Raw genomic sequence first — 57,671 nt, forward strand, 5'->3', positions numbered from 1 at the left:
AAGTGGTGGATAGCCAGAACATTGCCCTGGTACACATGGATTTGATCACCCTGGGCGGGGTGGCGATCGCCCTGCGCGGCAGCGAAAACAACGCCCTTAAGGATGTTGAAATTGGCCACAACCGCTTCATTGCCTGCGAACGGGCCATCCACGTGCAGCGGGGCAACGGCATCCAAATTCACCACAACCTGATCCGCATGCTCAACAAGGTAGATGCCGGAGTGGCCATCTACCTGCACGCCGACGACAGCCGCATCGAGCGCAACGACCTGGGGGTGATTCCTTCCCCCAGCCTGCCCCCCATCGACCCGCCCGACGGCGAAGAAGTGCCCGACCCCACCGACCCCTGCGCCCAGCTAGAGCTGATCTATACGAATATTCCGGTCTTTACGGCCTACATTACGCAAATTTGGGCAATTAGCCTGCTCTTTCTCCCCAGCAACCCCTTCCGCGCCTTGGGCGGCATTCAGGTGGCTGGCGGCTCAGAACGGGTAGCCATTCTCGACAACAAAATCAACGGCGGGGCGGGCAACGGCATCGCCCTGGGCACCTCCCTAGCCGACTTCTTGGCCGAGCTAGACACCGCAGCCGACGATCGCGTCTTCACCATCGAGCACCGCGAAAAGCAGATCTGGGGCGGCGTGCGCCTGAATGGCGTGCCCCAGGCCAACATTGCCCTTCAGTTTGAGCGCAGCGACGGGGCGCGGCTGACGGCGACCAGCGGCAGCGCCGGAGATTTTTTGATTACCGCCGACCCCGCCCCCTACGAGGTGTCGGTGCTGTCGCCGGGGTATGCGATCGCCGCCATCACCCCCCAGAGCCGCGAAGAATTTGGCACCTTTTACCAGATTGACCTAGAGCGCTCCGAGCTAGATCTGAGCGAGCTGCTGGCCTTTATCTACGACCTCACCATTCGCCATAACACCATTTCGAACATGGGCCTCTCCGGTATTGGGCTGCCTACGGTGGAGATTCCCGACGACCCGGCCAGCAAAAATCGGGTGCTCTCTCGCCTGCTAGGCTTCTACGCCCAGGTGCTGCGCGTCTTCGGAAACCCCGTGCTGGGGTTAGACATCACCGAAAACCACATTTCCCAGTGTTTTCAGAATCCCCTTACCCAGGCGCTGCGGGACTTGATCGGTCAGCGCGGGCTGGGGGGCATTTCCCTCGGTCTCTGCGCCGATGTCACCATTCACCGCAACCGCATCGAGAAAAACGGCGTGGTGCACACCAAACCCACCTGTGGCGTCTGGATCTCCTACGGCGAAGAGGTAGAGATCACCCACAACACCATTGCCGACAACGCGCCCTTCGCCAGCACTACCAGCGCCCTGGAGCCTGGCCAGCGCAACGGCATTGCCCTGATCGCCTCCTCCCTCTCGATTCTGAACTTCTTGCTGGGCGAAAAACGCGATCGAGCGGCCCTAGTCACCCGCCGCCCCGCCGCCCGCATTCAAGACAACAGCGTCGATCAGCCCGCCGGGCGCGCCCTCACACTGCTGGCCTTTGGCCCCGTCACCCTGCTCAACAACCAGTTCAACAGCGAGCTGGCGGGCCTCACCTCCCTAGAACGTGCCGTGGGCAGCATTTTGGTGCTCAACCTGGGCGGCCTCAACCAGGCCGGGAGCTTCATTGGCGGCGGCACTACCGCTCCCACCACGGGCTTAAATTCCTTTGCCAGCCGTCAGCCCAACTTCCAGCGCGACTCGATCTTCCGCCTGCCCAACGGCCATACCCTGTTCAACAGCAACCAAACCCGCCAGGGCCTCGACCACCAAAGCCTGATCGCCAACCTGCTCTGGACCGCCGATGACCTCGGCTTCGACGGCAACCAGGCCGAGGCCCTCACCCCCGGCTTCCCCCTCAGCGACAACATCAGCGCCTTAATCAACACCGGCCTGCTCGCCGCCACCCTCCGCGCCACCGACAGTCGCCTGAAAGAACCGCTACGCTCACCCCAATCCGCCATCCAATTTTCTCTGCTGACGCTAAGTACACTGATGAATACCACCACCATGAATCAGGGCAGCCACTGCATTGTAGCCAACAACTTGGCTCCGGGCCGCGATGCGATCGCCAAAGGCAACCAGGTTCTCGACCCCACCTTCTGCCCCCGCTTTAACGAACTTCAAGACTTCAACGACACCAACGGCTAATAGCTCTAGCCCTCCACGGTGCATTGCTTTGCGAATGCACCCTACACAACTTCAAGACTTCAACGGCTAATTTTGAATTTGATTAAACCTACCCTCCCCATCTCCCCCATCTCCCTACCCCCCACCTACCCATGTTCACCAACTCTCGCGCCAGTGCCAACCGCAACGACTCTAGCCAGGTTGCCCAACACCTCCTGCAAGCCCTGGCCCTGGCCTCCACCGCCCAGGTAGAAGGACTGCAACAGACCCGCGATACCCAAATCGTCCTGGGGACACTGCTGCAAACCGAGGCCCAGCGACTAGGGAAAAAGTATGGGGCTGACCATGATCGGGTGCAGCAAATTAACGCCAGCCTCCAGCGCAACGCCACCGTTATTAAAGACCTGGAGGTAGAGCTGGAAATTGTTACCATTCAACCGCCCGAGGTGGACGACAAATCGGCCCTGGTGCAGGGGCGAGTGACTGACCAGAGCCGTCAGGGCATCGCTGGATTAATCGTCTTTTTGGGCAATGGGGAGCGCAAACCCTACCGCTTTTTGGGCGCAGCAGAAACCGATCTCTCCGGATATTTCGCCCTTCCCATCGCCCCCGACGCCCTAGCCAAGGTGGTAGAAGCGGCCCCAGACGGAGTGTTTTTGACGATTGGCACGCGCCAGGGCAACGTGGTTCATCAGGGAGCTGAAGCGCTTCAGCTCAAGGCGGGCGATCGCCCAACGCTAGAGGTCACCCTCGATCGCAACGACCTGGGCACAGGCCCGGTGTGCCCGCCAACAGAGCCGCCTGTAGAGCCGCCCGTGAAGAAAGACTGGGTGGTGCGGGGGCTGGTGGTAGAAGCCAGAACCGGCGCGGCGATCGCCGGGGTGCAGGTCAACGCCATCGACAACAACCGCCGCTTTGACGACAAGCTCGGCTCGGCCATCACCGACGCTAAGGGCGAGTTTCGCATCACCTATGCCTTTCAGAGCCCCGCAGGCACCACCGAGCGCGGCCCCGATCTGTATATAACGGTGATTGACGAGACCGGCAAGCAGCTATTTTCTTCCCAGAAAGAGCTGCGCCAGAACGCCAGCCGCGATGAGGAGTTTAAGGTTGCGATCGCCCCTCAAACCGCTCCTGAGCCGCCCGAGCCGCCCAACCTGCCCCTTGATGGCTCCGTCCTCTGGTTTGAAACCCGCTCCACAAAACTCCGTCAGGATGACGAGCGACTGAATGGCGAACGGTTGCTGAAATTGGCTATCCAGCGAGCCCAAACCTTTGTGCGCCAAAACCCCACCGGGCAAATTGCCCTGCACGGCTACGCCAGCACCGAAGATGGCCCCCGCGAAGAGGCTCTGGCCCTTTCCCAAAAGCGGGCCGAGGTGGTGCAGAGGGCACTGGTGCAGTCGAATGTTCCTGCGGCCCAGCTTGCGGTTACCGGTCACGGCATTAATGAAACCTATGCCGAGGTCAAACTCAACCAGCGGGTTGAACTGGTGATGGCGGCAGGTCGCCCAGGGGTAGATCGACCGAGCGATCGCCCCGTAGTGGAGAGACCCGTAGGCGATCGCCCCACCGTCGATCGCCTGGTAACTCGCCCTATTGCCAACCCGGGCAGTCATCCGGGCAATCCTGAACGCCCTTGAGGAGGTTTCCCCATGGCCCACGCCCTAGCCCACAAATCAAGCGCTAAAGACCCGACATCGGTGGCCAAAAAGCAGTCATTGCCCAGGTTTTCTCCATCGCCATTGTCTACCGCCATGCCAATATCTCAGCGGCAGACAAGTTGTGCCTGCGGGGGGAAATGTCCCCATTGTCAGAACAAAGTAGCAATGCCATCTACGTTAAAAATTGGTGCCGCCCACGATCGCGACGAACAAGAGGCCGATCGCATTGCCGATCAGACCATGGGCACCTCAGGAGCATCCGTTCAACAACCAGAGACGGAGGACAAGCTAGCGGTTCCTTCCACAGTCCAAGCGGCGTTGCGATCGCCCGGTCAACCCCTCAATCCGATCACCCTCGCCTTCATGCAGCCGCGCCTGGGTCACGATCTTTCGCAGGTGCGCTTGCATACGGGAGCGGCAGCCGCGAGATCGGCGCAGGATGTCAACGCCAGGGCCTACACCGTGGGGCAAGATATCGTGTTTGCCAACCAGGAGTATGCGCCCGCCACCACCGCTGGACACAAGCTCTTAGCCCATGAGTTAGTCCATACGATCCAGCAATCTAGCGGGTCAGCCATACGCCTCCAACGCACAATTGGCGATGGGCACGACCTTCAATCGCCCCGTTTCGCAGGCGATGCTGTCCTTGAGGCTTGCTTTGACAACGAGCGCTTTTTACAGTTTGGCCACCAAGGCCCGGCTGTTAGCAAGGTTCAGCAGGCCCTTGTTGATGCTGGCTTTCCGCTGCCGGTTTTTGGAGTCGATGGCATCTTCAAGGCCGAAACCCGAACTGCCGTGCGAGACTTTCAGCAATCGCATGGGCTAGATCCTGATGGCATCGTTGGGCCACTGACTATGGGAGCTTTGGATGCCCAGTTTGCCGCTGCCCCACCTGCCCCGGCTCCTGTACCACCCGCTCCTGCTCCTGTACCACCTGCCCCTGCTCCTGTACCGCCCGCTCCTGCTCCTGTACCACCCGCCCCTGCTCCCGCGCCACCTGCTCCTGCTCCTGCGCCCCCCGAAGCGATCACAAGTCAAACAGTTGCCACGTCGCCGGGGGTGCAGACGCGCACCACGATTGGCGTGGGCGAGCAAGTCAACCTCACCCACGCCCCAGGTAGTGCCGCCTGGACTACCACTGGCGGGACGCTCTCTGCCGCCAATGGAGTCACGGTCATCCTAACGGCTCCAGACACAGCACAGACGATCACGGTCAGGGCTGGAGCGGCGACGCTTGCGTTTACCGTCGTTGCCCCCACCTCCGTTGCCATGGATCGCCAGCCCGGTACGGGGGTCAAACATAGTGTGAACCGAGCAGACTCTGGAATTCAGACGCGGGTATTTCTTGGCCCTGATACCGTCAACTTTGGCCGAGCCAGATATCGCGAGTTGGATGTGAATGCGATCGCCACAGTTCCGGGAGCTTACTCATGCTTTGCTGTTGGAGTCGCTCATTGTGGTGCGGGCGGCAGTGGAGCGCCCTGTCCAGATAAGGCGCTTACCAATACGGTAATTGCCGGTAAAGGAACACAGTCTCTCCTTGGGGACTGTGCCTACTCAGGGGCTTGTGGTGGATCTCCTCCGTTCACACCAGGAAGCATCACATTTAACATTCCCTATGAATACAAGGTGGGTACCGGTGCCTTCCGCACTATTGCCACGATCACCCAGGTGCATACTCTCGCTGCTGATGCCTCCACCCTAACCTCTAGTAAGGCTGGAGCAAATGGCTCAACTACCGTGGCTGCCGCGACTCTCTCAATACCGCAATGTCCTTAATTGATCTATGGCCTACTTCGGAAGCTTTGCGGGGCCGCTAATGGTTACAGTTTGCCTATTCACTGCGCCATCAATGGAGAAGGCCTTGGGCGTTATGGATGTTACCGATCGACAAATAGCAGAAAACTTTGCCGCCTTTGAGGCAGATCAGAACCCAGCGCCGATATACGACGCCCTAGATTTGATCGAGGCGGCTGAACGAGATTTACAAATTGGCGACACAGCAGCACGCCAGCAGGCGATCGCACGGCGACTCCGTTTTTTTGCGGCGCTAGATCAGGCGATCGATCCCGCATGGGATCCTGAACGTTTACCCATTAGGGGCGTCGCTCCGCCGTCAACGACTGGTATTGTTTACTCCTCCGGGGAGGTCGATCCAGCAACTATTCCAGATCCGACGGTGCGGGCCGAATACGAGCGGGCACTCAAGGCCAGCAAAGACTACGAAAGGTGGTACGACGTTCAGTTTCAGCTGCGGCAGATCGATGAGCGAGCCATGCGTTTTGTCGAGTTATTTTTGGCCGAGAGATACACCCGCTCAGGGGAAGATAGGCAGGAGTTTGAGGCGTTGTTAGCGGCGTCACCCGTGAGTCTATTGCGCCAAGAAAGACTGCGGGCGATCGCACCCTAGTCTCCTACGAATCGAGCGTTGCCAGTTCAGAGTATGCAGCAACGGTTAAGCGCGATGCCGAAACAGGTGCCTAGCACGCTGGGTGGGTTGAGGCCCAAAACCCAACTCACCCACAACAACCCATCCCTCAGGTTAAGGAGGAGGCCCTAAATCGATGAGAACCATAGCGGCTAACCAACCTGCCAGAGATTTGATCCAGCAGCAGTCGTTGGGGGTTCGTGGGCTATCGCAGCCGATTGTCCCGCTCTCGACGGGCATTAGTCTACCGCGCCAATGTGCCTGCGGCGGTGGCTGCCCTCGTTGCCAGACCGTTCAAACGCTACCCAGCAATCTCCAGACCAAACTCACCATCAGCGAGCCGGGCGATCGCTACGAACAAGAAGCCGATCGCATCGCCGACCAGGTGATGGCTATGTCAGCCCCCGCTGAGCAGGGCCAGGTTAAGCCAGAGACCAGGGAGAGCGGCGTGCAGCAGCAGGCGATTTCCCATCGAGGTGCCGCTGCTTCACCACCGGCCTCGACTGAAGCCCCAGCAGGGGTAAATGATGTTTTAAACTCCCCCGGTCATCCCCTTGACGGGGCAACCCGCAGCTTTATGGAAACCCGTTTTGGGCAAGACTTTGCCGGGGTGCGAGTGCATACCGATGGCGCGGCTGGGCAATCGGCGCGGCAGGTCAATGCCCAGGCGTTTACTGTGGGCCAAGACATTGTGTTTGGGGCAGGGCAGTTTAGCCCCAATACTCACGCAGGACAGCGCTTGATTGCCCATGAGCTGACCCATGTGGTGCAGCAGTCAGGCCCGTTGGCAGCGACGGCACTACAGCGCGACCCAGTTGAGGGGGCGATCGCCCTTGACTATGCGCCCGAGCTAGAGCGGGGTTGGGAAAAGCAAATTCTTGAGGTTCTAAACGACTCAGAAGATGTCGAATTTAAAGAGATTGAGCTACAAGGCATACTGCTGAACGCCGATGTGGATGTCTACGCCGCTCTGTATGCCCGCCTGTCGCCCGACCCTCCACCCAAAAGCGATCGGTTTGCGCACAAATTTAGGCGCACGTTTAGGGGCGCAACCCTCAAGCGCTTGCTCAAACGCTACCGAGAGGTCGGCCAACACTACAGGCCCAAGGTATCAGACCCCAACCCCGAGCTGCCGCCCGATGTAGCGCCTGGGCGACAAACCGAAAAACTGCAAGAAATGGGCCGCATTGACGCACCCAAAGGCGTGTATCTGCGCAGCCGACCTGGCTCAAAAGACACAGACACCCTGCTGCCGTTCGATACCCTGGTAGCCATTGAGCGCAAGACCGTTGAAGCGAAAGGCAAGCAGAGTTGGCTTTACGTCGTAGCCCTGGGAGATGCGATCGGCGGCAGCAATGTCACCGGCTTCGGGTTTGTTGAGGAGTACTTTGTCGCTAGAAAGCCTCCAGAGCCTACGGCCCATCTCTACCGCGTTAAAGCTGGCGACAAGCTCCAAGATATTGCGGCAAAATTCTACGGGCAGAATTTCGGCAAAGGCAACGATGCCCGCCTCTACGTACAGGCTATTTACCACGCTAACCAAGAGCGCGACGTGGTCTTTCGGCAGAAGCTCGATCTCAGCGTCAATCGGGAGGCGCTCAAGACCAGCACCTTAAAGGAAGCGCACGTGCTCTGGCGCGAAGCTCGGGTGGTCGCTGGTCAGGCCCTCTGGGTACCCAGCAACGAATTTGTCCAAAAGCTCAAAGCAGCCGGAATTATCCACCACGCGTCGATTAGCAAAGCGATTTGGGATGCAACAGTGGGGGCAGTGCAGTCGCTAATAGACTGGGCGCAGTATACAGCAGGCTTTGTTGTCGGGCTGTTAGAAGGCGCTTGGGATGCACTGAAAGACTTGTTCACCGGCGCTTGGGATTTGATTAAGGCGATCGGTGCAGTTATCAAGGCCCTATTTAGCAATTGGGATGAGATCAAAGCCTTTGGCAAAAAACTCGAGACGCTTTGGGAAAATAGGACGGATATTCTCGATGCGATCGCCACAAACTTTTTGAAGAAGTGGGAAAACCCAAACGACTACGATCGCGGCAGCTTTCAGGGTGAGGTCTTAGGCTATGTGATGATGACGGCTTTCATCATGCTTGTCACCCTAGGCGCGGGCACGGTGGCGACAGCCGGGGGGCGGCTCGGCAACTTCATCAAGCTCATTCAAATTGCCGATCGATCTGGAGACATCACCACCTACGCCAGCAAGTTGGCGAGTGCTGCCAAGCTACCGGCAAAAGTGGTCAACGAGGCCAAAGGCAAGGTTAAGGGTACTATTTCAACAGCGACAAAGGTGGAGTCTAAAGTACTCCCTAGCACCCACAGTGGCACAGCAAAATTTGATCTGCCTGATGCACCACCACTCCAGCCTCCAGCAGCAAAACCAACGGTTGATGTCAGTAACCCAGCCAAAGAAATCTCATTACCCAATAGACCTGCATCCGATAGAAGGGACGCTTATGATGCAGTGGCATTAGTCAACAAGCAGAAGAATCCTGTCATTAAGGGCGAATCTGGACAGCGTTACATACAAGTTAATAAAGACCACAAAATAATTCAGGTGCCTGACCAAAAGGGAGATGTTAAGTGTGAATATCATTCACCACGGCACATTGAAGTGCCCTGTCCACAAGCTATCTTGGAGGATTTTGCTGAGCGAAGCAGAAGCAGGACAGGGGGCCGATCAGAAGAATTTGAGAAAAGGCGCGGGAGCACAACCCGAACAGAACGCTCAGAGAAAGCGCGCCATAAGGATCCTCTAAAGGGTAAGCCAGAAGGACATCACGGTTTTCCTCAGTATCTCGGTGGCAAGTACGAGCAGGTGCTGATCGATTTACCTCGGGATCTGCATTACCTTTACCACCAAGAGGTAGACAAAGTTCTAAGAATTCCACGCAAGTACGGTTCTGCTTACTATAAAAAACTGGGTAAGGCTGAGATGAATGATATTCTTTCCAAGCTCATGATACATGCCAGGAATTTTGACAGTCGCTATAGAACAGAGATCGCTAAAGCACTTCAGCAAGGCATTCAAGAGACAAATCCTTTAGCAGGCAGAAAATAGACATGAGCTAAATTCGCCCTGCTGAGCTTCATCGGGGGCAGAGGATTCAGCACTCAAGAATAGTTCAGGGGCCTCTTAACTTCTAACCTTGACAGCCCTTCAACCGACGATCGGGCAACTGAACCTGGGCGACTGTCAAAATCTTCAAAATTGAGGAACTGCCCTGCCAGTTGCTGCTGCTGGGGGCCAGCCGTAGTTTACTAATCGATCGCAAGACATCTGCGAACAGTCGCTGGCTGACCCTTGACCTGGATGATTCCTTTTTCCGCAGCAAAACCGCCACCTTTGATCAGATTACGACCTTGTTAACGCAGGAGATCTTGACCCTCGATAGCGAATCCACTGACTTGTTGGGTCGTCTGATGCTAACTTTCTTTTGTCACCGTTAGCTCCTAAGCAATCTTTTGTTTCAAGAGCTTGCCAAGAGCCTAAATGTTGTTGCTCAGGGCTGCTCAGGGCCGCTTCTTTTCCACAGAAAATTTTGGTAGTTCTCAGCTCGCCTCATTCAATAAGGCGAGCTGAGCCTGAACCTCATCGCATGTTTTGCGGTTAACTCCTGAAGGCCAGTATCGGCGATGTTGTACTGCTCCAGTACCTGCTTAAGAACATAGCCTGCTTTGCCTATCCCTCATCATTTCATCTGTTTCTACTCCGCAGTGGGCACATCTGGCTGAGAAGACTCGACCGCAGGCGGCGGTGGTGAGGAAGGCGCAACTGGCTCGGGTAGCGGAGCTACAGGGGCTGGAGTTGGGGGTGCGCTGGGCGTGGGGACAGGCGATGCCACTGGAGGCGGACTTGCCGATGCTGGCTCTGCCTCTACGGGGTCTGCTGGTTCTGGTTCTGGTTCTGGTTCTACGGATTCTGCCTCGGCGGGTTCTGGTTCTGCCTCGGCGGGCTCGGGTTCTGCCTCGGCGGGTTGGGTTGGGGTTGGGGTTGCGGCTGGCTCAGCGGCATCAACGGGTTGGGGCGGCTGGGCCGTTGGTTCGGGGCTAGTCTCAGTCGTCGCGGTTTCGGGGGTGGGGGTAGGTTCTGACGGCAGCTCTACTGCCTGGCGATCGCCCCGACGCCGGGCATCGCGGTTGCGACGCGACCCTTCAATGGTCAGGTCATACTCAATGGGAACGCTGGCTCCGCCGCTGACGGGCTGAAATTGTGAGTTACGGGCGGCCTGAATGGCGGCTTGGTCGATCGCCGGGTTACCACTGGAGCGGGTCAAGGTGACACTGCGAACGCTGCCATCGGGGTTAATATCGACGCTGACCATGGGTTGACCTTCGGCACCGGCATCTAGGGCGCTTTGAGGATAAGCGGGACGCACGCAGTTTTGACAGGCTACAGTGCGCGAACCCTGGCCCGTGCCACTGCCACTGCCGCTACCACTACCGCTGCCGCTGCCACTGCCTGTGCCGCTACCGCTGCCTGTACCACTGCCGCTGCCTGTACCACTACCGCTGCCTGTACCACTGCCGCTGCCTGTGCCGCTACCGCTGCCACCACTGCCGTTGGAAGGAGCAGTGGCGACTCCACTGCCGTCTCCAGCAACACCACCTCCAGCAGCTGCTGAGTCAGCGGCAGTCTGAGCTTGTGCATCGCGCAGACGCTGCAAAAAGTCGCGCAGGTTCTCAGCCTGAGATTCTGTAGACTCAGCAGTTAGAGCTTCTTGCTCTAAATCTTCTGTTTCTGAGGTTTCTGGCTCAGTCTCTGACTCTTCTTCCGAGATTTCTGGCTCTTCTGTTTCTGAAATTTCTGGCTCAGTCTCTGGCTCTTCTTCTGAGATTTCTGGCTCAGCTTCAGGTTCCTCAACGACTGAATCGGCTTGGGTGTCTCGCTCAGGCTTAGGCTTTGCTTCAACCCGTTTTACAGGAGGTGCGACTCGGGCAGGGGCAGGGGGGGCTGTGACCTGAGCTGCCGTAAAATTTCCGCCGCCGCCACCGCCACCGCCGCCACCCCCCGGTGCGGCGTCATTGACTTCAGTGCTAAGTTCAGCGGGCAAGTTTGGGTCGGGAATGGCTTCAGGTGTATCGGGCAGGGGTTCGACGACAACCAGCTCGATTGGCTCAATGTCGTCGGCAGCCAGCCTCTGCCAAAAATCGAGCTGGCTGAGACCAAAACCTATCCCATGCGCCCCCACAGAGCCTAACAGCCCCCAAAGCAGAATCTTGCGGAGTTTTTGCTGCTCGTGCTGGTGTTGTTGACTGCAAATCTCTGAAAGACTCATTAGTGCTTGCCCAAAAAACGGCAAAAATCTTCTTAGCTATATTACACAATCGGCAAACAGTTGCATTAAGGCTGGCATTTTTAATGCCGGATTATCCTTAGAAAAATCCCTAAGAAAATCGAAATTTTAGTCAAAAGCTTCATCAGACAAGGATTTCATGCACTCGCACCCTTAATTTATTCCCTAAAATTGCTGCCAAACACAAACATACTGATGAAAATAATCCTAATTTAACCTTGACATTGGCTCGCAAATCGGGGTGAATGCTTCTTGACACCGTTTTTCAACAAAGGCCTATGGGTACTATTTTTGCGGCGGGCGGCATTGTCATGTGGCCGCTGTTGGGGTTCTCGATTCTGGCGATCGCGCTCATCATCGAGCGGACGGTCTTTTGGTTTCGCATCAATCGCCGCCAGCGTCCAGTCATGCAAGACGTTTTGCGCACCTATCGGCAAGCCCCGATGGATGTGTACCCCAAGCTGCGGCAAAACGTGAATCTGCCCACGGCCCGCATTTTTCTTGAAGCACTGGAGCTAGAAGGTGCTAAACCCAGCCAGTTTCATCTGGCCCTGCTTAGCGCTATGCAGGCTGAGCTACCTCATCTGCGCCGGTTTAATACAGTTTTCGCCACAATTGTCACGCTCTCGCCATTGTTGGGCTTGTTAGGCACTGTTTTGGGGTTGATTGCGGCCTTTAGTGCTTTAGGGATTGGCGATGTCAACTCGAATGCGGCGGCTGTGACGGGCGGCATTGCCGAGGCTCTGGTCTCAACCGCCGCAGGGATGGTTGTAGCCATCTGCACGCTGCTATTTGCCAATTTCTTCAAGGGCCTTTACAAGCGGCAGGTGTCGTTAATTCAAGAGTACAGTGGGCAACTTGAGATTCTCTACGAAACCCACTACGACCGAAAGACTCAGCTTAGGGAAGAGACCTTTGCCAGATAGGGAATAGGTGTCAGGTATTAGGTACCAGATATAGGTCAAAACACCACACCCTCCTACTCTCCCACCCATCCACCCTCCCACCCATCCACTCCTATGTCCTACCTTCCTGAAGAACCAGAAGAAGAGTTTGAGCTCAACGTCGTGCCCATGATTGACGTTATTTTTGCGATTTTGACCTTTTTTATTATGTCGAGCCTGTTTTTAACTCGCTCTGAAGGGCTGCCGGTGAATTTGCCCAAGGCGGTCAGTGCTGAGATGCAAAAACAAGATCAGATCACCGTAACGGTGCAGGAGTCGGGGGATATTGCCTTGAATAAAGAGGCGATCGCCCTGGAAAAGCTACAAACTGGCGTGCGCGATCTGATGGGCACATCCCAGGAATCAGTGATTGTGATCAACGCCGATGAAGCCGTCAACCACGGTCGCGTGATCGCGGTTATGGATGAACTGCGGGCGATTGAAGGTGCAACCCTGGGAATTGCGACTCAGCGAGGAGAGTAGGGATCGGTTCGGTGGTCTTCGATGAATTGATATGAATGCAAAGACAGTGCAATCCCAACCCCTAGCTCTCTCTAAATCACCTGTATCCTTAGCGCTGGGATTAGGGTTGGGCAGTGGTCTTTTGCTGGTCTGTCTACTGTGCAGCATTCTGCTGGGGGCGGCGGATATTGCGCCCGAGACGGTGTGGCAGGCTATCTTTCAGTTTGACGGCTCGACCGAACACTTGATTATTCGCACGGTGCGGCTGCCGCGAGCAATTTTGGCGGTGGTGGTGGGGGCGGCGCTGGCGGTGGCGGGAGCCATCACCCAGGGGCTAACCCGCAACCCGCTGGCCGCACCCGATATTTTAGGCATCAACGTGGGGGCGGCGCTAGCGATGGTGCTGGCGGTGTTTTTGCGGGGCAGCGGCGGCAGCTATGTGGGGTTTGCCTTTGGCGGGGCGGCGATCGCAGCTATCACCGTCTACTGGCTCGGTTCCCTGGGCCGCAGTGGGCTTACCCCGCTCAAGCTCGTCATTGCGGGGGCTGCCTTGTCGTACCTGCTGAGTTCGCTGACCACGGGTATTCTCATTCTTAGTCAGCGCACGTTAGATGAAATTCGCTTTTGGCTGGCGGGGTCGCTGGCGGGTCAGGATATGGCCTCAATGCTGCCGGTGCTGCCCTACATCGCCGTAGGGCTGGCGGCATCTTTGGCGCTGGGGCGACAGCTGACGCTGATGAGCCTGGGGGAGGATGTGGCCCAGGGCTTGGGGTTGCAGACCGCTTGGGTGAAGGTGGGAGCAGCGATCGCAGTCATTCTACTGGCGGGCAGCGCCGTAGCTCTGGCTGGCCCCATCGGCTTTGTGGGTCTGGTAGTGCCCCACGTCGTGCGCTTTGCGGTTGGGGTAGACTACCGCTGGATTTTGCCCTACGCCATGATCACCGGAGGCATTTTGCTATCGGTGGCCGACACCGTCGCCCGCCTGATAATTCGTCCTCAGGAATTGCCGGTGGGCATTGTGACCGCATTGGTGGGGGCACCATTTTTTATTTATTTGGCGCGGTCGAAGATCAAACGATGAGGCACACGTTGATGGTGGGCCGTGCCCACCCTACACAGGCCATTCAACAGTAAGGATTTTGGCGAAACAAGACGGTGCATCGCTACGCGGATGCACCCTACGCTCCCCTCATTCACCCATCCACCCATCTACCCGCCCACCCATGCACCCTTCCAAGCCCTGGCTCTCCATCCGCCCCCGGCGCTTTCCGGTCTCTGTTCGAGTCGATCGGCGGGTTCCGGGTGTGCTCGGCATGTTGATTCTGGTGGCTCTACTCGCTCTGGTCTTCAACGTTAGCCAGGGAGACTATGCGGTGCCGCCGCTGGAGGTGGTCAAAACCATCCTGGGTTTTCCGGCTAGCTCTGACTATGCCTTTGTGGTGAATACGTTGCGTTTGCCCCGCGCCCTGGTGGCACTGCTGGTAGGTATGGGGCTGGCGACGGCGGGGACAATTTTGCAAGGGCTGACCCGTAACCCGCTAGCAGCACCAGAAATCATCGGCATTAATTCAGGCGCTAGTTTGGTGGCGGTGGCGGTAATTGTTCTGTTCCCGCAGGTGGCGACGGGCTGGCTGCCGATCGCTGCGTTTTTGGGCGGACTGGGGGCCGCGATCGCCATCTACCTCCTGGCCTGGAACGGCGGCAGCTCCCCCATGCGCCTCATTCTCATAGGCATCGGCCTCACTTCGCTGACTGGGGCTTTCACCAGCCTGATGATCACCTTCGGGAATATCTACGACGTTAGCCAGGCGCTGATCTGGCTGACTGGTAGCGTCTACGGTCGCAGTTGGGAACATCTCTGGCCGCTGCTGCCCTGGCTAGCGGTATTTTTGCCTTTAACCCTGGTGCTGGCCAGAGATCTCGACACCCTCAACTTGGGCGATAACCTAGCTCAAGGCCTCGGCAGTCGAGTGGAATGGACGCGCAGTTTGCTACTGCTCTGTACCGTAGCTCTGGCTGGAGCGTCGGTGGCCACCGCAGGCACCATCGGGTTTGTCGGCCTCATGGCCCCGCACTTGGCCCGCAACCTCGTCGGCCCTTCCCACGTCGGGTTGATCCCTGCGGCGGCACTGACCGGAGCCTGCATTGTCGAACTCGCGGACATCGTGGGTCGCCTCGCCTTCGCCCCTATCGAGCTGCCCTGTGGGGTGATTACAGCGGTGATTGGCGCACCCTACTTTTTGTGGCTGCTCTACCGCGATCGCAACCAGTAAGGCGAAGAAAATCCAAAGGCAGTAATTCAAAACTCAAAACTCAAAATTCAAACCCTCCCTCCCCATGCTCACCAACACTGCCACCCAAATTGCCCTCACCACTCGCAAGCTCACCCTGGCCTACGACGGCAACGTGATCATTCAGGGGATTGATCTGGCCATTCCCCAGGGGCAGATCACCACGCTAGTAGGGCCAAACGGCTGTGGTAAATCCACACTGCTGCGAGGCATGGCGCGGCTGCTCAAGCCCCAGGGCGGCACGGTATATCTAGATGGCGATGCGATCGCCCACCTGCCCACCAAAGACCTGGCCAAACGCCTGGGCATGTTGCCCCAAAGCCCCGCCGCCCCAGAAGGGCTAACCGTGCGCGAGCTAGTCGCTCAGGGCCGCTACCCTCACCAAACCTGGCTACAGCAGTGGTCAAAACAGGATGAGCTGAAGGTGGAGGAGGCGATCGCCACTACCCACCTGCACGAGTTTGCCAACCGCCCCCTCGATACCCTCTCCGGCGGCCAGCGCCAGCGGGCCTGGATTGCCATGGCCCTAGCTCAAGACACCGACACCCTACTGCTGGATGAGCCCACTACTTACCTCGATCTAGCTCACCAAGTCGAAGTGCTGGATTTGCTCTATCAGCTCAACCGCCAAGGGGGCCGCACGATTGTGATGGTGCTCCATGACCTCAATTTGGCCTGTCGCTATAGCCACCACTTAATCGCCCTGCGCGATGGAGAAGTTTTAGCCCAAGGACAGCCCCAGGGGGTTGTCACCGAGGCACTAGTGCGCCAGGTCTTCGGGCTAGAGAGCCGCATCATTCGCGATCCCGTGGCCGGAACTCCCCTGTGTATACCTGTTAGTCAATACCTGGAGCAGGTCTAGATATAGCGCTATCCCATCAAATAGGGCATTCAAAGATGCTTTAAAGCGGTATTTGAAGCCACGAAAGCGCTCTAGATGTCTTCCGTTTCCCCGATTAAATGGCGAGTTTAATCAGATATTGCTCAATATCGTCTAACACCCACTCCGCCGCTAGGGGGCTGTTGCCTGCCCCCCAATAGTGCCCCACCCCATAGATCTGGTTTTGCTGCACGGCCTTGAGCGACTGCCAAAGGGGATCGGTTTTGAGGCGCTCTAGCTCGGCCTCGGCGGCGGCGGCAATTTCAGGCGTGGCCCCAAAGGTGGAGAGCAAAATCACGTCGCCATCGGCCTCGGACAATGCCTCGCGGCTGATCAGTTTAGTAAACGGCGGCTGTCCAAGGGTGCCGTTATCCTGAGCGGGGGGCCGTGCAAAACCGACATCGGCCAAAATAGAGCCGCCAAAGCAGTTTTTTAGATACAGACTAATCTGACCCGACTGCGCCATTACCCGCACCAAAGAGACCTGCACAGGCGGTTCGCCCAGTCGATTTCTCAGTGCCTTTACTCGCTGTTGATACTGGCTTAGCACCGCTTCCGCCTGGCTCTCCATACCCAGCATCTGACCGTGAAAGCGAAACGGCTGCTGCCAGTCGGCGGTGGTCTGCATCTCAAAGGCAACAGTAGGGGCGATCGCCGCCAGCTTGTCGTAGTTACCCTCTAGCTCCGAGGTAGCCCCGATAATCAAATCAGGCTGTAGAACCACCAACGATTCCAGATTGATCTGCTCGCTCTGCCCTAGGCGGGGCACCCCCAGCAGCCGTTCATCCAGTTCGGGCAGCAGGTTGCTGACCACCCCTATAGGCGTTACCCCTAACGACAGCAAATTACCAGCAGCGGTGTGATTTAGGGCGATCACTCGGCTCGGCTGCATGGGCACACAGGTCTCCCCCAGGGGATGCTGCACCATCCGGCAGTCGGAGGGGGCAGGATTGACGTTGGGGGAAGTCTGACAGGCGATCGCACCCACCGCCACCAGCACCATGAGCAGGCCGTGAAGTAGCCAGTTTTTTAGAGTCATAGATCGTTGTGGATGAGTGGGAGGGTGGATGGGTGGATGGGTGGATGAGTAGAGACTATTGACGATCCATCTCTAACCCCCAATCATCAATTACTTACCCATCCACCCCCTACCCATCCACCCCCTACCCGCCTACCCATCTACTCCTAAAACGTCACCCGATACCCCACCGTCACCCGTCGCCCAGAGGCAGCGCTGTTGAAGGTTTCAGAAAAGCCGGTGTTGCGTTGGGCATAGGCCGGGAAGTAGAACGCGTCGAACAGATTGGCGATGCCAATGTCTAAGGTGCCGGGGCCGACATCGACGCTGCTGATTAAATCCACCACGGCGTAGCTGTTGATCGGGCTGGGGTCAACTTCAGCGTCAAAGGCGGCGCTGCGGCTGCCCACATACAACAGCTGGAGGCGATTGCGCCAGCCGGGCAGGGTTTCATTTTCGACGTAGGCGGTGAGCTTGAGCGGCTGAATGCGGGTACCGCTAATGGCGACGTACTCTCCAGTATTGTCTAAATCGGCTTCGCCGCCGATCAGGCTGAGGGTAGTGCCCAAGCTCCAGGTGGAGCTGGGCTGCACATCTAGGGTGGCCTCTAGGCCGTAGACGCGCTCGGGGGCTCGCACCAATTCGGAGAGGCCAGTGGCGTCATTAAACACAAAGGTGGAGCCTAACTCAGAGGTGTTGTAAAACCCTGAGATTGAAGCCTGAACCGTATCCCAGTCACCGCGAATGCCGACCTCATAGCCATTAACTTTTTGGGGCTGGTTGACCTGCACATCTGAATTCACCACAAAGCCGGCTTCGGCAAAGCCCAGCACCGCGCCAAAATCGGGCACCGAAAAGCCCTGGGCAAAGTTGGCAAATAGGCTGATTTCGGGGGTGACGTTGGCCACTGCGCCGACGTTGAAGGAGGTGTCGCTAAAGTTGCGATCGCCCCCCGCGATCGGGTCGCCAAAAAAGGTGGTGTAGTCGCCCACCGAAAAGCCAATGCGCTCGTGGCGCACGCCCCCCGACAGCTGCAACCAATCGGTAGTCTGCCACTGGAGCTGAGAAAACAGCCCCAGACTGCTGAGGGTGTAGGGAGGCACCAGGGGGCGTCGCTCAATCAGCCGGTTGACTCGACCATTGCTGTCGTCGAAGCTGACTGGGTCAAAGAGATTGTAGGTATTGGCGGTGGTTTCGTGGTTGTAGTCAGCGCCCCACAGCAGCGTTAACGAGTCGGCCAAGGGGGTGTCTAAGCTCAGGCGGCCACCCCAGTTTTCAGACTCTAGCTCCCCTTGAAAAATGCCAAAAGGTCGGGGCCGGCGATCGCGGGGGTCGCTGCGGCTGGTGTTGTTACGGTAATACAGCTGACTGTCGAGGCTGCTGTTCAAAATGTCGTCGTGGCGATAGCTGAGGTTGAGGATAAAGTTGCGATCGGCCTGGGGGCCGCCCCCTTCTGGAAAGCTCAGCTGCCCCACCCTCAATGCCCGCGCCTTCTGCTCGCCGGGCTCGTCGTCCACGCTGGGGTCGGCAATCACGTCGCTGTTGCGGCTTTCGCGGTAGTAGTTGAGCGACAACTGAAGCCGCTGGTTTTCGTCGGGGTTATAGCCCAGTCGCGTAAAGAGAGACACATTCTCACTCTCATCGGTGCCTTGAACGGTGGGAATGCGATCGCCCTGCCCATCAAACGAGGCCCCCGTATCAGCCCGCGACAGCGAGGCCAAAATATCGGCATTGCCATCCCTAGCAGAGACCATCTGCTGAACAAAGTAGCCAAAGCTCTCGCCCTGCAAACTCCCCAGGGCAGAATTGACGCTCACCTCTGAGGTGGCACTAAAGTCGGCCTCATCGGGCTGCCGCGTAATGATGTTGATGATGCCTCCAGTCGCCCCACCCCCATAGATAGCGCTGGGGCCGCGCACCACTTCAACGCGCTCGATGATGCTGGGGTCGAGGGTGCGCAGTTCGCGATCGAAGTCGCGCACATTGACATTTTGCGGCACTCCGTCGATCAAGATCACGGCGTTTCGACCGCGCAGCGAGGCCGCTGTAAACGTCCGCTCTGACGACGGCGCGAGGCCCGGCACCAAGGCCCCTAACGTATCGGTCAGATCTCGACTGACGGAGGTCTGCTGCTGAACCTCCTGCTGGGTAATGACGGTCACCGACCGAGGCACCGTCGCCATCTCTTCCTCGCTGCGGGTGGCGGACACAACTACCCGCAGGGGGTCCGCCTCAGCGGCTCCAGCGACGCCGGAGGCCAGGCCAATGCTCACCCCGTTGGCCTGGCGGCTCACCTCCCCCAGGGGGGCTGCATCGGTGCCGGTGATGGCAATGCGCACCGTGCGCTCATCTAGCGCCGTGGCACTGATGTAGGCGATGCCTTCAGCGGGGCTAAACGCCTCATACTCAGCCCCATCGGGCAGCGCCAGCACCGCATTGGGCAAATCGACGATGAGGGCATTGCCCACTGTGGAGGAAGTTGGGGTGAGCACTCCCCCCGATGCCGTTTCAATCACCAGCTGTGGCCCGGCCTCGGTTTCTACGACCTGAATCGCGGTAATTTCCACCGGGCTGTCTTGGGCGATCCAGGTTGTCGCGCTGGTTTCTGCCAACTCGTCGCTTACTGAGGTAGCCGCCGTCAAGGGTGCCGCCATCACCGCTGGGGCCACCGCCATCACCAAACCTGCCGTCCAAACAACACGCTGTATCTGCATTTCACTCCCACCACAATTGCGCGGCGACAGTTTGTTCTGTCACCGACTAAACAAGAATCTTTCTCAACAACATACAGAGTTCTGGTACGCCACCGAAAGTGTCGATGTGCGCTATCGGGAATAAGATGTACCCGCTAGGGAATAGTTTTGGGCCAGCAGCTCCCGCGGGCTGATCCCAAACCGCTGGCGAAAGCCGGCGGTGAAGTGGCTACGGCTGTGGTAGCCGACGGCGCTGGCGGCCTGCTGCACATTGAGCTGCCCGTCGAGCAGCAAAAGCCGGGCCTGGTCGAGGCGCTGAGCTTGCAGGTAGCCAAATACGGTGGTGTTAAAGACCGCCCGAAAGCCGCGCTTTAGGGTGCAGTCGTTGAGGCCCACCTGGCGTGCCAGGCCAATTAGCGAAGGGGGATGGGCTAAATCCTGCAGAAGAATATCTTTGGCCTGGTGAATGCGATCAATATCGTCGGGCTTGAGCCGATGGCTGGCCGCTGGCTGGGGTGGCGTCGCGGCCTGAAGGGTGAGGGCGACCAGCTCTAGCACCTTGCCTTCTAAAAAGAGTTGTCGAATTGGCCCCGCAAACGGACAGGTGAGGATCTGCTGCAAAACCATCGTCATCGCAGGGGAAGTGCGACAGCCCTGGCTGGCGTAGGGCTGATCGGCGGGTCTTAGCAAAGGGCCTAGGCCAGGTAGGACGGCGATCGCCGTTTCTCCCAGCAGGGTGTGCACGAGGGCTGGCTCAATGTGGACGCTGAGGGAGAGACTGCGGGGATGAGGGTCGTGGCAGATCTGCTGGGCGGGGGCCAAGCCGCTGCTGTAGAGCCAGTGCTGGCCTGCGCTGCTAGCACTTTTGGGGCCATCGTCGCGAATATCAAAGTGAACTTCTACCGGGTGAGGGCGATCGCCGCAGTCCACAACCACGGGCGTATGGTGCTGTACATCGCTAATTTCCAGGTGCAGCCCTGGCCTCAGCTGAATTTCGCGAAAATAGCCCTGGCCAAACTGCTGGGGGTAGGCCCAGGTCTGGTCGTCGGCCTCGCCACCAGCCCAGTCGTTGTCGGAGCCAAGGTTGGCAGGTCGCTTGATGAGTGCCCAAAAATCGTGTTGCGACAGGGTGATAGGCATTGAGGTGACAGCAGAAATGGCTGGTAATAATCTACCAGCCTAAATGAGACTGGTTGCCATTTGAGCGAAGACTGAACCGCCGATCTTCCAGGGCAACTGTCGTTTAGGGGCTAGTTGACCCTAGGTTGGCGCTTTCCCTAGGAAGTGCCTGTCCTGCAACAGTAGATGACATGAAGATCCGACTTACTTGCCAAATTTTTGTGATGGGCTGGCTGATAGCCAGTTGTGCTAGCCAGCCGTCGTCTCTCCAGCCCAGCCCGCCTCCCGTCTCGTCACCGCAGAAAAATAGTCAACGTCTCGTGGCCCACGCGCTGGGCAATACCGCTGTCCCTAGCCAGCCGCTGCGGGTGGTGGTGTTGACCAACGAGGCCACCGATATGGTGCTGGCCCTGGGGCTCACCCCGGTGGGTGCCGTCAAGTCGTGGTCGGGAGAACCTTACTACGCCTACCTTGCCGACGCCATGGCCGAGGTGCCTGTGGTCGGCGATGAAATGCAGCCCAGCCTAGAGCAAATTGTGGCCTTGAAGCCCGATTTGATTTTGGGTAGCGAGGTGCGGCAGGGGCAGATTTATGGGCAGTGCGAATGGCCGTGGCCAAGTTGGACTCGACATTTTCTACACCAACCTTGGCAAAGATAGTGGTCAACGCGGCGAAAAAAGCAGGGAGTAGGGCAAAAATCCACCAGGCTCTTTCGTCGGCCATGCTGGTCAACCTCAAAATTACAGCTACGTTACAGACTCAATGCGCCCATTCTCTAAAAACAGAATTTGATCGGCGCGATCGAGCACTGAGGGACGGTGGGAGACGACAAGGCAGGTGGGGGAAAGCGTGGATGGGTAAATGGGTGGATGGGTGGATGGGGTAAACAATTGCTCCCACAGGCGCTGTTCGGTCTCCACATCCAGGGCGCTGGAGAGATCATCGAATATCATCAAGGCGGGCTGACGTAGCAGCATACGGGCGGCGGCGGCCCGTTGCTTTTGCCCACCAGACAGGCGAAAGCCGCGAGTGCCAATGAGGGTTTCTAGCCCATCTGGCATGGCCGCGAGATCGCGATCAAAGACGGCGGTGGCGATCGCCCGATCAAGCTGTTGTGGGCCAACGGCTTGCCCCAGCAGCAGATTTTCTCGCAACGAGGCGCTGAAGAGTTGGGGAATTTGCGGCGTATAGGCAGCCCGAGGGGGCACCAAGAAATTTGCCGGGTCGAGAATTGGCTGACCATTCCAATGCAGCGCGCCAGATTGTTTGGGCAGCAGGCCTAACAGCACCCGCAGCAGAGTAGTTTTGCCTGCACCCACCCGTCCGGTGATCACCGTCAAACTGCCTTGGGTGAGGGTAAAACTGATGTCACTGATGCCGCCACCGCCTGGATAGCGGTAGGTCAACCCTTCAACCCGTAGCTCGTGGAGGGGGGCGGAGGCCATGGGCCGGTCGTTGACGATCGCATCTACCCTCGAAGGCAGCGCCGGTTCTGGGCCAAGGATAGGTTTGAGGTAGAGGGGGTGAGGGTGGGTAAGGGGGTGAGAATTTTGAATTTTAAGTTTTGAGTTTTGAGTAAAATCCTTTAACTGAGAACTCAAAACTGAGAACTCAAACCTTTGTTCGTCAAGTTTTCTAGCTCCATCACACACCAACCCCGCCATGCGCTCAAAGGAGACTTCGCTCTGCTTAATGGTGGCGATAAAGCCGCCCAGGAAGGCGAGAAAGTAGGTGACAAACGATAAGTAATAGACAAACAGGGCAAAGTCGCCCACGGTGAGGTCGCCTTGGGCACCGAGGCTTTGGGAGGCGACCAGCAAGATTAGCCCGGTGCCGATGCTGACGATGTTCTCAAAGCCGGAGTTGAGGATGGCGCTGAAGACTTGGTCGCGCACCATCAGGTCGCGGCGGCGATCGCATCTTTTCCGCAACTCCTCCAGCATTTGGGCTTCGGCCCCGGCTACCTTCACCGCTTGCACGGCGGTAAACAATTCTCCAATCAGCCCGGTGACCTGCTGGGTAGCCTGGCGGCTGGCGCGGCGGTAGCGTTTGAGGCGGTGCTCGGCCTGATGGGCGAGGAGGGCGATCGCGCACAGCGGCAAAAACACCAGCAGCGTCATCGTCGGGTTAACGCTGATCAGCAGCGCCACCGACCCCATCGCAAACACCCCGGCGGCAAAGATCTCGTTGGTGCCCACCACAACATCCTCAATCTGGGCCGCATCGTCGCGAAAGTAGCTGAGAATTTCACCGGGGGAAGCATTTTGGCCATTGGCTCCACCCGTCGCCAACTCGGCCCCAGGGCGCTTGAGCAGTTCGTGCAGCAGATTGTGTCGTACCAAACCACTGATCAAAAAGCGGTGCTGGGTTTTGGTAATGCGCCCGACAAAAATTGCCACCACCCGCGCTAGCCCCACCGCCAGCAGTAGCCCAATCCACACCCAGGGCGATGCGCTAAAGCGCGAATCTCCAGTGAGGGTGTCAAAAAATTCGCGAATGATTAGCCCCGGCACGGCTGGCAATCCAAGGATGAACAGCCACAGCAGCGTATCGACCCAGTAGAGCCGCTGGGCGTAGCGGATGAGCTGCCAGAGGAGGTGGGTGATGGGGGGCATAGGGGTGGATGGGTGGATGGGTGGATGAGTAGATGGGTAGGCGGGTGGATGGGTGGGTGGGAATTATTTGGAGAGAGACAGTAAGGAAAGGGTGGGGGGATGACTAGGGAATTGGTGAGGAGTTATCGGGATTTAGAGGTTTATCAGGTGGCTTTTGCCACAGCTATGGATATTTGGCGTTGCTGATCATCAGTATGATTTGCCCCCCTAGCCCCCCAATTCTGGGGGGAACCAGACGACTTCAAAGTCCCCCAATTTTGGGGGGTTGGGGGGCCGATGCAGTAACTGTTGATTTTACAGATTCATTCCTCAATTCAGCAACGCCGGATATTTTTGAGGTGTCTAAACGGTTTCCAGTTGAGGAGAGATATTCCTTGACTGACCAAATTCGAAGGTCGTCTCGGTCAGTGTGTGCCAATTTGGGAGAAGCCTGGCGAAAACGGCGATATCAAGCTGCCTTTGTTGCAAAAATCAGTGACTGCCAGGCTGAAGCAACAGAAACTCAAATTTGGCTAGAGTTTGCAGTTAAATGCCAATATTTAGATGCCGAATCCGGTAGGAACCTCTATCGCAACTACGACCAAGTCTTAGGGCAACTCGTCAACATGATCAAAAACGCTTCCACCTGGACAATCCAATAACCCATCCACCCGTCCACCCGTCCACCCATCTACCCATCCACCCATCCACCCATCCACCCGTCCACCCATCCACTCATCCACCCACCTACCCATCCACTCTCCCACTCCCCCTCTTCCCCCAGGGCTCCCCGACGGATCTTTTTGGCTGCTCAGCGGAGTTTCTGTAGAGAGCGGTTCTTGGGGCTACACTGCTGGGTCAACTGGACGCGCCGCTGGCATTGGATTCGAGATATTCAATAGCAAAAGTGCTAGATAATACGGAAAACATAGGGTCTTATCTGACAAATCTGACACTTATACATAATTGTGCTGCTGAGGTATGGGTTATGAAAAGGTCGAACTCTATCTTTTGGGCGATCGCAGGCGCAGCACTCCTATGGGGAAGCGTCGCACTCGTCAGCGCCAGTGATGGAGTGTCCATGTTGGATTACGTATTCTACTTTCTTGGCGGCCTCGCTTTTGGTGCAGTCACAGTCGCCACCGCTGTTGGCCTGCTAGGCAGAGGTCTGAGGAAACGCGAGCGGTTGATTAAAATACTCCCTTACCCCTTCGTAATTCAGTTAGTTCTTCTTGTCATTGTCTTTGCGGGCGTCAGTTTTGATCTCGCGTTTGCGGCTAGATTTGCCGCGAGTCGCTCTGCGCTTGAGGGGGCTGCAATAGACACGCGCTCAGGGACGGGGCCAGGCGCACCGACGTGGATTGGCCTCTTTAAAGTTAGCGAGATAGACAAGGCTGGCAACGCGGTACGCTTCATCATTGGTGAGTGCGGTCTAGCGGATGACTGCGGCGTTGTCCACAGCCCGGACGGTACGCCTCCGATTGTTGGAGAAGATTGGTACGCGCCAATGAAAGGCGTCTGGTGGCGCTGGAGGCGGAGTTGGTAGACCGGGGAAAAGATTGTATGGGTGCTGCAACCCAACATCGGCATGCAGCGGACGTGCAGCCAGCAGGCCTCTCATCATCAAGGGCTATAGCGCGCCGCTGATGCCCGACATTAGCTTTTACTCTAGATGCGGAATTGCTTGATATCTATTGAATCTATTGAGTAAATAAGTAAAGGAGTCGCCGTTTTGAAAGAATGGAAACGATCTCTACGTATTAGCCTCAAGTACGCTAGGAGCCTGCTTCGTGGCTACCCTTTCTTTTATGCTCGGCAACAAACTCCTGATCAGTCATATCTTTACCCTCACTTATGGTGTGATTCTGTCACAGCCATTCCAGACCGTGGCAGTCCAGAAATTCGCGAAAATCGTGTCTTGAACTTGCAACTGGCTGCAAGCAAAATTCACCAGCTTCAACTTAACCCTGGGCAAATCTTCAGCTTCTGTAATTGCGTAGGCGATCCAACCTTGAGTAATGGGTTTAAGGCAGGACCCGTGTTTGTGCGCGGTCAAGTGCAGACGGGAGCTGGTGGCGGACTATGCTTAATTGCTACCAACCTGTTTCATACGTTCTTGGTTTCAGGTTGCCAGATTTTGGAGCGACATTGCCATAGCATCGATGCTTACGGGGACGATCGATTTTACCAGCTCGGTCAAGATGCTTCGATCGCCTATGGCTACAAAGATTTGATCGTTCGGAATCACAGTGATGTGGCGCTACAGTTGCGCTTACAAGTGCTGCCGGAGACAGGTCAGGTGGTCTCTAGTTTATGGGGGCAGTCTCCTTGCCCCTGGAAGGTTAAGGTTGACTCTGTGGTTTTGCAGGAGTTGTTGCCTTCTTCAACAACTAACATTTCTGGTTGGATCGTTGAAACTCGACGATCTGTGTGCGATCGGGCGGACAACTCAAGAGCAGGGACTGGCTCGGAAACCATGACTGAAGAACTTTTATGGCAACTTGATTATCGCGCCATTAGTGTTTATAAGCCCTGTACTGACAGCAGTTTGGAGACTACCGTTGAGATCGATAAGATGGTATGAGCAATGACTGTGAAAGTGATAGCCATTGTTCATGAAAGCTGTTAGTGACAAAAGCCAGCTTTTCTAAACAGCAACCTCAATAAGCTATACAGCTGTGCCACTTCGTTATATATCGGCCTGTGTAAGCTAAACAGTTGTGCCACTTCGCTATACATCGGTCTTAGTTTGTGAAATGGGCTGCTCAGTTGGCCAAGTTGCGAGCGGTGGGCTTGATGTTGGTCGCCGCCCCCGACGACAAAGGGTGCTGCCATCGGGAGCGGGCAAGGTACGTTACTCAATCAGCACGGTTTTGGTGGCGATCGCCATCCAGACATGTCCTGTTGGGGAGGTTGTGCCGGTGGTGTCATTGGTGGGTGGCACGGGGATGGGATCGCTCCAGTCGTTGGGGTCGGTGTAGCCGAGGGCGTGGAGGATTTTGATGGTGCGATCGATGCCTGCGAGGCTGCCGTAGAGCATATGGCGCACCTTCTCGGGGTTTAGGGACCGGGTCCCTTTGCTATTGCCCCCAGACCTAGGTGGCAGCGGCAGGGACCCGGTCCCTTGGTCGCCACTGGCATCGGGTTCGAGATATTCAAACATGGGTTCTGTCTCCAGTTTTGGTTTAAGGAAGACAGAACGCGAAAACCCCAGCCACCCGCAGCTGAAGTGCAAACTGTGGGGGCTAGGGTACGATGAACCTAGCCTCGCAATCTGCGCAAGAGATTTGCGGGGTTAGCTGTCTGTTGGTGTTACCAGCACCTTCAGGCAGCGCTAAAGTCTTCGAGTTCTGCGTGGACACCGCTCTGCTGAACGGCTTAATGTAAGAGAATAGTGGTGCAGACGCTCCCCGTCAACCGTGGAGGATGGCACGACGCTCTAGCAGATACTTTAGACAGAATGACTCTGTTTATTTACCTTTGTGAAGGTATGAGGTAGATTACTCGCTACTTATCTCCTCTGCAGAGGGTATCAAGTAAATAGAAGCAGTCTAACAATTTGTTAAACTACTACTGGCATAGATTTTAGAACTTCTTATTTCTTTGTTGTTCGCTTGAATTGCTTAGAACAGCGTCAACATTCTATACAAAACACAAAAACCTGCTGAAAAATTTGTTACTATTCTAAGCTGCCCTCTAAGATAGCCTCGCCGGGAAGTTTAGTACTACTATGCAGATTAAAAAACTAGAGTACTACGATGATGAGTATAAGTGGAAGCTAGCAAAAGTCGATTTTTTGCCAAATCTCAATCTTCTAGTTGGTGTATCTGGCGCGGGGAAAACAAGGATACTCAGGTCCATTTATAGCCTAAAATCTATAGCTAATGGTGCATCCCTAAACGGAGTTAAATGGAATGTTTGCTTCATAGCAGACAACAATCTTGAATATACTTGGAGCGGAGAGTTTGAAACAAAAGAAAGCACCATATCGATTGATGAAAACCCAGAAGAAAATGATCAAGTAAAACTTATAACTGAAAAATTAGTTTGCAATAATGAGAATATTATAATCGAGCGAAAAGGCTCAGAAATTATATTTAATGGGAACACAACCCCTAAGCTGTCACCTTTTGAAAGCGTCATTGAACTACTAAAGCAAGAAGATCAAATTATTCCTGTAAAGGAATCATTGGATAAAATCATATTGACTGAATCCGATAATATCGATCGAGTTTGGCGTTTGCAGTTATCTGTCTTTAAAAAATATGAAAATTCTTCGCTCTCCGCCCTAAAAGAAAGTGGCTTGCCATTGCAAATAAAACTAGCCATTCTTTACAGAACACTTCCTGAAGAATTCAACAGAATTAAAGAAGCCTTCGTGGCAGTTTTTCCAAACGTTATAGACGTAAAAATTGAGAATATAAAAGATGAAAATTTTCCCATCGCATTATCTAAGCTATTAAAAGATGCTACTGCCGTTAGCATTAGAGAAAAAGGTGTAAATGATTGGATTGAAAATATTTCTTCAGGAATGATGAAGACATTGATGTATATTAGTGAGCTATATCTAGCTCCTGAAAACTGTATTATTCTAATCGATGAATTTGAAAATAGCTTAGGTATTAATTGTTTGGATAGCATCACTGAGCTTGTGCTGGATGACAAAAAATTACAGTTTATTATTACTAGCCATCATCCATACATAATAAATAATTTTAGCCCTGCTTATTGGAAAATAGTAACTCGAAAAGCTGGTTTGGTAACCGTTAAAAATTCAGAGGACTTTCATATATCTCAAGCTAGGCAAAAAGCGTTTATTGATCTGATAAATGTTCTAGAAGACGAAGCAGACCTAGAAGAGTAGTGATGAATATTTACTTCTTAGTTGAAGGGAATAGTACAGAGAGAAAAATATATCCTAAATGGCTTGAATATCTAATCCCAGATCTAGTAAGGGTTAAGTATTACGATCAAGTTAAAGATAACAACTATTACCTCATCAGTGGGGAAGGTTATCCCAGGATTTTGTATGATGGACTTGAAAATGCTGTCGATAAAATTTCAGAAACTATAAGATACGATTATCTTGTCATATGTGTCGATGCTGACGAAGAGTCAGTGAATGAAAGAATTCAATATATTCGTGACTTTATCAGTAATAAAGCTATTAACTTAGGGAAAACTAAAGTTGAAATTATTGTGCAAAATCGTTGTATAGAAACTTGGCTGCTAGGCAATAAGAAGATTTTTGACTCTAGGCAACCGTTGGAGTCTCCATTGGTAGACTACGTGAATTACTACGATGTCTCTCAGAGCGACCCTGAAGAAATGGGGAAGTATGAAATGAAAAATCATGCTAACTTTCATTATGAATATCTGCGAGAAGTTTTCAGGTCGAGGAATACAACATATAGCAAGAAAAATCCTGGTAACGCCAAAGAAAGATATTATTTTGATGAACTTCAGAAAAGAGTACAGGCTCAGCCTCAAGATCTTCAAACTTTTCAGCTTTTTCTGGAGTTTTGTGAAAGAGTCAAAAATGCTATGGTCCAAGGAACTAAGGAAAGCGCTGAGGAAAGCAGTTAATATAAGAAGTTATAGATTGGAGGATACATGATATAGCGGTTTTTATAACCACGGAGCATTGCAAAGAGACTAAAGCCTTTTCATGGAAAGGATTCTGGCGCGATCGCAGATCTCTTGTAGTTGGGTTGACGAAGTAACCCAACAATCTTGGCAGGATTTATTCTCAACCTCCGTCTACTCAATGGTTGCGACCACCGTAAAGCTGACTTCCTTCAGGGAAATCTGCATCTTGCGTTGCTATGCAGTTTCACGCAGCATTCACTGATGCAACCAAAAGATGATCGCGATCAACTGCAAACTCCAAACATGCCCTAATGTCGGTTTCTGTCAATTCTGGAAAGTCGTCAATAATTTCAGCAACAGACATGCCAGCCGCTAACCAGCCCAAGACATCATAGACCGTAATCCGCATTCGGCGGATGCAGGGTTTGCCACCGCGCTTATCAGGTTCAATCGTGATGATGTCGCGATAGCTCATAAGACAGTTGGATTGCTCATGTATTCCTAAGTCTAGAGCAGGCTAACACCTCACTGCAACAGATAGGAGCGCGATCGCAAGCTTCCTGTAGGTTAGGTTGACGCAGGACCTAACAACCTCAGAAGGATTTTACTCTCACCTGCTGTGGTATTGCATAGTGCCAGACTAACGTTGGACGTTGGGTTACTTTGCGAGAAGGCAAAGCCTACGCTAGCGCAATTCAACCTACTACCTAGCGTTCATCGTCATTAGTCTTAAAGACCGCAACGAAATTATTCAGAGTCTTGATCATCGTCTTGACCCATACCTGCGCCCTCTTCGTCACGGCGATCGCCGAGCATTTGAGGGACGACAGCAGGGTTTGAAAGGATTTCTTGGGGGTCTTTGTCGTAGCCACCCTTGTTGACTAGGTCACGAGGATCAAAGGTATCTGCATCAGCGGATTGGGCTTTGTCGGGATTGTTATGTTGATTCTCAGTCATAAAACCACTTCTTTTACGTCGGCCCTTAGGAGCGCTTAATTGTTAGCGTAAGCAGCAACAGCGATCGCTTCATCCCTCATCCGCCATACATTGAGTGCGATCGCAAATCCTCTATAAGTTGGGTTGACCAAGGAAACCCAACAATCCAACCTACTCACTGCCTACCACTCCTAAGGTGCGGGCGGAATTCGCGCCATTCTGCGAGATTGAAGCTCGTCAGGCAACTTGAAACAGGGCACCATGCCGTCTTTGTGGTCGAGATATAGCTCAGCAGCAGTGAGCAGATCGGCGGCACAGGTGGCAGGGTCAAGGTCAGCAAAGAGATAGGTGGGTTTGCCGGTGCCCACGTAGGCGATCGCACAGGCCTTTTCACAAACGCACAGGCATCCCGTCGTCGCGATCGCCAGCTCACCCCTGCGAGACCACTGCGAATGTAGCGCCTCCAGGTGCTTCAGCAGGTGCTCCCCGCCCGTTTCCCCATCGCGCTTCTCTTCATCTGCTGAAAAGCCGCAGCTTTTGCACACAATTAGCTGGTCAGGCATGCCTACGATGGCTCCACAAGATATTTGAACAAGTCATCCAGAATGGCATTGGCGGCGATCGGACCACTGCCAATCCAATGACTGGGCACGGTGTAGACACGCCCCGCCTGCACCGCTTTGAGCTGTCGCCAGAGCGGGTCTTGTCGCAGCGTCTCCAGTTTTTGCTTGGCTGTTGCCGTCGCCTCAGGGGTGTTCTCACCCGTCCAAAGAAAAATGACATCACCATCGGCCTGCCCCAGCAGCTCTCGGCTAATGCTGGTTTGAATCGGGTTATCGAACAAAGCTGCTGCCTCATCGGCTCCAATATCTTGAGCGGGCGGGCGGGCCAGCCCCACATCTTGCAACACAGTGCCCGCAAACGAATCCCGCAGATAGAGATTAATGGTTTCAGGATAAATCCGCACGACCGACACCTGAAGGTCGTTGAGGCGATCGCCCATCTGAGCCTTAAAGTCTGCCGTTCTCGCGTCGTAATCGGCCATGGTCTGCTGCGCCGCATCCGCTTGCCCCAACGCCGCCGCCATCTGTTGAAACAGCGTTTTCCACTGACCGCTGTGCTCAAAGCTAAACATGAGCGTCGGCGCAATTTGAGCAGCCTGGGCATAGGCCGCCTGATTGTTATCAAGCCCCACAATCAAATCAGGCTTGAGGGCCAGCACCTCCTCCAGATTGGGCTCTCCCGTCTGCCCTACATTCTCGACCTGGGCCACTTGCTCGGCCATGTGATCCACCAAGCCGCTCACAGCCGTGGCAATGGGGGAGAGGCCAGATGCGATCGCATACTCAAATGTCACCCCATCCAGCGTCACCAACCGCTCATAGGTCTTAGGTACACAGGTCGTTCCAGCGGCATGTTCAACCTCAGTGCAATCCACCGCAGCCGATTGATCAACGGATGATTCTCCCCCCTGACAAGCAACCACTAATCCTAAGGTCAGCAGCGTCAGAACAAGGTTGATTGCCCACTGTTTTAGAACTTGTAAGCTCAAATGTCTAACCTCACTTATGCAGCTTGCGATCGCTCAACCCCTACCCTGTTAAAACTCCACTCCTACTCTGGCTGATACTGTCAGCGGTGCTCCCGGATTTACACCCAAAAACTGATCAGAAGAGGTGAAATAGCGGGCGTTAAATAGGTTTTCAACGTTGAGCTGGGCTCGCCAGTTGTCGCGGCGGTAAAACAGCGCTGCATCCGTGCGGAAATAGCTGGGCAGCGTAAAACTATTGTCAGAATTACCCGCTCGCTGACTGACGTAATACAATCCCAGACCAAAGCCCAGCCCCTCCAAACTTCCCTCCTGCATTTCGTAGGTGCTCCACAGACTGAACTGGTTATCGGGCACATTGGCCAGACTATTGCCCACTGGAATGGTGTTGTCTTGGCTGACAAAGGCATCCAGCGACGTGTAGTTGGCGGTGAGATTCCACCCCGGTAAAACTTCGCCGCCTAAGCCCAGTTCAAAGCCTCGGCTCGTCACTTCGCCGGTTTGCACCGTAAACAGTGGGTCGTTGGGGTCAGTGGTTTGCACATTCCGGCGGCGAATGTCGAACAGGGCCGCAGTAACGCTCAACCTGTCGGTAATATCGCCTTTGACCCCCACCTCAAACTGTCGCCCCCGCTCGGGGTCAAAGGTGGAATCGTCAGCGTTGCGGCTCGCCCCAAAGGAAGGCTGAAATGAGGTGGTGTAAGACGCATAGAGCGACACCGGCTCAATCGGTTGATAGACAATGCCGACCCGAGGCGAAAAGGCGCTGTCTGACTGGCTAAATTCTTCGCGGGGCTGGCCAATATCTTGGGTAGTGCGGAACTGATCGGCGGTGTCATACCGAATTCCGGCCAGCAGCTTGAGATTGGGCAAAATTTCAACCTGATCTTGCAGATAAATGCCCAAAGTTCTAATCGTGTCATCCCTAAAGAACTCGGGCTCGATGGCGTAGGGAATGCCCGTGTAGACCGGATTGAAAATATTGATGGAGTTGTAGGAATTGCTAAATTGAAACTCGGGCTGCTCCAGCGTATTGCGATACTCAACGCCAAACAGCACCTCGTGATTTACTGAGCCCGTGCTAAATCGGCCAACCGCCTCGGCGTTGGTAAAAAAGCGCTGGTATCTGCCGCCCGCAAAGTAGGCTAAGCGCCCCAGTTCACCCGTTGTTTCATCGAGTGAATCAAACAGCGGGGCATATCGGCGCGGCGAATATTGCTGGTATTGAAGGGTGTGGCGCAGGTCAAGATTCTCGTTAACCTCGTGGTTGAGACGATAGCCCAGGTTGAACTGATCTTGGGAAAATTCGCCAAAGTCTTCGCCTAAAAAGCGATCGCGCGGCAGATCGATAATGCCATTGGCACCCACCACCAAACCTTCGTCGATGGTCTCGCGATCGCTCGTATACTGCCCATACACATCCAGCGAGGTGCTGGGGCTAATATCCCAGGTGATGATCGGCGAAATCAGCAGCCGGTTACCATCCACCAGGTTGCGGAAGCTGTTGAGATTTTCGTAGGACAGGTTTAGCCGGTAGCGAAGGGTACTGTCACTGGTGATGGGCCCCGATAGGTCAACGGCTCCGTCATAGCTGCCAAAACTATCTACCCCTCCCGAAACGTCATAGAACGGCTCGCTAAGCGGACGCTTGGGCACCAGGTTGACGATGCCGCCCGGCTCTCCCTGGCCAAACAGCACCGAGGCTGGCCCACGCAGCACTTCCACTCGCTCGATGTCGTTGGTGCTCAGCGCCCCCAAAGAAAATGCCTCGACCCCATCGCGAAAAATGCCGCCCTGGCTTTCAAAGCCGCGAATCAAAAAGCCTGGGCCAAATACACTCAAGCCCCGCCCGCCGCTAGAAACGACCGAAGCCGCTGTTTCTAGGGCATTGCCCAACTCCCGCGCATCGCGATCTTCTATCACCGCCTGAGGTATCACCTGGATCGACTGGGGAATGTCGCGCAGGGGCGTATCGGTACGGGTTGCGGTGCTAGAGTCACTGGGCGTATAGCCTTCATCGCCAGCCCCCGTCACCCCAATTCTGATCACCTCCTCCTCGCCGGTCGCCAAGCCCAGCCCGGGCAAAATACCCAGCACCAACCCCGCCGCCTCAGTGCTTACATTCACCGCTGGCGGTGCGTCGCTGCCGGTAATGGCCACCCGCACCTGGTTGCCGGGTTCATTGGTCACACTCACCAGGGCAATGCCCTCGGCGGGGCCAAACTGCTCAAAACCTTCGCCCTCAGGCAGGGCCAGCACCGCATTGGGAATGTCGGCCACCAGCGCATTGCCTACTACCGAGGTGATGGGTTCTTCCAGCGGCCCGATCGCATCTAGCACCAGACGCAGACCTTCGCCCTCGCCCTCAACCCGCACGCCGGTAATCTGCGTTGCCCCCTGGGCCAGATTGAGATCTGCCGCCTGGTCGCTGGGCTGCGCTACCGCTGCTGAAGACAGCGCCATTTCGGCCCGAGCCGCCATCGGCACCAGCGTCAGCCATCCCGCCAACAGCACCAACCGTTGCAATCGAACTCCCATCACACCACCTGTTAAATCGTTGAGGACAATGCCTTAGCTACCTATGGCTTCGAGGCAATCAGGAATACTTCTCAACAAGATACAGGGTCATGAGAGCCGCTAAAGCGAGAAATGATCCCTAGACGGAGGATTTGCGATCAAATTTGGGAGTTTTTGGGAGCAAGCAGGAGAGTGTGGGAGTGGATGAGTGGGCGGGTGGATGGGTGGATGGGTAGGCGAAGTGTGAGACAGGTGAAGGGTAGAGAACAATCCCCCTATCTTTATCGTTTAGGTGTACGGTGCAGAGCATAAAGCGGACCCATCCACCCATCCACCCGCCTACCCGCCTACCCACCCACCCCTCACGCCCTTCTCCCCCGCGCATACACCCCTGGATTCACCCCATACTTGCGGCGAAAGGCGGCAGCAAAGTGGCCCCGACTGGAGAAACCGACAGCCTCGGCAGCGGCGGTAACGCTAAGGTCGCCCGATTCGAGCAGTTGGCGCGATCGCTCCATGCGGTGCTCGTGCAAGTAGCCAAACACCGTAGTGCCAAACACTTGGCGAAAGCCTACCTTCAGCTTGTGATCATTGATGCCCACCGCCCGCGCTAGTTCAATCAGCGTGGGCGGATGGGCAATCTGGCGGCACAGCAGCTTACTGGCGTAGTGAATGCGCTCCACATCGTCGGCTTTGAGGGCGGGTGGGTTGAAGTTGTCAGACATCGTTTTTAGGTCTTCAATCAGCAGCGCCATCAGCTCTCCCACTTTGCTTTCTAGGTAGAGCCGCTGGGTTAGCCCTTGAAATGGACAGTACAAAATCGCCTGCACCGCCATTTGCATCGCCGCCGTTGGGGTGCCAGAGCGCTCTAGGTAGCGTTGATCCGCAGGGCGTAGCAGGTCTGGGAAATCGTCGCACGCCTCCCCAATCCACTGGTGAAAGGCGTAGGGATCGATGTGGACATTGAGACCGACAATCCGTCGATTACCAGGAACCCGCCAGGACTCCGCCGGGGCCAACCCGCTGCCAAAGAAGCTGTAGCGCTGGCTGCTTTTGCCGCCGCTCTGAACTTGCTCAAAGGTAAATTCCAGCGGATGTTCGCGATCGCAGTGTCTGATCTCCAGATCGTCGTGCAAGTAGAGATCTTCAATACAAAGTTCGATACCCTCGCGCAGGGCCACATAGCGCTGCTGCCCCCGCCCGAGGACAGCAGGATAAGCCGCTGCTTCGCCCTCTGTTGTGGTAGCGCAGGCGACCTCATCGAGCCAGGTCGCATAGTCAGATGCGGAAAGAGTAATGGTCATAACGACAGGCGCAGCAGCGCTATAGAGATAAAACAGGAGCAATAAAACGGGGTTGCCCAAACGCCAGCCGACAATTCCTTGAAGACAGCCTTTTTGAGCAACCCCGGTAACCTACATCCAAAGCATTAGATGTCAGAGAGGATGAAAAAATCTTAGCCTAATTGGCATTAATTCTCAATAGCTCAGACTTAGGTTCTACCTTGGGCTTGAGCCCCTGTCTTGAGCAGAGCTAAAGCCTTCACTCGGTAAGGGGTGACCGCAGACAATGCTTGACTGGCAGCAGCCCGTGAGCAGGGCAGTACGGGTTGGGGCGGCGACCACCTCAGCTCGGTAGGTTTGCTGCTCACCCGCTGGGGTTTTGCAGGATAGCTCTATTCAGTTAGAGGTTTTTGTCTCGTCGGGTTCTAGCACCTAGGCCTACGATGTCAATGCCAGACTGACGAGCCTGCTCAGCGCAGAAAAAATATTCCCTGCTACTTGAGAGGGATTAAAAAACTTAGATAGTTATCCAAAATTGCTGCCGCCGCCAAGGGACCTCGAATGGTAGATAAACGCGCGTCTAAAAAAAAGACTCGCTCCGCTTGCGACACGGGCATTTGCCTTAACACAGGAACGCCGTTCCACTCTTGCTGTAGTTTTTTCCATCCCTGGGCATCATTTTTTGCAGCATCATTCCAGGCGACGACAATAGCGATATCAGTGTCTAGCTGAGGCAAGATTTCAAGCGAAATCGTAGGGTTGTTAGAGAGAGCCGAGTCTGTGTCTACAAGCTGAAAGTTTAGTTGCTCAAGCAGTCTTGAAAATACGGTATCGTTATAGGGATAAATTGCCTCAGATAAGCTTCCAGAACTAATAATCAACACCCGAGGATATTGGCTTGCAACTGGGGCCAATTGACCACGAGCGGCTGAGATTTTGGCATCATAGTCAGCCTTGATCTGCTGTAGCTGATTTGGTTTATCTAAGGTTTTGCTAACAATCTCAATGCTGTGCTGCCAACCGTCTTTGTTGTCGTCAACTAAAATCGTCGGCGCAATTTTAGACAATAGACCATACTTGCCTTGGGTACCCTGCCAGCTCTCACCTAAAATCAAATCTGGCTGTAATCGAGCGATCGCCTCTAGAGAAGGGCTATGGCGATCGCCCAAATTAATCGGCTGGCCGTTCAATCGATTTCCCAAATAAGGAATTTGTTGCCTAGGGTTGTCAAATTTAGGCCGACGCAATAACTCTTTAGTCACATCAGCAGCTGCATATCCCGCTGGCTCGACTCCTAAAGCAAGCATCATATCCAGAATGTAGGGGCTGAGAGCAACAATGGTAAGAGGCTGTCCGCAAACCTCTGTCTGCCCAGCGTCATGAGCAATGATTCGACAATCTGAGGAAACGCTTGAAGAACTTTGAGACGAGTGATCTGACGGTAGACGATGACTACAGCCCAAACCCAATAGCAGAGTTAGACAAAATAGCAAAAAAGGTCTGAAAATTCGATAACTAGCGATCATTAATTTAGTCAGCTTACCAGGTGAATCTGTAGGCAAGGCTCAGTCTCGCTCCTGAATCTGCAAAATCAAACGAATCCTAAAAGGGAGTGGTGGTCTGAACATAAACATTTACTGTCATTCCCACCTCAGCGCGATCGCCTTCTTAGAACGTTGTTCGATAGCTGAGACTCATTGTTCGGCCCTGACCTGCTCGATTGTCGCTGCTAGAGAAGGGGGCAAAGTACTGAGAATATACCGGGTAATACTGAGTATTCAACAGATTTTGAATGCCCAGGGTTAGCTCGCCATTTCCAATGCGGACGCCACTCAAGAGATCGAGGGTGATGTAGCTATTAATGGAGGCACCATCGGCACCAGCATTAAAGCCGCGATCGCGGTCACCAGAAAACAGCAGCTGCAACCGATTCCGCCAGCCCGGCAGGGTTTCGTTCTCCACATAGGCGGTTAGCTTAAACGGCGGAATGATCAAGCTATCAAGCGCCGTAAAATCTCCATCTTCGTCAGCATCATCTCCGCCCTCTAACCAGGCGGCAGTGCCTCCCAGGCTCCAGCGATCGCTGGGTTGCCAGTCAAGGGCACCTTCTATCCCATAAACCCGCTGGGGCGATCGCACGGTTTGCAGGGGGCCATTAATATCCACTACGGCAAATCTTGTGCCCAAACTGGAGTAGTTATAAAACGCAGCTAAAGACGCCTGCACGGTGTTCCAGTTACCCCGCAGGCCAATTTCGTAGTTATCGACCTTTTGGGGTTGGGTCAAATCAATGTCGGCTTCAACGGCAAAACCGGGCGGGGCAGAGCGCAGCACCCGGCCAATGTCCGGTAGTGAAAAGCCCTGGGAAAAGCTGGCAAAGGCCGTCAAGCTATCCACAACTTCGTAGGCTAAGCCCAGATTGAAGACCACATCATCCGCAGTCAGCGTGCCGCCTTCAACGCTATTACCGTCATAGGTGGTGTAGTCGTCGGTATCAATATTGAGGTTGACATACCGTGCTCCGCCACTCAGGGTGAGGCGATCGACAACATCCCACTGTAGCTGAGCAAAAATGCCCAAGTCGTTCAAGCGGTAGGGAGGGACAAAATCAACCTCACCAATTTTGCGAAAAACCAGTCCGCCGCTGGCATCGAACTCACCTGGGTCAAACAGGTTGAACCGCTGGGAACTGTCTTCTCGCACATAATCGACCCCCCAGAGCAAGCTCAGGGTATCTTCAGGATTAAACGAGGTATTGACCTGAAGCCGCCCCCCCCACTGCTGAGTATTTCCGGGAGATTGGGAGATAATGCCAAAAAATTCCCGCAGATCGGTGGGCAAGCCGCCCACAAACTCGTAGTTGCGGAAAAACACCTGCCCCGAAACGTCACTGTTGAGCAAGTCATCATGGAAATACTGGAGGGTGAGGTTCGTCGTTTCTAAAGAAGCCTCATCGGGGGCACCAATAATTTGCGTGCCTGCCGGTAGTTCAATGGCTCTGGCTTTCTGCACCCCTGCAATATTGTCCACCTCAGGGTCACTGATATAGGAGACGTTTTGGATTTGGCTGAAGTGGTTAAAGGTGAAATTCAACCGCTGCGTTGGGCTAAGCTCCCCCCCTAGCCGAATCAACAGGTTCACTTCGTCCGTCTCAGCATCGGTTAGGTCGCTGGGGATGCGATCGCCCTCCGCGTCGTAATACACCCCGCGCGAGGTGTAAGACAGACTGCCCAAGATGCTGGCTGTCTCTGTCGCCGCTGAGACTGAGTAGAGGGCATTATAGCCAAACCCATCCCCAGCCAGAAAGGCCTCGTTGAAGGCGGCACTGCCACCGATGTCGATTGTCTGGCTCACGGGACTCGCATCTGGTTGCCGCGTGATGATGTTGATTGAGCCGCCTGTGGCCTGCCCACCATAGATCGCGTTGGGGCCACGGACCACTTCAATCCGTTCAACCGAGCGCGGATCAATCGTGGTCAGCGCGGCGGGGACAGAGCCTAGGTTGCTATTTTGGGGAATGCCGTCAATCAACACCGAGATCTCGCGTCCCCGTAGAGTTTGCCCAAAGGTATTGGTGCGCCCGGTGGGGGCACTAAAGCCAGGGACGAGCTGAGACAAAATATCCCCCAGGTCCTCGCTGAACCGGGTTTGTTGCCCAATGTCTTCCCGCGTAATCACCGTGACGGAGCGAGGAATGTTCTGTAATTCTTCTTCGGTTCGAGTCGCGGTTACCACCAACTGAATGGCTTCCTCGGTCGCTTCGGCTTCGGTTGCCAACCCAGGGGTGACTGCTAAAACTAAACCCTGGGCAGATGGGCCAACCTCCACGCTGGGCGGGGCATCGTCGCCGGTAATAGAAACTCGCACCTGATTGTCTGGCAAACCCGTAACGCTGACAAAAGCAATGCCCGCCGTTGAGCTGGCCTGCTGAAACTCCCCCCCATCGGGCAGGGCCAGCACCGCATTGGAGATATCGACAATTAGGGCGTTACCGAGCGATCGCGTGGTGGGTGCCGACAGCTCACCCGCTGCCGTTTCCAGCACCACCTGCAACCCCGCCTCGGTCGACTCTACCCGCACCCCGGTAATTTGCACCGTGGCCTGGGCGATTTGGGTCATCCATTCGTCTACGGTGGTGGCGGGGTGGGGGGTGGATGGGTGGATGGGTAAGGGGGTGGATGGGAGCGTGGGTTGTGCGGACTCATCCACTCGCCCACCCATCCACTCATCCACATTTTCATCGTTTGCCTGGGCTGCCAGCGGTTGAGTCAGGGCTGCGATCGCCCCTACCACGCCAACCCATATGCTCCATCCGCTCCGCTGCTGAGTCATATCCTTCACACCACCGTTCAAGTATTCAATAGACTAGATGAGAATAGCTTTCATCTAGGTATAGGAACTTTAGGGCGAAAGGGGCGATCGCGTCTGCCTCAGCACGGAACAATTCAGTCACAGCACGGAATTTTTGAAGGCTTTGGGGCTAACCCCAAACTCGCGCTTGAAGGCGGCGGCCAAGTGCCCCGCATGGCTGTAGCCCACCTGATAGGTGACCTCAGCCACGCTCATCTCAGTGTCTTGCAACAGCTGCCGCGCTTTAATCAGGCGCTGCTGTCGTAGATAGCCAAACACCGTCGTACCCAACACCTGGCGAAAGCCGCGCTTTAGGGTGCAGTCGTTTAGACCCACGGCCCGGGCCAGTTCCAGCAGCGAAAGGGGATCGTCTAGGCGTTGGGCAACGAGATCTCTGGCCTGGTAAATGCGGTCAACATCTGACGGTTTCAGCCGCTGGGCCAGCTTAGAGGGGGCAGCCTCTAGCCACTGAGCCGTTTGCAGGGCGATCAGCTCCAGCGCTTTTGCCTCTAGATAGACTTGCTGAATCGACCCGGTGTAAGGGCAGTTGAGAATTTGCTGAAGCACTACCTGAATCGCCGGGGAAATCGATTTCACTGGCTGGTGCCATTCATCTCCATCAGCGGCGATCGCGGCCTGTAGTTCTGCCGGAATCAGCTTTAACTGATCAGCATTAAAGGCCCAGGAGCCCGCTTGCGTGACCAAGTGCAGGTCAATTTTTAGCACTCGCCGCTGCCCAGACCAAACTTGAAAAGTGCTTTGGGTACGAGTTTCGTTGAATTCGAGAAAACTACTTGGGCTAGTTGGCTCGGTTGGGTGCCCACCGCCTGGAGCCATGTGCAGGTTAAAGCCAAACTCAAGGGTTCGCCCGGGTGCTTCCGGCAATTTTTCTTCAACCAGGGTGTCTTGCAACCAGTAGTCGCGGATCAGCAAATTTAGTCCACGGCTGAGGTTGAGCGATCGCTTATAGCCTCGGCTAGTCGACTGGGGGGCTTGAATCACCAGCTCGTAGCTACCCAACAGTGACGGGTGAGCCGTGGCCGACAACGATGCCGACTGGTCTTTTTCTGAAAGGAGAATGGTCATGGGAATGAAAGCAGCGTGTCAAAGGAATTCAGGAACCGTAGCCAGCAAATAAGACTTATTCTCATTTATTGACTTGATTCTGGCAAGCGGCCCAATCACCCAGTTGGGGCAATTCAAGCCAGTCCGCTATCCTTGCTGACCTGGGGATGCAGCACTGGCGTAGTTTCAGAATTAATTGAGCATCGCTCCGACCTTGAGCAAGCGCGAAAACTGGGAATTTGGATTAGTTAAAAGAGCAGTGCGATCGCCGTACTCCACCGCCTGCCCCTGCTCCAAAATCAAAATTTGGTCAGCCCGCTCCACGGTCTTTAGTCGGTGGGCGATGATAACTCCTGTGCGGTTCACCAACAGCCGATCCACCGCCCGCTCGATCAGCTGCTCCGTTAGCGGGTCGAGTCGCGACGAGGCTTCATCCAGCACCACCAGCCCCGGGTCTTTGAGAAACACCCGCGCAAAGGCCAGCAGCTGTGCCTGCCCCGCCGACAGCCCGCCGCTGTCGGCCCCCAGTTCTGTATCCAGCCCTGCTGGCAGTGCTTCCAGCCAGGGCATTAGGCCCAGCTCCTCTAGGGTTTGCAGAATGGCGCGATCGCCAATGTGCCCATTAAAAAAGGTCAGATTATTGCGCACTGAAGTCTGAAACAACTGCACATCTTGAGTCACAAACCCCACATGGTGCGGCAACTCCCGCAGCGACACCTGGGCAATATCCACCCCCCCCAGGCGAATCTGCCCCTGCTGAATGTCGTACAGCCGCAGCAGCAACCGCGCCAGGGTGCTCTTGCCGCTGCCCGTGCGACCCAGCAGGCCGAGGGTTTGACCGGCGGGGAGGTGGAGGGTGAGGGATTGGAGGATAGGTGGATGGGTGGATGGGTGGGCGGGTGGATGGGTAGGTGGTTGAGATTTGTTTGTCTCGTCAGTACTCGTTTTGTCCACGCTCCCACACGCCCACGCTCCTACGCTCCCACTCGCCCACTCGCCTACGTCTTCGTAACCAAACCACACCTCCTCAAGCTCCACCGATAGCGCACCCCTGGGTAGAACTCCTTGACCACCGGGGTTCACCTGAGCCTGGTGCCCCAATAGATTCTGGATGCGTTGGATGCTGGCCTGGGCCTGCTGGAGCTGTTCTAGCTCTTCGCGGATGCGCTCGATGGGGTCTTGCAGCAGGGTGGCGTAGTAGAACAGCAGGTAGACGGTGCCGATGGTGATGGCGGCTTGGCTCCAGAGGTAGGCACCAACGGCTAAGGCGATCGCATTCCCGATTGTAAACAGCCCCACGGTGCTGCCCCACAGCAAAGTGCTGGTAAAGCGAGCCTGATGAAAGGCCGCCAGCCACCGCCGCAAAATTTTGTAAAACCGATCCATCACGTAGCCGACGGCCCCGTTGGCGCGGATGTCCTCCAGCCCGCTGAGGTGCTCAGCCACAAAGCCGTAAAATTCGGCGCTGATCTGGCGGTAGGTGCCCCAGGGGCCAACGGCCAGGTTTTGCAGGCTACCCAAAACGCCAAAGGCCATCAGGGCAAACAGGCTCAGACTCACTCCAGCGCGCCAGTCTTCGCGCCACACCATCAGTAAGACGCCGACTACCAGCAGGCCATTGCCCACCACCTGCAACATAAACTGTGAGAAAAACCGGGAGAGAGCATCCACATCACCATCGACCCGCTCCACCAGTTCGCCAGGGGTGTGGGCTTTGTGAAAGGCCAGGTCAAGACCCATTGCGTGGCGGGCCAGATCAAGGCGCAGGGTGTTTGTAGCCCGCCAGGCAATGGTTTCGCTGAAGTAGGTGGTGGCGATCGCTAGCCCCTGCTGAAAAATTGCGATCGCCATAAACGCTCCCGCTGCCAACACCAACGATTGCTGCTGCCCACCTGCGATCGCAGTATCGATGAAGTAGCGCAAAATCTGAGGGTTCAGCAGCTGTAGGCCAATTCCCCCCAGCAGGACGATCGACAGCCCCAAAAACCGCCCTCGCTGCGGTTGCAGATACGTCACCAACATCGCTCGATACCTCGGTGTCGCCGCCCTCATACCGAGCCTACCCCGCGAAGAACTAACCCACAGCCTACCGACTCGTTCGCTCCAAAAGGATTCCTAAACGGAGTATTTTCAATTCCTCACCTGAAAGGCTAGGCACCAGGATACGGAAAGCAGTCCTCCCAATTTTCTGCGACCGCCGTCAGGTGTCGCTCCATCACAGTTGAGCAGCAGTTCTTCAGTGAGAGGTTTATCAGGCAGCGACTCTAAACGCTCTCAGTAATTATTGCGGTAGGTGCTAGCCCTGACCTCGGCCACCTTAACTGCTGCGTACTCTTTGCCCCAGTCGGCTGCACTCTTACCGCCTGGGCTGCCATCACCTTTCTCCCAGTCGTCCCAGGTAAAACGCTCCATATTTAGATCAGACTCCAGACGCTGGGCCTTAGCCAGGGCAACCTTTATGCCGCTAGGGTTTGCAAACACCCCCAGGGCGATCGTGGTCTGCTTATTTCCCCGCCCCTCTCCAGGGCGTTTGGGAAGAGACCCCCGCAAGGCTAGCTTGCGGACTCGGCGCACTATGGTGATCCGGCTTAGTCCCTGGTGAGCCTGCTCGATTACTTGGTCTATGCTGTCCATGGCAAAAAAATGATCTAGTTCTGATCTAATTTTCCACGCAAATAAGGCGTTTTTAGTATGTAAAGCTGCTCTAGCTGCTGTTGGAGCTAGTGGCAGCCAAAAGGCCGAAAGCCTTGAAAGTCAACGGAGAGGGAGGGATTCGAACCCTCGTTGGGTTTCCCCAAAGCAGTTTTCGAGACTGCCGCATTCAACCACTCTGCCACCTCTCCAAAGGGGCGTTGCTATTCTACCGCTGAATCGGGTGCTTGGACGATCCGAAAGCCGAAAATCCGGCAAAAACAGTTAGCGAAGCAGGTTTTTGGAATGAACTATCTAGATCGGTGCCCTTTGCAGAGGTACCGCAATCCGGGAAGATGAAGTAGCTCTATCACGCCCCTGCTTGCTAACTGCCATGGTGCCTGGTCTTACCGACGATTCGCTAGCTGAAAAACTCATAGACCTGGCCCTCAAACGGGGAGCCGAAGCGGCGGAGGTGCTGCAATCACGATCGCGATCGCGCCCTGTCTTTTTCGAAGCCAACCGGCTCAAACAGCTTGAAAGCTCCGCTGCCCTGGGCACAGCCCTGCGCCTCTGGATCAATGGTCGGCCTGGGCTGGCGGTGGCCTACGGTAATGTTGACCCCGAGACCATCATTGACAAGGCCCTAGCAATCAGCGCCCTCAACGCCCCCGAAACCATTGACCTGGTCGAAGGCAACAGCCGCCACTACCCCGACATGGGCCAGGAGGTGCCGGTGGAGCAGCTGATCGAGTGGGGGCAGGCCATGATCGATCGCATTCGCAGCGCCTACCCTGAGGTGATTTGCGGCGTAGATGTGGAGTGCGATGTAGAAACCACTCGGATTCTCAACACCAAGGGGCTCGACTGCCACTACAGCGACGCGACCCTGAGCAGCTACCTGTCGGCTGACTGGGTGCGGGGCGATGACTTTTTGAGCGTCAGCGACGGCCAAACCCAGCGCGATCGCCTGAATGTGGATGCTTTGACCCACCAGGTGTTGCAGCGGCTAGCCTGGGCCGAGGAATCCGCCGAGGTCAGTAGCGGACGCATGCCGGTGATCTTCACCGCCAAAGCCGCCGACATGATCTGGGGCACGCTGCAATCAGCCCTCAGCGGCAAGCGGGTGGTGGAGCGATCGTCCCCCTGGAGCAGCGCCCTGGGTGAGCAGATGACCTCGCCCCGCGTGACGCTGCTGCAAGACCCAGAGGCGGGGCCGTTTAGCTGTCCCTTTGACGATGAGGGCACCCCCACTCAGCGACTGGTGTTTATCGACAAAGGAGCAGTGGCGCTGTTTTACTGCGATCGCGCCGTCGGTCGTACCCTGGGGGCCGGGTCCACGGGCAACGGCTTTCGCCCTGGCCTGGGCAGCTACCCGACCCCCAGTCTCTACAACACCCTAGTTGAGCCGGGTATGCGATCTCTAGAGGCGCTGATTGCCAGCATTGATAACGGGGTGCTGGTAGATCAAATTTTGGGCGGTGACCCGGGCATTGCAGGCGATTTTTCGGTCAACATCGACTTGGGCTACCGCATTCACCGGGGCAAGTTGGTGGGCCGCGTTAAAGACACCATGGTGGCGGGCAACATCTACACCGCCCTCAAGGACAATGTGGAGCTGGGCAGCGACGGCGACTGGAATGGCTCCTGCTACACGCCCTCAGTGCTGCTGGATGGCCTCTCAATTACTAGCGGTTAATCGTTAACCGTCTGACACTGAGGGCAGACATAGCAACGCCTGCCGCCGATCATGATTTTGGCGATAGTGTCACCACAGCGGTGGCAGGGTTTGCCCTGGCGGCCAAAGGCCCAGTGGCGGTAGTCGCGACGGCGGTAGCCGGTCTGCTTGAGGTGGGTAGCCAGGGCCAGGTCGTTGGTAATGCCGTTGTGCCGATATGACTGCTGGGGCAGAGCCAGGGCGGCCTCGGCAAAGGCGGCAATTTGAGTAGGCGTGCAGTCAACGGGCCGCTGGCTGGGGTGAATGCCCGCCACGTAGAGAATTTCAGTGCGCAGGTAGTTGCCAATGCCGCCAAGGAACCCCTGGTCGAGCAGCAGGGTGGCAAACTGGCGGCGGCGAAAGGGGACACTCAGGGTGCGTTCTGCTACCTCATCGGGGACAAGGGCGGTATCGAGAGTGTCGGGGCCAAGCCTGGCAATGTAAGGATGGGTGAGCACCGCCTCTTCGGGTAGCACCTCAATGTCGGAGGCACTGTAGAGCAGCGCCCACCGATTGGGGGTATGTACCGCAAAGCGCAGCTGACGGCGGGAGGCAGGCACGGCATTTGGCTTGCAGATCACCCAAATGCCGTAGAGCTGGTTATGGCTATAGACCCCCAGTCCGTTGTCGAAGGAGGTGACCATGGCCTTGCCGTAGGGCTTCACCGCTGTTACCGTGCGGCCAATCAGCTCCTCCTCATAGGGTTTGAGGTGGTCGAAGGCAAAGAACACATCGGTGACGATGTTGCCTGCGATCGCCCGATGGAGCTTGTCGGCAGCACGGCGAATTTCGGGGCCTTCGGGCATGGGCTATCGCTCGTAGCCCCAAAAGGCCATCAGCTCGCGGGCGCGGGTCGCCCCTTCAGTATTGCCCTGGCGGCTGTATAAAATTGCCGCCAACTCTATGTTTGAGAGCGCCTGGGCTTCTAGTCCCTGCCCATGGAGCGCCAAGCCCAGGTTATAGAAAGCGGCGGGGTCTTCTGGCAGGGCATCAACCACCTTGCGGTAGGAGAGCACGGCTTGCAGATATTGCTCTCGTTCGAGCAGTAGCTCGCCCAGCAGGGCATGGGCGGCCACTAGCTCCGGGTCGAGGCGCACCGCCCGCAGCAGGTAGTCAAAGGCGGCCTCGCGATCGCCCTGTTGGTAGAGCACATAGCCCATCTGGTGCTGGGCATTGGCGTTTTGAGGCTCTACCCGCAGCGCTTCGCGCAGGTTTTTGGTTGCCTCGGGGTAGTTTTCTTGCAGCAGGTAGATGTTGGCCACACTGACGTGGAGATCGCCATCGTTGGGGTTAGAGCGCAACCCCTGGTTTAGGTAGGTGAGGGCCTGGTCGTAGTCCTCTTGCTGAATGTAGAGGGACCCCAGCGCCGCATACACCTGGGCGTTGCCGGGAGCAATGCGGGCCAGGTTTTGGTAGGTAGACAGCGCTCCATCAAAGTCGCTGCGCTCGATCTGAATACCGCCAATCCCCAGGTGAGCGTTGACCTCACGGGGGTTGCTGCTGAGAATTCCCTGGTATGTCTCTAGCGCCTCGTCAAGCTGGCCATTTTTGTACTGGCTGTGGGCTAGACCGTAGCGAAAAGCCAAGTTGTTGCCATCGAGGGCGATCGCGCTTTGGTAGGCCGCGATCGCCTCGCCGTAGTTCTCTTGCTGCACGTAGAGGTAGCCAATGCCTGAAAACAGCCGGGGGTTGCGGCTGTCAATAGCCGCCGCCTGCTGATAGGCAGCGATCGCCCCAGCGTAGTCACGGGCCGTGACCTTGGCCTGACCCTGGCGCAGCAGCTCATCGACCTGCTCTTGCTGGGCGGTGCTGAGGCCATTGCTGCTGGCTTGCGCCAGCCACAGGGGCGGCACCGGGTCGGGAGCCTGGCCAAACTCGTTCAAAGCCTGGGCAGGCGGCGCTGGAGCAGCAGCCTGAGCCTGGGGAATGACCGCCCCACCGCCCATGATCCCGCACAAAATAGCGATCGCCACGTGACTGCGTTTCACAGGAAACTCTCCTTACTGGTAAGCCAAATCGTTAAGGGTGCACTCCATATATTACAACTTGCCAACCGCTGTAAAGAATGGTCACCGTCGCACCGCCAGCCTCGGGTGATCCCGTAGCATTTAAGTATCAGGGTACACCAAGAAACCAAGCCCTGACCCGCTACAAGCATCGCTACAATCGCCTACATCAATATCCTTAAGCCGCGAGGTGCCAGTCATGAAAGGTCTGAATCTCTCAGTATTTGGCTACTTTTTTGATGGGTTAATGCAATATTTTGCCGAGCCCGTCAGCAGAATCTTTGGCCCCGACGATGACAACTATCCCAAAACCGGGGTACAGCCCTTTGATGGCGACACCTACGCCCAAACGGTCGAAACCCTCTAGAAAAACATGGTGTTTGACAACTCATTCTCTACCCAAATCCCGCTTGCTAAGGCAGTTAAGCGGGATTTAGCGTTTCTAAAGTAAGTCAATCCATTTAAGCCTTGGCTAGATACCGAACATTACGCAAACCCTCAAAGTCATTATCCTGAGTCCACACTATGGCTTCAAACTTGTAGGCTGTTGCAAGAATGATGCTGTCTGCCATAGGCAGCTTGCTTTCAATAGAAATCTTGGCAGCATCGAGAGCCAATTCACTATCTAAATCAATAACCTGCCCTTGCAACATGACCCCAATGGCTTGAATGGCTTCGTCTTCGCTACGTCGAAGCAAAATGTGCTTGAAGACCTCGTAAAGGCTAATGGCAGGCACAATCAAGCTGCTGGTATCCTCAATTGCAGGTGCAAAGAAGCCTGCACTGGGCTCATCGGCAAAATAGGCAAGCCAACCAGACGAGTCAACCACACTTCTCATAGTCGGTCAGCGTCTCTAACCAGGTCTGTATCCATGCCTTTAAGAAACCCCCTGAGCGTTTGCACTGGGCGAATGGGGATTAGTTCTATACGGTCTTGATACCGCACGACTTGAAAGCGCTGCCCCTCAGACAGCCCCAATGACTTACCTACTGCACTCGGAATAGTGAGCTGTAGATCAGCCGATACAGTGACAGCAACGCCAGCAAAAGGGTCTTGACTCATAGCCCCTATTCTAAATCTTCAATCCACTCATCAACTCATCAACTCCCCTCCACCAGCGCTTAAAACCGCTTGTTGGTGCGAATGGGAGGTAACGGGGTTTAGGCAGAGCCTCAGGCCACCTAACCCACCCTACGAATAATCAAGGCCACCCCCTACCCATCTACCCCTCACCCATCCACCCCCTTCGCCCCTTAACCAACTCTTACCGAATAAAACTTCACAGCCTTGCCAGAGTATTGAATGATGGAGGTAGTGGATTTTTGCTATCCAAATTTGAGCGGTGGACTTGCTCACTATAAAAAACCTCGCTTTGCTCCACGCTTCCCTCTCACCAGCCTATAGGACGAAACACTTATGACGAGCTTTCCCATTGACCTGGGCGCATACCAGCGAATTTCCCTCGATGCGTCTAACCCCACCCTCACCGACGAGCAGCGCAGCGCCCTCAAGGCCAACATTCAGCTGTGTCGGGATGCGATCGTGTTTTTCACCGCGACTGGCGCAGCGCGGGGTGTGGGTGGTCACACCGGCGGCCCCTACGACACCGTGCCCGAGGTGATGATTCTCGACGCGCTGTTTCGCGGCGCAGGCGACAAGTACGTGCCGATTTTCTTTGACGAAGCGGGCCACCGGGTGGCGACCCAGTACCTAATGTCGGTGCTCAACGGCGACATGCCCGCCGAGCAGCTGATGCAGTACCGTGCCGCCAACGAAAAGCTGCCCGGTCACCCGGAGCTGGGGCTGACCCCCGGTGTCAAGTTTAGCTCGGGGCGATTGGGCCACATGTGGCCCTACGTCAACGGTGTGGCCCTGGCCAACCCCGGCAAAGTTGCCTTCTGCCTGGGCTCTGACGGGGCCCAGCAGGAGGGCGACGACGCTGAGGCGGCCCGCTTTGCGGTGGCCCACCACGTCAACGTCAAGCTGCTGATTGACGACAACGACGTCACCATTGCTGGCCACCCCTCCCAGTACATGGGCGGCTACAGTGTCAGAAAAACTCTGGAGGGCCACGGCCTGACGGTGCTCGAAGGCGACGGCGAAGACCTCGACGGCCTCTATGCCAATATCTGCAAGGCCATCAACACCCCCGGCCCGGTGGCGGTGGTCAACAAGCGAGCGATGGCGGTGGGCATTGAGGGCATTGAGGGCAGCACCCACGGCCACGATGTGATCTCGGTAAAGGCGGCGATCGCCTACCTGACCGCCAAGGGCCACACCGCTGCGGTCGAGATTCTCGAAGGCATCGAGACCCCCAAGAACACCTACGAATTCCAGGGTTCGTCTAAGAATGTGGGCGCGAACCGCAACGTGTTTGGCGACGCCATGGTCGAAGTGCTGGGCGAGCTGGATGAAATGGCCCGCAAAGAGAGCGTGCTGGTGGTCGATAGCGACCTGGAGGGTTCCTGCGGCCTGGCCCAAATTCGCAAGGCCTACCCTGAGATCTTCATCAGCGGCGGCATTATGGAGCGGGGCAACCTGTCGGCAGCGGCGGGCTTTGGCATGGCCGAGGGCAAGCAGGGGGTATTCGCTACCTTCGCCGCCTTTTTGGAGATGTGCATTTCTGAAATCACCATGGCGCGGTTGAACTACTCCAACCTGCTATGCCACTTCTCCCACTCGGGCATCGACGATATGGCCGACAACACCTGCCACTTCGGCCTCAACAACTTCTTTGCCGACAACGGCCTCAACGACGGCTACGACACCAAGCTCTACTTCCCCGCCGACCCCAACCAGATGAAGGCCTGCGTCAAGAAGGTGTTTCACGACCCCGGTCTGCGCTTCATCTTCTCAACCCGCTCGAAGGTGCCGATGATTCTGGATGCTGACGGCAACGAGATGTTTGGCGGCGACTACACCTTTACCCCCGGTAAAGATGAGGTGATTCGGGAAGGTACGGCGGGCTATATCGTCACCTTTGGCGATTCGGTCTACCGCGCCCTCGATGCGGTAGAGCGGCTAAAGCAGGAAGGCATCGACGTGGGCCTGATCAACAAGTCCACCCTCAACGTGGTGGATGAGGAAACCATGGCCAAGGTGGGCAAAGCGCCCTTTGTGCTGGTGACCGAGGCCTTTAACCGCAAGACTGGCCTGGGCAGCCGCTTTGGTACCTGGCTGCTGGAGCGGGGCTATACACCCAAGTTTGCCCACATCGGCACCCACCACGAAGGCAGCGGCGGCCTGTGGGAGCAGTTCATTCACCAGGGCATTGATCCCGATGGCATTATGGCTAAAGTGAAAGAACTGGTGGGCTAGATTCCCCTTGACGCTCTAAGATCCCAGGATTCTTAAAGAATCCTGGGATCTTTTATTATCGGAGATTCCCTAGATGGCGAAGACAGAACTCGAGAAGATGCTGGCCAACGAGCTGTACCTGGGATTCGATCCGGAGCTGGTGGCGCGGCGGCGGCAGACTCAGGAGAAGCTGTACGAGTTCAACCATGCTCGGCCTGGGGAGCTTGAGGTGCGGCAAGAGGTGGTGCGATCGCTCTTCCACACCATCGGCCCCAATTTTGAGATTACCCCGCCTTTTTTCTGCGACTACGGTGGCCACATTCGCGCTGGCAAAAACCTCTACCTCAACACCAACTGCACCATCCTCGACTGCAACTGGGTCACCCTGGGGGACGATGTACTGATGGCTCCCAATGTGCAGATCTACACGGCTTACCACCCCGTTGACCCAGCGGTGCGGCTGAGTGGGTTAGAGATGGCAGCTCCGATTACGATTGGCAGCAATGTGTGGCTGGGCGGTGGCGTAATTGTTTGCCCAGGGGTAACGATTGGCGACAATACAACGGTTGGCGCAGGCAGTGTAGTGACTAAATCTATTCCCGCGAATGTCGTTGCGGTAGGCAACCCTTGCCGAATTTTACGCGAGGTTTAGGACTTGCGTAAATACATCATTGTTGATTGAATGATTGCGGTTGATTGCAATAAATTGCCTGACTTTTTCTGATATTTATCTTCTTGAAACTTCAGCTATCTTACTTAACCTATGACGCTCTCTATAATGGAATGGGAATACTAAAGACCACTGATTGATTGCGGGTTTGAGTTATGGGATTTTCTGCCTCTAAGACTTGCGCTTGTCACAGTATTGGTCGATGTCAGGCTGGAGAGGCAGGTCGGCTTTTTCTGTGGTTTCCGGTTCCCCATACGTTAACAAAAGTTATTCCTTTTCTAAACCAAGAGTCGCTCGAATTTGAGCTGATGCAAGAGCGGCCTGGTTTAAGCATCGCCTGCAAATCTGGCCAAGCCCATAGGGTTGCCCAAAGTTTGGCTCAGCTAGTAGCACCAAGAGAACTTAAAGAAACCCAAGTTCTATTTGTTCGCGGTGCAGTACAGCCACAGCTGCAAGATTTTAGCGATATTTCTTCCTTACAGCGTTTTATCAAGATCAGTCAATCCGATTGGCTGGTGGATATGTTGACTAGCGATCGCGTCACCAGTCATTTTCAACCGATTGTTTCAATCGACGACACGGCTCAAATCTATGGATATGAATGCCTTTTTCGCGGCCTAGACGAGCACGGCGACTTAGTTATGCCAAGTTCCATTTTTGAGCTGGCAACCGAAGCCGGTCTGTTGCCCCAGCTAGATCGGGTGGCTCGCCTGAGTGCGATTAATCAAGCTAGCCAGCACAACTTGACGGGACGTATTTTCATCAACTTTTCTCCCACAGCGCTGTATGACCCGGTGTCTTGCCTGCGGAGCACAGTAGACGCCATCGATCGAGCGGGCATTCGCCACGACCAGGTTGTGTTTGAAGTTGTTGAGTCAGACAACCCTCAAGATCTAGACCACCTTAAAACCGTATTAAAATATTACCGAGAAGCTGGTTTTGCTGTTGCCCTAGACGATTTAGGATCTGGATATTCTGGTTTGAACCTGCTGCATCAGCTACGTCCCGATTTCATCAAACTGGATATGGAGCTAATTCGAAACGTTCACCTTGACGTTTATAAAGCTTCCATTACTGAAAAGCTCTTGGAAATCGCGCAAAACCTAAATATTAAAACCGTTGCTGAAGGAATTGAATGCGTTGAAGAGTTGAACTGGTTGCAGGAACGGGGTGCTACCTTTGCCCAGGGCTATTTGATTGCTAAACCGGCTGCCATACCGGCCAAAACGACGCCCGGCTTTAACTCAACGGCAGTGCCGTTCACCCCAGCGCCTGTGCAGTCGGTGGCGCACAAAGTACAACATCAAACTGCACCTGAGCGCATTGTTGCAGCCGTGACTCACCATATTCGGCAATCGCTGAAGCTGGACGAGATTCTCCAAACTACAGCGGATGAAGTTCGACAGCTGTTTGAGGTCGATCGAGTCGTCATTTATCGGTTTGAGCCAGACTGGAGTGGGCTAGTGGCGGTCGAATCTCTGGCCGAAGGGTGCCCGTCTATTTTGGGTTTCCATGTGATGGATACCTGCTTTCAGACGACCCATGCGGCCTACTATCAACAGGGCAACACCCGAGCGATCGAAGACATTGAAACGGCGGGGCTGATGTCGTGCCACGTTGAGCTGCTGCAAAGCCTAAATATTCGGGCGAATTTGATTGTGCCGATTCTGCAAAAAGAGCGGCTGTGGGGGCTTTTAATTGCCCACCAGTGCAACGAGACGCGCCAGTGGCAGCAGTCGGAGGTCAATCTGTTTTATCAGCTCGCGGGGCAGGCGGCGATCGCCATTCAGCAAGCGGAGCTGTATCACCAGCTGCAAACCGCCAATCAAGAGCTTCAGCGCCTGGCTTCGGTGGATGGGTTGACCCAGTTGGCCAACCGCCGCTGTTTTGACGATCGGCTGAAGGCAGAATGGCAGCGGCTGGCCCGAGAGCAGTCTCCCCTATCTTTGATTTTGTGTGATGTGGACTGCTTCAAGCTCTACAACGATACCCATGGTCACCTGGCCGGAGACGATGCGCTGCGGCAGGTGGCCAACGCCATTGTGCAAGCCTCTCGGCGTCCGTCTGATTTAGCGGCCCGCTACGGCGGTGAAGAGTTTGCCATTATTTTGCCAAATACCACCGCTGAGGGGGCGATCGCCATGGTTGAGGCCATTCAGGCCAATTTAGCGGCGTTACAACTGCCCCATCCCCAATCCCAGACCGGTAACCTGATGACCATGAGCTTTGACGTAGCCACCGTTGTGCCCCAGATCGACCTGTCGTTTGAAACGTTGATCGCCACCGCTGACCAAGGTCTTTATCGAGCCAAAGCCCGAGGGAAAAATGGTGCGGTGCAGATCAGCTATGGCGACATTGCGGCGACATCCCCGTGATTTACCGTTGTCATGGGCGGGCGATCGCGCTTTTGGGCGTTGCTGAATTGAGGAATGAATCTGCAAAAGTAACAGTTGCTGCATCGCCCCCCACCCCCCAAGTTTGGGGGGCTTTGAAGTCGTCTGGTTCCCCCCAGAATTGGGGGGCTAGGGGGGCAAATCATACCGTTGATCAGCAACGCCCGCTTTTGCATTCCTCGTTCTAACGCGGTGACGAAACCCCAGTGAGCCTGATCTATGGGAACTCCCAAGGCGATCGCGGGTCAAAGAAACGGCACGGCACGGGAAACCGCTGATGAGATCAGTTTTACCTGGTTCTAGTCGGGAGGTTAGGAGAATCGCCAGATTCCTCTTTGCGGTGGCCACCGCTGGCCTGATCGTGGGAGTTTGGGGGCTTTGGCGCGCAGACAACTGGGGCCTAACCCCAGCGCGGGCCGCCCAGCAAGATGGGTTTTGTGAAAACGCTCGGATCACCAAAACCCAGCGGCAAACAGCCACCACAGCGATTGTTGTTTGTCAGGGGTTGCCAGATGCCTTAGACGGCGGGCATGTGGTGGTTTCGCGGTTGCCCTGGGGACTGTGGTGGGCTTCTCCCCAGGGGGCCAACTTTAGCTACCGCCCGCCCGACGCCGTTTCAACCGAGTGGGTAGACTACGTTCACTACGGCCCCACCCAAAGTGCCCACACGTCGCTAATTTTGCTGGGCCGCAGCCGTTCTGCGGACGTGGCCGCTGTAGAAGCCCGCTTGAGCGATGGTAGAACGCTCAACAATGAGGTCACTGACGGCTTATTTGTCTTGGATGCACCCATTCGATCGGTCGGCGTCAAGGTCGATGAGCTTAGACTCCTCGACCACGATCACCAGGTGATGCAGCACCTGGTGGTAAAGCCGGGCTACTGAGTCGCGATCGCCGTGGAAAATGCCCCACGTCAGAGTGCTCAGGGCTTTTGGTAACTGATAACGCGCACGGATGCTGTGGAAGGCTCTGCGGTGAAGATCAAAAACCCCTCGGCTTGGGAGCGAGCGGGGATAAAGTCGAAGGTGGTGGCGGCGACTTCTTCGGGGTCTGTGGTTTCCAGGGTGCCTTCGACGGTCACTTCGGCGGCGGTAGCGTCGCCTTCGTTGGTAATAGTAATGGGCAGGTAATAGTGATCCTGGGCGGGCCGCACTTCCCCCGGTTCCACCGTAAATTCGGCGGGTTTAAGCGATGGTTTTAGCCACAGTGACGCCACCGTAGCAACCACCGCCGACAGCAGGGTGAGGGAAATGCCGAGGGAAAACCATTCAGCGCGATTGCGGGTGGGCTTTTCAGACATAGGGTTAGGAGTTACACAGCTAGACGACCGGCGGCACCGCCAATGGTGCAGGGCAGGCCCAATACGATGATATAGCTCACCCATTGATTAATTGGGTCGCCCACGCGAATCACCTGAAACAGCCAGAGCATGAGCGTTGCAGCGACCAGGGCAATTAGGTAGGCGGCCACAGTCTCGCTAATTGGTTTTTGGAATAAGCCGGACTGCGATCGCCGCTGCCGCTGAGCGCCAAAATTGGCCTCAAACACAATGATGTACGACAGCAGTAGCGAACTGGCCATAATCAACAGCAGGCGCGCGGGCTCCAGGGAGCTGGAGATCATTGGGATTTCGTCGGTAGGCGCGATCGAGGAGCCGACGACAATCGCCCCCAGCAGGGCGGCCCCAGCATCTGACAGGGTGCTGCGCCAGGGGTGGTCGCGCTGGGCGGAGTCGGCCTCGCCGTCGTCGGCCCTCAGCAGCAGGTTGTTGGCAATACCGACCCCGATTGCAAAGGGCAGCGACAGGGTGATCAGTCGGCCCATGATGGCATCGATGCCGGTCTCAAGGTGAAGGATGTCGAGCAGCGTCAGGCTGAGGGTGGCGGTGAACAGGGCGATCGCCAGCCCCTCGGCACTTTCGACCAAAACCTGGGTGCGGCTGCGAGGCTGCTCGGCGCGAAACCCACCTTTGATATTCAGCAGCACCAGGGCCAGGTAGGCCATGCCCAAAATCAGCATCATCCGCGGCGGCGAGGTAAAGTTTCCCTTCCACCACACCTCCATGGTGTAGAGAAAGGGGGCACCAAACAAAAACGCCCCGGCAATGCCGCGCATCAAATCGCTAAATTCTGTCTGCCAATCCTGAACTTTGATTCGTACCATGCCATCCGTTGCTGAGGTTGCCCTTAATTTTGGCAGATTGTGAGCACCGCTACATGCCGCAGCCGAGGCTAGAGGTGCTAAAGCGCAATGCGCAGGGCGGCCACCCGCGATCGCTCAGGCATTGACGGCTGCGCCCCCGGCACCATGACCGCTGCAGCGGCAACAGCATTGGCGAACTGCACGGCCTCCTCTATATCCATCGCTTCAGCCAGGCCAACGGCCAGGCCGCCGTTAAAGGCATCCCCGGCAGCAACGGTGTCAACAGCCTCCACCAGCAGAGCGGGCTGGTGAAAGGTGCGATGGTTTTCGGCGACCACAACGCCCTGGTCGCCCAGCTTGACGATGGCGATCGCAACGCCGCGCTGCACCAACTGCTGAGCCGCCTCGGTGGCGGTGGCAACATCGGTCACAGCCATCCCAGTGAGCTGGCTGGCCTCGACCTGGTTGGGGGTGAGAATATCGACGGTTCTGAAGAATTCGGGCGGCAGATCAGTGCGGGCAGGGGCGGGGTCAACGATCACCGTTGCCCCCTGGGTCTTGGCGGCCTTGGCGGCGACCATGACCAGCGGCAGCGGCACCTCAAACTGAAGCAGCACCAGGTCGCCGGGTCGCAGCCGAGCCGTGAGGCGATCGACATCTCCGTCACTGATCTGGCCGTTGGCACCGGGGATGACCACGATGGTGTTTTGGCCCACGCTATCGACGGCGATCGCCGCCACCCCGGTCGAGACCTCCCCATCGACCGCCACCCCGCTGGCATCGACCCCAGCATTCTGCAAACCCTGAATGAGTTGGCGGCCAAAGTCATCTGCGCCGACTCGACCGACCATCGTTGTGGCTGCCCCCAGCCGCGCCGCCGCCACCGCCTGATTGGCTCCCTTGCCGCCGGGTAGCGTTTCAAACTGGGTGCCCAAAATGGTTTCCCCCGGCTGGGGCAGGTAGGGCGTTCGACAGACCAGGTCCATGTTTAGGCTGCCAAACACGTGAATGGTCTTGGGCAATGGGTTGGAGGTCATTGGTACCAGGCGCTTAAACAGTTGAACGTTCGAACGGTGGAGCGGTTCAACCCAGGCCAAATCGCAGGTTTAGCTGCTGCCAAAATGCCCTAAAACAATTCCCTGTCGTCATCGTCGTCGAGGGTGTTATAGGGGGATGGGGGGCGATCGCTGCTCCAGGCCCACCAGGGAGTGCCGCACTCGCCGCAGTGGTAAAACTCCTGCCACTTGCGGCGGTGGTCGGTGCCGTAGACGGGCGATCGGCGGTTGATCCAGACAGCTTTAGCCTGGCGGCTCTCGGCCCCGCACTGAGGGCAACAAAACTTGCTGGCGTGGGTGGCAGACTCAGCCCAGTCGGGCGAAAAAGGGGAAAAAGCTTCCATAGGGTGGAGCGGTGGGTCAGTTCTATTATGAGCCAGTCTGGAAGGAAGGTTTGAGGTTGACAATCTAAGGTCTATGGTTCAAGGTCTGCGGTTCAAGACAAAACTGTGAACCGCAAACCTGCTACCTTGCATCTATCTCAGGATTAAGTTCTAGAACAAGCCGCTTCGCCAGCGACGTTCTTCGGCATAATCGGTGGCAGGCTCGCCAATTTTGGGCCAAAAGGAGAATGGCACCGCATGGCACTGCGCTTAATTTCGCTGTTAGGTCTTTTTGGCCTTTGCTTTATTGCCTGGCTAGGTTCAGAAGATCGGCGGCGAGTACCTTGGAAAGTGATTTTGTGGGGCATTGGCATTCAGCTGGTGGTGGGGCTACTTGTGTTTTTGCTGCCGTTTACTCGCGACGTGGTGGTGTGGCTTAGCTCCTTACTCAACGCCCTGATCGATGCTTCGGATGCGGGAGCGCGGTTTTTGTTTGGCCCCATTTTTGTACCCGTTCTCAACCAGCCGGTGGGGCCAGCCGGGGCTGGACGCTGGATTGCCCGTGCCCTCACGCCGCCCTTTACTGCCATTCCGGGCGATCGCCTGGGGGCCGACAACCT

At 55.9% G+C, this 57,671-nt stretch carries 48 protein-coding genes and 1 tRNA gene (2 of these 49 cut by a window edge); 23 read left to right on the forward strand and 26 right to left on the reverse strand.

The genetic code is table 11. The annotated features are described in order from the left end of the window. The 5 genes from H6G07_RS14525 to H6G07_RS14545 all read left to right on the forward strand — a co-directional run. Positions 1-2,156, forward strand: partial view of a DUF6519 domain-containing protein gene (locus H6G07_RS14525; protein WP_073608997.1) — the 3' portion only. It extends 1,564 nt beyond the left edge of the window; only the last 2,156 of its 3,720 coding nucleotides appear in the window; its start codon lies off the left edge, out of view; its stop codon occupies positions 2,154-2,156. 131 nt (positions 2,157-2,287) lie between these two features. Beyond that, on the forward strand, positions 2,288-3,778 hold the full coding sequence (locus H6G07_RS14530) for an OmpA family protein (RefSeq protein WP_073608996.1): 1,491 nt from the start codon (positions 2,288-2,290) through the stop codon (positions 3,776-3,778). Positions 3,779-3,964: 186 nt separating this feature from the next. Then, entirely contained in the window at positions 3,965-5,578 is a 1,614-nt protein-coding gene (locus tag H6G07_RS14535; protein ID WP_073608995.1) for an eCIS core domain-containing protein, read from the forward strand. A 94-nt stretch (positions 5,579-5,672) separates the two neighbouring features. After that, positions 5,673-6,209 carry a hypothetical protein gene (locus tag H6G07_RS14540; RefSeq protein ID WP_190740722.1) on the forward strand — a complete coding sequence of 179 codons (537 nt, stop codon included), beginning with the start codon at positions 5,673-5,675 and terminating at the stop codon, positions 6,207-6,209. Positions 6,210-6,363: 154 nt separating this feature from the next. Further along, a complete protein-coding gene (locus H6G07_RS14545; RefSeq protein ID WP_073608993.1) occupies positions 6,364-9,291 on the forward strand; it encodes an eCIS core domain-containing protein in 2,928 nt (975 codons plus the stop codon). 646 nt (positions 9,292-9,937) lie between these two features. Here the strand turns inward: H6G07_RS14545 and H6G07_RS14550 are convergent. Continuing rightward, the gene (locus tag H6G07_RS14550; protein ID WP_084173216.1) at positions 9,938-11,509 is read right to left on the reverse strand and encodes a TonB family protein; all 1,572 of its coding nucleotides are present in this window, start codon (positions 11,507-11,509) and stop codon (positions 9,938-9,940) included. Between the two features lie 296 nt (positions 11,510-11,805). On the opposite strand from H6G07_RS14550, the gene H6G07_RS14555 reads away from it, so the two are divergent. From H6G07_RS14555 to H6G07_RS14575, 5 genes are all read left to right on the forward strand, one after another. After that, positions 11,806-12,453 carry a MotA/TolQ/ExbB proton channel family protein gene (locus H6G07_RS14555; RefSeq protein ID WP_073608988.1) on the forward strand — a complete coding sequence of 216 codons (648 nt, stop codon included), beginning with the start codon at positions 11,806-11,808 and terminating at the stop codon, positions 12,451-12,453. Between the two features lie 93 nt (positions 12,454-12,546). Next, a complete protein-coding gene (locus tag H6G07_RS14560; RefSeq protein WP_073608987.1) occupies positions 12,547-12,954 on the forward strand; it encodes an ExbD/TolR family protein in 408 nt (135 codons plus the stop codon). 31 nt (positions 12,955-12,985) lie between these two features. After that, positions 12,986-14,014: a FecCD family ABC transporter permease gene (locus tag H6G07_RS14565; RefSeq protein WP_084173215.1), complete on the forward strand. Its 1,029-nt coding sequence runs from the start codon at positions 12,986-12,988 to the stop codon at positions 14,012-14,014. 142 nt (positions 14,015-14,156) lie between these two features. Beyond that, entirely contained in the window at positions 14,157-15,206 is a 1,050-nt protein-coding gene (locus tag H6G07_RS14570) for a FecCD family ABC transporter permease (RefSeq protein ID WP_073608986.1), read from the forward strand. A 64-nt stretch (positions 15,207-15,270) separates the two neighbouring features. Further along, positions 15,271-16,086 carry an ABC transporter ATP-binding protein gene (locus H6G07_RS14575; RefSeq protein WP_073608985.1) on the forward strand — a complete coding sequence of 272 codons (816 nt, stop codon included), beginning with the start codon at positions 15,271-15,273 and terminating at the stop codon, positions 16,084-16,086. Between the two features lie 94 nt (positions 16,087-16,180). Here the strand turns inward: H6G07_RS14575 and H6G07_RS14580 are convergent, their stop codons facing one another. From H6G07_RS14580 to H6G07_RS14590, 3 genes are all read right to left on the reverse strand, one after another. Further along, a complete protein-coding gene (locus H6G07_RS14580; protein WP_084173214.1) occupies positions 16,181-17,143 on the reverse strand; it encodes an iron-siderophore ABC transporter substrate-binding protein in 963 nt (320 codons plus the stop codon). A gap of 146 nt (positions 17,144-17,289) precedes the next feature. Continuing rightward, entirely contained in the window at positions 17,290-19,836 is a 2,547-nt protein-coding gene (locus H6G07_RS14585) for a TonB-dependent receptor domain-containing protein (RefSeq protein ID WP_073608984.1), read from the reverse strand. A gap of 111 nt (positions 19,837-19,947) precedes the next feature. Continuing rightward, positions 19,948-20,955, reverse strand: a complete 1,008-nt coding sequence (locus tag H6G07_RS14590) for a helix-turn-helix transcriptional regulator (RefSeq protein WP_073608983.1) — start codon at positions 20,953-20,955, stop codon at positions 19,948-19,950. A 170-nt stretch (positions 20,956-21,125) separates the two neighbouring features. Here H6G07_RS14590 and H6G07_RS14595 point away from each other — a divergent pair, with 170 nt between their 5' ends. Next, complete coding sequence (locus H6G07_RS14595) at positions 21,126-21,593, forward strand: ABC transporter substrate-binding protein (protein WP_084173212.1); 468 nt, start codon at positions 21,126-21,128, stop codon at positions 21,591-21,593. Between the two features lie 87 nt (positions 21,594-21,680). Here H6G07_RS14595 and H6G07_RS14600 read toward each other — a convergent pair whose 3' ends face one another. Next, positions 21,681-23,549 carry an ATP-binding cassette domain-containing protein gene (locus H6G07_RS14600; protein WP_073608981.1) on the reverse strand — a complete coding sequence of 623 codons (1,869 nt, stop codon included), beginning with the start codon at positions 23,547-23,549 and terminating at the stop codon, positions 21,681-21,683. A 194-nt stretch (positions 23,550-23,743) separates the two neighbouring features. Between H6G07_RS14600 and H6G07_RS14605 the strand changes: the two genes are divergently transcribed. From H6G07_RS14605 to H6G07_RS14615, 3 genes are all read left to right on the forward strand, one after another. Beyond that, positions 23,744-24,190 (forward strand): four helix bundle protein, encoded by a 447-nt coding sequence (locus H6G07_RS14605; protein WP_084173211.1) that lies wholly within the window; start codon positions 23,744-23,746, stop codon positions 24,188-24,190. Between the two features lie 218 nt (positions 24,191-24,408). After that, the gene (locus tag H6G07_RS14610) at positions 24,409-25,074 is read left to right on the forward strand and encodes a hypothetical protein (RefSeq protein ID WP_190740724.1); all 666 of its coding nucleotides are present in this window, start codon (positions 24,409-24,411) and stop codon (positions 25,072-25,074) included. Positions 25,075-25,260: 186 nt separating this feature from the next. After that, on the forward strand, positions 25,261-26,112 hold the full coding sequence (locus H6G07_RS14615) for a VanW family protein (RefSeq protein WP_073608979.1): 852 nt from the start codon (positions 25,261-25,263) through the stop codon (positions 26,110-26,112). A 270-nt stretch (positions 26,113-26,382) separates the two neighbouring features. On the opposite strand, the gene H6G07_RS14620 is transcribed toward H6G07_RS14615, so the two are convergent. Further along, positions 26,383-26,691 (reverse strand): hypothetical protein, encoded by a 309-nt coding sequence (locus H6G07_RS14620; RefSeq protein ID WP_073608978.1) that lies wholly within the window; start codon positions 26,689-26,691, stop codon positions 26,383-26,385. 567 nt (positions 26,692-27,258) lie between these two features. Here H6G07_RS14620 and H6G07_RS14625 point away from each other — a divergent pair. Continuing rightward, entirely contained in the window at positions 27,259-28,392 is a 1,134-nt protein-coding gene (locus H6G07_RS14625; RefSeq protein ID WP_073608977.1) for an AAA family ATPase, read from the forward strand. Positions 28,393-28,394: 2 nt separating this feature from the next. Beyond that, positions 28,395-29,114, forward strand: a complete 720-nt coding sequence (locus H6G07_RS14630; RefSeq protein ID WP_073608976.1) for a hypothetical protein — start codon at positions 28,395-28,397, stop codon at positions 29,112-29,114. A 247-nt stretch (positions 29,115-29,361) separates the two neighbouring features. Here H6G07_RS14630 and H6G07_RS14635 read toward each other — a convergent pair whose 3' ends face one another. The 12 genes from H6G07_RS14635 to H6G07_RS14690 form a co-directional block, all read right to left on the reverse strand. Further along, on the reverse strand, positions 29,362-29,592 hold the full coding sequence (locus H6G07_RS14635; protein ID WP_073608975.1) for a DUF433 domain-containing protein: 231 nt from the start codon (positions 29,590-29,592) through the stop codon (positions 29,362-29,364). Between the two features lie 272 nt (positions 29,593-29,864). Then, complete coding sequence (locus H6G07_RS14640; RefSeq protein WP_073608974.1) at positions 29,865-30,074, reverse strand: hypothetical protein; 210 nt, start codon at positions 30,072-30,074, stop codon at positions 29,865-29,867. 170 nt (positions 30,075-30,244) lie between these two features. Then, the gene (locus H6G07_RS14645; protein ID WP_073608973.1) at positions 30,245-30,616 is read right to left on the reverse strand and encodes a DUF1636 domain-containing protein; all 372 of its coding nucleotides are present in this window, start codon (positions 30,614-30,616) and stop codon (positions 30,245-30,247) included. 2 nt (positions 30,617-30,618) lie between these two features. Beyond that, on the reverse strand, positions 30,619-31,539 hold the full coding sequence (locus tag H6G07_RS14650) for an ABC transporter substrate-binding protein (RefSeq protein ID WP_199312104.1): 921 nt from the start codon (positions 31,537-31,539) through the stop codon (positions 30,619-30,621). A gap of 114 nt (positions 31,540-31,653) precedes the next feature. Continuing rightward, positions 31,654-34,140: a TonB-dependent siderophore receptor gene (locus H6G07_RS14655; protein WP_199312106.1), complete on the reverse strand. Its 2,487-nt coding sequence runs from the start codon at positions 34,138-34,140 to the stop codon at positions 31,654-31,656. Between the two features lie 341 nt (positions 34,141-34,481). Beyond that, the gene (locus tag H6G07_RS14660) at positions 34,482-35,423 is read right to left on the reverse strand and encodes a helix-turn-helix transcriptional regulator (RefSeq protein WP_073608971.1); all 942 of its coding nucleotides are present in this window, start codon (positions 35,421-35,423) and stop codon (positions 34,482-34,484) included. 473 nt (positions 35,424-35,896) lie between these two features. Further along, entirely contained in the window at positions 35,897-36,928 is a 1,032-nt protein-coding gene (locus H6G07_RS14665) for an ABC transporter substrate-binding protein (RefSeq protein WP_073608970.1), read from the reverse strand. A 142-nt stretch (positions 36,929-37,070) separates the two neighbouring features. Continuing rightward, on the reverse strand, positions 37,071-39,734 hold the full coding sequence (locus tag H6G07_RS14670; RefSeq protein WP_084173208.1) for a TonB-dependent receptor domain-containing protein: 2,664 nt from the start codon (positions 39,732-39,734) through the stop codon (positions 37,071-37,073). A 117-nt stretch (positions 39,735-39,851) separates the two neighbouring features. Then, on the reverse strand, positions 39,852-40,838 hold the full coding sequence (locus tag H6G07_RS14675; RefSeq protein WP_073608968.1) for a helix-turn-helix domain-containing protein: 987 nt from the start codon (positions 40,836-40,838) through the stop codon (positions 39,852-39,854). A 171-nt stretch (positions 40,839-41,009) separates the two neighbouring features. Further along, positions 41,010-42,839 carry an ABC transporter ATP-binding protein gene (locus H6G07_RS14680; protein WP_242026802.1) on the reverse strand — a complete coding sequence of 610 codons (1,830 nt, stop codon included), beginning with the start codon at positions 42,837-42,839 and terminating at the stop codon, positions 41,010-41,012. A 252-nt stretch (positions 42,840-43,091) separates the two neighbouring features. Then, on the reverse strand, positions 43,092-43,451 hold the full coding sequence (locus H6G07_RS14685) for a hypothetical protein (protein ID WP_073608966.1): 360 nt from the start codon (positions 43,449-43,451) through the stop codon (positions 43,092-43,094). A gap of 124 nt (positions 43,452-43,575) precedes the next feature. Beyond that, positions 43,576-43,660 (reverse strand) — tRNA-Ser (locus H6G07_RS14690). 182 nt (positions 43,661-43,842) lie between these two features. On the opposite strand from H6G07_RS14690, the gene H6G07_RS14695 reads away from it, so the two are divergent. Continuing rightward, complete coding sequence (locus H6G07_RS14695; protein WP_073608965.1) at positions 43,843-45,147, forward strand: TldD/PmbA family protein; 1,305 nt, start codon at positions 43,843-43,845, stop codon at positions 45,145-45,147. On the opposite strand, the gene nei is transcribed toward H6G07_RS14695, so the two are convergent. Together nei and H6G07_RS14705 are read right to left on the reverse strand one after the other, a co-directional pair. Continuing rightward, entirely contained in the window at positions 45,144-45,971 is an 828-nt protein-coding gene (gene nei, locus H6G07_RS14700) for an endonuclease VIII (RefSeq protein ID WP_073608964.1), read from the reverse strand. The two genes, H6G07_RS14695 and nei, sit on opposite strands and share 4 nt — an antisense overlap. 3 nt (positions 45,972-45,974) lie before the next feature. Continuing rightward, positions 45,975-47,153 (reverse strand): tetratricopeptide repeat protein, encoded by a 1,179-nt coding sequence (locus H6G07_RS14705; RefSeq protein ID WP_073608963.1) that lies wholly within the window; start codon positions 47,151-47,153, stop codon positions 45,975-45,977. Positions 47,154-47,370: 217 nt separating this feature from the next. Here H6G07_RS14705 and H6G07_RS14710 point away from each other — a divergent pair, with 217 nt between their 5' ends. Then, complete coding sequence (locus H6G07_RS14710) at positions 47,371-47,538, forward strand: isochorismate synthase (RefSeq protein WP_139297057.1); 168 nt, start codon at positions 47,371-47,373, stop codon at positions 47,536-47,538. Positions 47,539-47,632: 94 nt separating this feature from the next. Here the strand turns inward: H6G07_RS14710 and H6G07_RS14715 are convergent, their stop codons facing one another. Together H6G07_RS14715 and H6G07_RS14720 are read right to left on the reverse strand one after the other, a co-directional pair. Further along, positions 47,633-48,010 (reverse strand): type II toxin-antitoxin system VapC family toxin, encoded by a 378-nt coding sequence (locus H6G07_RS14715; protein ID WP_073608962.1) that lies wholly within the window; start codon positions 48,008-48,010, stop codon positions 47,633-47,635. After that, positions 48,007-48,234, reverse strand: a complete 228-nt coding sequence (locus H6G07_RS14720) for an AbrB/MazE/SpoVT family DNA-binding domain-containing protein (protein ID WP_073608961.1) — start codon at positions 48,232-48,234, stop codon at positions 48,007-48,009. The genes H6G07_RS14715 and H6G07_RS14720 overlap by 4 nt, the downstream gene beginning before the upstream one ends. 354 nt (positions 48,235-48,588) lie before the next feature. Here H6G07_RS14720 and H6G07_RS14725 point away from each other — a divergent pair, with 354 nt between their 5' ends. The 4 genes from H6G07_RS14725 to H6G07_RS14740 all read left to right on the forward strand — a co-directional run bounded on the left by H6G07_RS14725 (position 48,589) and on the right by H6G07_RS14740 (position 54,415). Further along, complete coding sequence (locus H6G07_RS14725; protein WP_073608960.1) at positions 48,589-50,490, forward strand: thiamine pyrophosphate-binding protein; 1,902 nt, start codon at positions 48,589-48,591, stop codon at positions 50,488-50,490. 73 nt (positions 50,491-50,563) lie between these two features. Continuing rightward, positions 50,564-51,121, forward strand: coding sequence for a sugar O-acetyltransferase (locus tag H6G07_RS14730; RefSeq protein ID WP_073608959.1), 558 nt, complete (start codon positions 50,564-50,566; stop codon positions 51,119-51,121). 392 nt (positions 51,122-51,513) lie between these two features. Then, a complete protein-coding gene (locus H6G07_RS14735) occupies positions 51,514-53,514 on the forward strand; it encodes an EAL domain-containing protein (protein WP_242026803.1) in 2,001 nt (666 codons plus the stop codon). Positions 53,515-53,872: 358 nt separating this feature from the next. Further along, a complete protein-coding gene (locus H6G07_RS14740; protein ID WP_073608957.1) occupies positions 53,873-54,415 on the forward strand; it encodes a hypothetical protein in 543 nt (180 codons plus the stop codon). 38 nt (positions 54,416-54,453) lie between these two features. Here the strand turns inward: H6G07_RS14740 and H6G07_RS14745 are convergent, their stop codons facing one another. The 4 genes from H6G07_RS14745 to H6G07_RS14760 all read right to left on the reverse strand — a co-directional run bounded on the left by H6G07_RS14745 (position 54,454) and on the right by H6G07_RS14760 (position 57,072). Next, positions 54,454-54,831 carry a hypothetical protein gene (locus tag H6G07_RS14745; protein WP_073608956.1) on the reverse strand — a complete coding sequence of 126 codons (378 nt, stop codon included), beginning with the start codon at positions 54,829-54,831 and terminating at the stop codon, positions 54,454-54,456. Positions 54,832-54,842: 11 nt separating this feature from the next. Continuing rightward, a complete protein-coding gene (locus H6G07_RS14750; RefSeq protein ID WP_073608955.1) occupies positions 54,843-55,694 on the reverse strand; it encodes a TIGR02587 family membrane protein in 852 nt (283 codons plus the stop codon). 77 nt (positions 55,695-55,771) lie between these two features. Further along, positions 55,772-56,710: a ribokinase gene (gene rbsK, locus H6G07_RS14755; RefSeq protein WP_073608954.1), complete on the reverse strand. Its 939-nt coding sequence runs from the start codon at positions 56,708-56,710 to the stop codon at positions 55,772-55,774. An 89-nt stretch (positions 56,711-56,799) separates the two neighbouring features. Then, positions 56,800-57,072 carry a hypothetical protein gene (locus H6G07_RS14760; protein WP_073608953.1) on the reverse strand — a complete coding sequence of 91 codons (273 nt, stop codon included), beginning with the start codon at positions 57,070-57,072 and terminating at the stop codon, positions 56,800-56,802. A 237-nt stretch (positions 57,073-57,309) separates the two neighbouring features. On the opposite strand from H6G07_RS14760, the gene H6G07_RS14765 reads away from it, so the two are divergent. Further along, on the forward strand, positions 57,310-57,671 hold the start of the coding sequence (locus H6G07_RS14765) for a NupC/NupG family nucleoside CNT transporter (protein WP_073608952.1). Its footprint extends 1,054 nt past the window's final position; 362 of the gene's 1,416 nt are visible here — the first part of the coding sequence; it begins with the start codon at positions 57,310-57,312; the stop codon falls past the right edge of the window.

Source organism: Phormidium tenue FACHB-1052 (assembly GCF_014696675.1).
Lineage (GTDB): Bacteria > Cyanobacteriota > Cyanobacteriia > Phormidesmidales > Phormidesmidaceae > Nodosilinea > Nodosilinea tenuis_A.

Excerpts from the sequence above, each read along its gene's own strand:
- H6G07_RS14605 (WP_084173211.1), top strand. The coding sequence starts at position 23,744 with ATGATTTGCCCCCCTAGCCCCCCAATTCTGGGGGGAACCAGACGACTT.
- H6G07_RS14715 (WP_073608962.1), bottom strand. The coding sequence starts at position 48,010 with ATGAGAAGTGTGGTTGACTCGTCTGGTTGGCTTGCCTATTTTGCCGAT.
- H6G07_RS14640 (WP_073608974.1), bottom strand. The coding sequence starts at position 30,074 with ATGACTGAGAATCAACATAACAATCCCGACAAAGCCCAATCCGCTGAT.
- H6G07_RS14565 (WP_084173215.1), top strand. The coding sequence starts at position 12,986 with ATGAATGCAAAGACAGTGCAATCCCAACCCCTAGCTCTCTCTAAATCA.
- H6G07_RS14675 (WP_073608968.1), bottom strand. The coding sequence starts at position 40,838 with ATGACCATTCTCCTTTCAGAAAAAGACCAGTCGGCATCGTTGTCGGCC.
- H6G07_RS14625 (WP_073608977.1), top strand. The coding sequence starts at position 27,259 with ATGCAGATTAAAAAACTAGAGTACTACGATGATGAGTATAAGTGGAAG.
- rbsK (WP_073608954.1), bottom strand. The coding sequence starts at position 56,710 with ATGACCTCCAACCCATTGCCCAAGACCATTCACGTGTTTGGCAGCCTA.
- H6G07_RS14660 (WP_073608971.1), bottom strand. The coding sequence starts at position 35,423 with ATGACCATTACTCTTTCCGCATCTGACTATGCGACCTGGCTCGATGAG.
- H6G07_RS14580 (WP_084173214.1), bottom strand. The coding sequence starts at position 17,143 with ATGACTCTAAAAAACTGGCTACTTCACGGCCTGCTCATGGTGCTGGTG.
- H6G07_RS14600 (WP_073608981.1), bottom strand. The coding sequence starts at position 23,549 with ATGCCCCCCATCACCCACCTCCTCTGGCAGCTCATCCGCTACGCCCAG.
- H6G07_RS14655 (WP_199312106.1), bottom strand. The coding sequence starts at position 34,140 with ATGGGAGTTCGATTGCAACGGTTGGTGCTGTTGGCGGGATGGCTGACG.
- H6G07_RS14680 (WP_242026802.1), bottom strand. The coding sequence starts at position 42,839 with ATGTTGGTGACGTATCTGCAACCGCAGCGAGGGCGGTTTTTGGGGCTG.
- H6G07_RS14760 (WP_073608953.1), bottom strand. The coding sequence starts at position 57,072 with ATGGAAGCTTTTTCCCCTTTTTCGCCCGACTGGGCTGAGTCTGCCACC.
- H6G07_RS14685 (WP_073608966.1), bottom strand. The coding sequence starts at position 43,451 with ATGGACAGCATAGACCAAGTAATCGAGCAGGCTCACCAGGGACTAAGC.
- H6G07_RS14750 (WP_073608955.1), bottom strand. The coding sequence starts at position 55,694 with ATGGTACGAATCAAAGTTCAGGATTGGCAGACAGAATTTAGCGATTTG.
- H6G07_RS14645 (WP_073608973.1), bottom strand. The coding sequence starts at position 30,616 with ATGCCTGACCAGCTAATTGTGTGCAAAAGCTGCGGCTTTTCAGCAGAT.
- H6G07_RS14720 (WP_073608961.1), bottom strand. The coding sequence starts at position 48,234 with ATGAGTCAAGACCCTTTTGCTGGCGTTGCTGTCACTGTATCGGCTGAT.
- H6G07_RS14595 (WP_084173212.1), top strand. The coding sequence starts at position 21,126 with ATGAAGATCCGACTTACTTGCCAAATTTTTGTGATGGGCTGGCTGATA.
- H6G07_RS14725 (WP_073608960.1), top strand. The coding sequence starts at position 48,589 with ATGACGAGCTTTCCCATTGACCTGGGCGCATACCAGCGAATTTCCCTC.
- H6G07_RS14585 (WP_073608984.1), bottom strand. The coding sequence starts at position 19,836 with ATGCAGATACAGCGTGTTGTTTGGACGGCAGGTTTGGTGATGGCGGTG.
- H6G07_RS14540 (WP_190740722.1), top strand. The coding sequence starts at position 5,673 with ATGGATGTTACCGATCGACAAATAGCAGAAAACTTTGCCGCCTTTGAG.
- H6G07_RS14730 (WP_073608959.1), top strand. The coding sequence starts at position 50,564 with ATGGCGAAGACAGAACTCGAGAAGATGCTGGCCAACGAGCTGTACCTG.
- H6G07_RS14555 (WP_073608988.1), top strand. The coding sequence starts at position 11,806 with ATGGGTACTATTTTTGCGGCGGGCGGCATTGTCATGTGGCCGCTGTTG.
- H6G07_RS14590 (WP_073608983.1), bottom strand. The coding sequence starts at position 20,955 with ATGCCTATCACCCTGTCGCAACACGATTTTTGGGCACTCATCAAGCGA.
- H6G07_RS14745 (WP_073608956.1), bottom strand. The coding sequence starts at position 54,831 with ATGTCTGAAAAGCCCACCCGCAATCGCGCTGAATGGTTTTCCCTCGGC.
- H6G07_RS14560 (WP_073608987.1), top strand. The coding sequence starts at position 12,547 with ATGTCCTACCTTCCTGAAGAACCAGAAGAAGAGTTTGAGCTCAACGTC.
- H6G07_RS14570 (WP_073608986.1), top strand. The coding sequence starts at position 14,157 with ATGCACCCTTCCAAGCCCTGGCTCTCCATCCGCCCCCGGCGCTTTCCG.
- H6G07_RS14550 (WP_084173216.1), bottom strand. The coding sequence starts at position 11,509 with ATGAGTCTTTCAGAGATTTGCAGTCAACAACACCAGCACGAGCAGCAA.
- H6G07_RS14620 (WP_073608978.1), bottom strand. The coding sequence starts at position 26,691 with ATGTTTGAATATCTCGAACCCGATGCCAGTGGCGACCAAGGGACCGGG.
- H6G07_RS14535 (WP_073608995.1), top strand. The coding sequence starts at position 3,965 with ATGCCATCTACGTTAAAAATTGGTGCCGCCCACGATCGCGACGAACAA.
- H6G07_RS14695 (WP_073608965.1), top strand. The coding sequence starts at position 43,843 with ATGGTGCCTGGTCTTACCGACGATTCGCTAGCTGAAAAACTCATAGAC.
- H6G07_RS14665 (WP_073608970.1), bottom strand. The coding sequence starts at position 36,928 with ATGATCGCTAGTTATCGAATTTTCAGACCTTTTTTGCTATTTTGTCTA.
- H6G07_RS14635 (WP_073608975.1), bottom strand. The coding sequence starts at position 29,592 with ATGAGCTATCGCGACATCATCACGATTGAACCTGATAAGCGCGGTGGC.
- H6G07_RS14710 (WP_139297057.1), top strand. The coding sequence starts at position 47,371 with ATGAAAGGTCTGAATCTCTCAGTATTTGGCTACTTTTTTGATGGGTTA.
- H6G07_RS14630 (WP_073608976.1), top strand. The coding sequence starts at position 28,395 with ATGAATATTTACTTCTTAGTTGAAGGGAATAGTACAGAGAGAAAAATA.
- H6G07_RS14530 (WP_073608996.1), top strand. The coding sequence starts at position 2,288 with ATGTTCACCAACTCTCGCGCCAGTGCCAACCGCAACGACTCTAGCCAG.
- H6G07_RS14545 (WP_073608993.1), top strand. The coding sequence starts at position 6,364 with ATGAGAACCATAGCGGCTAACCAACCTGCCAGAGATTTGATCCAGCAG.
- nei (WP_073608964.1), bottom strand. The coding sequence starts at position 45,971 with ATGCCCGAAGGCCCCGAAATTCGCCGTGCTGCCGACAAGCTCCATCGG.
- H6G07_RS14670 (WP_084173208.1), bottom strand. The coding sequence starts at position 39,734 with ATGACTCAGCAGCGGAGCGGATGGAGCATATGGGTTGGCGTGGTAGGG.
- H6G07_RS14575 (WP_073608985.1), top strand. The coding sequence starts at position 15,271 with ATGCTCACCAACACTGCCACCCAAATTGCCCTCACCACTCGCAAGCTC.